At 69.6% G+C, this 57,671-nt stretch carries 37 protein-coding genes, 1 tRNA gene and 3 pseudogenes (1 of these 41 running past the window's edge); 5 read left to right on the top strand and 36 right to left on the bottom strand.

Annotation, left to right across the window (positions count from 1 at the left end):
* The 20 genes from ACFZDL_RS26565 to ACFZDL_RS26470 form a co-directional block, all read right to left on the bottom strand.
* Positions 1-729, bottom strand: partial view of a F0F1 ATP synthase subunit delta gene (locus ACFZDL_RS26565; protein WP_353592655.1) — the 5' portion only. 87 nt of this gene lie to the left of the window's left edge; only the first 729 of its 816 coding nucleotides appear in the window; its start codon is at positions 727-729; its stop codon lies off the left edge, out of view.
* Positions 726-1,298: a F0F1 ATP synthase subunit B gene (locus tag ACFZDL_RS26560; protein ID WP_353592654.1), complete on the bottom strand. Its 573-nt coding sequence runs from the start codon at positions 1,296-1,298 to the stop codon at positions 726-728. Before ACFZDL_RS26560 ends, ACFZDL_RS26565 begins: the two co-directional genes overlap by 4 nt.
* Positions 1,299-1,338: 40 nt before the next feature.
* Positions 1,339-1,593, bottom strand: coding sequence for a F0F1 ATP synthase subunit C (locus ACFZDL_RS26555; RefSeq protein WP_353592653.1), 255 nt, complete (start codon positions 1,591-1,593; stop codon positions 1,339-1,341).
* A 75-nt stretch (positions 1,594-1,668) separates the two neighbouring features.
* The gene (gene atpB, locus ACFZDL_RS26550; protein WP_353592652.1) at positions 1,669-2,478 is read right to left on the bottom strand and encodes a F0F1 ATP synthase subunit A; all 810 of its coding nucleotides are present in this window, start codon (positions 2,476-2,478) and stop codon (positions 1,669-1,671) included.
* 264 nt (positions 2,479-2,742) lie between these two features.
* Positions 2,743-3,198, bottom strand: a complete 456-nt coding sequence (locus ACFZDL_RS26545; protein WP_353592651.1) for a hypothetical protein — start codon at positions 3,196-3,198, stop codon at positions 2,743-2,745.
* A gap of 258 nt (positions 3,199-3,456) precedes the next feature.
* A complete protein-coding gene (locus tag ACFZDL_RS26540; protein WP_353592650.1) occupies positions 3,457-4,794 on the bottom strand; it encodes an MraY family glycosyltransferase in 1,338 nt (445 codons plus the stop codon).
* Positions 4,795-4,944: 150 nt separating this feature from the next.
* A complete protein-coding gene (gene glyA / locus ACFZDL_RS26535) occupies positions 4,945-6,297 on the bottom strand; it encodes a serine hydroxymethyltransferase (RefSeq protein WP_353592649.1) in 1,353 nt (450 codons plus the stop codon).
* A 96-nt stretch (positions 6,298-6,393) separates the two neighbouring features.
* Complete coding sequence (locus ACFZDL_RS26530) at positions 6,394-7,053, bottom strand: protein-tyrosine-phosphatase (RefSeq protein ID WP_353592648.1); 660 nt, start codon at positions 7,051-7,053, stop codon at positions 6,394-6,396.
* Entirely contained in the window at positions 7,050-7,697 is a 648-nt protein-coding gene (locus tag ACFZDL_RS26525) for an L-threonylcarbamoyladenylate synthase (protein ID WP_353592647.1), read from the bottom strand. The genes ACFZDL_RS26530 and ACFZDL_RS26525 overlap by 4 nt, the downstream gene beginning before the upstream one ends.
* 68 nt (positions 7,698-7,765) lie before the next feature.
* Positions 7,766-8,611, bottom strand: a complete 846-nt coding sequence (gene prmC / locus ACFZDL_RS26520) for a peptide chain release factor N(5)-glutamine methyltransferase (RefSeq protein WP_353592646.1) — start codon at positions 8,609-8,611, stop codon at positions 7,766-7,768.
* 77 nt (positions 8,612-8,688) lie between these two features.
* The gene (gene prfA, locus ACFZDL_RS26515; RefSeq protein WP_353592645.1) at positions 8,689-9,759 is read right to left on the bottom strand and encodes a peptide chain release factor 1; all 1,071 of its coding nucleotides are present in this window, start codon (positions 9,757-9,759) and stop codon (positions 8,689-8,691) included.
* A gap of 142 nt (positions 9,760-9,901) precedes the next feature.
* Positions 9,902-10,126 (bottom strand): 50S ribosomal protein L31, encoded by a 225-nt coding sequence (rpmE, locus tag ACFZDL_RS26510; protein ID WP_014176386.1) that lies wholly within the window; start codon positions 10,124-10,126, stop codon positions 9,902-9,904.
* Between the two features lie 236 nt (positions 10,127-10,362).
* A complete protein-coding gene (locus tag ACFZDL_RS26505) occupies positions 10,363-11,487 on the bottom strand; it encodes an LCP family protein (protein WP_353592644.1) in 1,125 nt (374 codons plus the stop codon).
* A 318-nt stretch (positions 11,488-11,805) separates the two neighbouring features.
* The gene (gene rho, locus ACFZDL_RS26500) at positions 11,806-13,962 is read right to left on the bottom strand and encodes a transcription termination factor Rho (RefSeq protein WP_353592643.1); all 2,157 of its coding nucleotides are present in this window, start codon (positions 13,960-13,962) and stop codon (positions 11,806-11,808) included.
* 431 nt (positions 13,963-14,393) lie between these two features.
* The gene (thrB, locus tag ACFZDL_RS26495) at positions 14,394-15,308 is read right to left on the bottom strand and encodes a homoserine kinase (RefSeq protein WP_353592642.1); all 915 of its coding nucleotides are present in this window, start codon (positions 15,306-15,308) and stop codon (positions 14,394-14,396) included.
* A gap of 373 nt (positions 15,309-15,681) precedes the next feature.
* Positions 15,682-16,767 carry a threonine synthase gene (thrC, locus tag ACFZDL_RS26490; RefSeq protein ID WP_353592675.1) on the bottom strand — a complete coding sequence of 362 codons (1,086 nt, stop codon included), beginning with the start codon at positions 16,765-16,767 and terminating at the stop codon, positions 15,682-15,684.
* A 73-nt stretch (positions 16,768-16,840) separates the two neighbouring features.
* Positions 16,841-18,133 carry a homoserine dehydrogenase gene (locus ACFZDL_RS26485; protein WP_353592641.1) on the bottom strand — a complete coding sequence of 431 codons (1,293 nt, stop codon included), beginning with the start codon at positions 18,131-18,133 and terminating at the stop codon, positions 16,841-16,843.
* A 158-nt stretch (positions 18,134-18,291) separates the two neighbouring features.
* Positions 18,292-19,683 carry a diaminopimelate decarboxylase gene (gene lysA, locus ACFZDL_RS26480; protein ID WP_353592640.1) on the bottom strand — a complete coding sequence of 464 codons (1,392 nt, stop codon included), beginning with the start codon at positions 19,681-19,683 and terminating at the stop codon, positions 18,292-18,294.
* A 19-nt stretch (positions 19,684-19,702) separates the two neighbouring features.
* The gene (gene nrtL, locus ACFZDL_RS26475; RefSeq protein ID WP_353592639.1) at positions 19,703-20,731 is read right to left on the bottom strand and encodes an ArgS-related anticodon-binding protein NrtL; all 1,029 of its coding nucleotides are present in this window, start codon (positions 20,729-20,731) and stop codon (positions 19,703-19,705) included.
* A gap of 337 nt (positions 20,732-21,068) precedes the next feature.
* Positions 21,069-21,497 carry a response regulator gene (locus tag ACFZDL_RS26470; protein WP_353592638.1) on the bottom strand — a complete coding sequence of 143 codons (429 nt, stop codon included), beginning with the start codon at positions 21,495-21,497 and terminating at the stop codon, positions 21,069-21,071.
* A gap of 259 nt (positions 21,498-21,756) precedes the next feature.
* On the opposite strand from ACFZDL_RS26470, the gene ACFZDL_RS26465 reads away from it, so the two are divergent.
* A tRNA-Arg gene (locus ACFZDL_RS26465) sits at positions 21,757-21,828 on the top strand.
* Positions 21,829-22,100: 272 nt separating this feature from the next.
* Positions 22,101-22,682, top strand: a complete 582-nt coding sequence (locus tag ACFZDL_RS26460; protein ID WP_353592637.1) for a hypothetical protein — start codon at positions 22,101-22,103, stop codon at positions 22,680-22,682.
* 69 nt (positions 22,683-22,751) lie between these two features.
* Here the strand turns inward: ACFZDL_RS26460 and ACFZDL_RS26455 are convergent.
* The 9 genes and pseudogenes from ACFZDL_RS26455 to ACFZDL_RS26415 form a co-directional block, all read right to left on the bottom strand.
* Positions 22,752-23,183: pseudogene (locus tag ACFZDL_RS26455) on the bottom strand (recombinase family protein); the annotation flags it as partial.
* Between the two features lie 604 nt (positions 23,184-23,787).
* On the bottom strand, positions 23,788-24,018 hold the full coding sequence (locus tag ACFZDL_RS26450) for a hypothetical protein (protein WP_353592636.1): 231 nt from the start codon (positions 24,016-24,018) through the stop codon (positions 23,788-23,790).
* A 1,103-nt stretch (positions 24,019-25,121) separates the two neighbouring features.
* Positions 25,122-26,615, bottom strand: a complete 1,494-nt coding sequence (locus ACFZDL_RS26445) for a hypothetical protein (protein ID WP_353592635.1) — start codon at positions 26,613-26,615, stop codon at positions 25,122-25,124.
* Between the two features lie 729 nt (positions 26,616-27,344).
* Positions 27,345-27,679, bottom strand: a pseudogene (locus ACFZDL_RS26440) (TrmO family methyltransferase); the annotation flags it as partial.
* 371 nt (positions 27,680-28,050) lie between these two features.
* Positions 28,051-30,345, bottom strand: coding sequence for a UvrD-helicase domain-containing protein (locus ACFZDL_RS26435; RefSeq protein ID WP_353592634.1), 2,295 nt, complete (start codon positions 30,343-30,345; stop codon positions 28,051-28,053).
* The gene (locus ACFZDL_RS26430) at positions 30,342-37,118 is read right to left on the bottom strand and encodes a DEAD/DEAH box helicase (RefSeq protein ID WP_353592633.1); all 6,777 of its coding nucleotides are present in this window, start codon (positions 37,116-37,118) and stop codon (positions 30,342-30,344) included. Before ACFZDL_RS26430 ends, ACFZDL_RS26435 begins: the two co-directional genes overlap by 4 nt.
* A 115-nt stretch (positions 37,119-37,233) precedes the next feature.
* Positions 37,234-38,175, bottom strand: a complete 942-nt coding sequence (locus tag ACFZDL_RS26425) for a hypothetical protein (RefSeq protein WP_353592632.1) — start codon at positions 38,173-38,175, stop codon at positions 37,234-37,236.
* 54 nt (positions 38,176-38,229) lie between these two features.
* The gene (locus ACFZDL_RS26420; protein WP_353592631.1) at positions 38,230-39,417 is read right to left on the bottom strand and encodes a DUF3696 domain-containing protein; all 1,188 of its coding nucleotides are present in this window, start codon (positions 39,415-39,417) and stop codon (positions 38,230-38,232) included.
* A complete protein-coding gene (locus ACFZDL_RS26415) occupies positions 39,414-40,703 on the bottom strand; it encodes a DUF262 domain-containing protein (RefSeq protein ID WP_353592630.1) in 1,290 nt (429 codons plus the stop codon). Before ACFZDL_RS26415 ends, ACFZDL_RS26420 begins: the two co-directional genes overlap by 4 nt.
* Before the next feature lie 685 nt (positions 40,704-41,388).
* Here ACFZDL_RS26415 and ACFZDL_RS26410 point away from each other — a divergent pair.
* Positions 41,389-42,184 (top strand): annotated as a pseudogene (locus ACFZDL_RS26410) (helix-turn-helix domain-containing protein).
* On the top strand, positions 42,181-42,312 hold the full coding sequence (locus ACFZDL_RS26405; RefSeq protein WP_353592629.1) for a DUF397 domain-containing protein: 132 nt from the start codon (positions 42,181-42,183) through the stop codon (positions 42,310-42,312). The pseudogene ACFZDL_RS26410 and the gene ACFZDL_RS26405 overlap by 4 nt, the downstream one beginning before the upstream one ends.
* Before the next feature lie 114 nt (positions 42,313-42,426).
* Here the strand turns inward: ACFZDL_RS26405 and ACFZDL_RS26400 are convergent, their stop codons facing one another.
* From ACFZDL_RS26400 to ACFZDL_RS26375, 6 genes are all read right to left on the bottom strand, one after another.
* On the bottom strand, positions 42,427-48,012 hold the full coding sequence (locus ACFZDL_RS26400) for a hypothetical protein (protein ID WP_353592628.1): 5,586 nt from the start codon (positions 48,010-48,012) through the stop codon (positions 42,427-42,429).
* A gap of 1 nt (position 48,013) precedes the next feature.
* Positions 48,014-51,046, bottom strand: coding sequence for an SNF2-related protein (locus tag ACFZDL_RS26395; RefSeq protein WP_353592627.1), 3,033 nt, complete (start codon positions 51,044-51,046; stop codon positions 48,014-48,016).
* A gap of 106 nt (positions 51,047-51,152) precedes the next feature.
* Positions 51,153-52,352, bottom strand: coding sequence for a protein kinase (locus ACFZDL_RS26390; protein ID WP_353592626.1), 1,200 nt, complete (start codon positions 52,350-52,352; stop codon positions 51,153-51,155).
* Positions 52,353-52,883: 531 nt separating this feature from the next.
* Positions 52,884-53,900: a V-type ATP synthase subunit E gene (locus ACFZDL_RS26385; RefSeq protein ID WP_353592625.1), complete on the bottom strand. Its 1,017-nt coding sequence runs from the start codon at positions 53,898-53,900 to the stop codon at positions 52,884-52,886.
* Between the two features lie 105 nt (positions 53,901-54,005).
* Positions 54,006-54,410 carry a hypothetical protein gene (locus ACFZDL_RS26380; RefSeq protein WP_353592624.1) on the bottom strand — a complete coding sequence of 135 codons (405 nt, stop codon included), beginning with the start codon at positions 54,408-54,410 and terminating at the stop codon, positions 54,006-54,008.
* Between the two features lie 577 nt (positions 54,411-54,987).
* Complete coding sequence (locus ACFZDL_RS26375; RefSeq protein ID WP_353592623.1) at positions 54,988-55,671, bottom strand: hypothetical protein; 684 nt, start codon at positions 55,669-55,671, stop codon at positions 54,988-54,990.
* A 131-nt stretch (positions 55,672-55,802) separates the two neighbouring features.
* Between ACFZDL_RS26375 and ACFZDL_RS26370 the strand changes: the two genes are divergently transcribed.
* The gene (locus tag ACFZDL_RS26370) at positions 55,803-55,991 is read left to right on the top strand and encodes a hypothetical protein (RefSeq protein WP_353592622.1); all 189 of its coding nucleotides are present in this window, start codon (positions 55,803-55,805) and stop codon (positions 55,989-55,991) included.
* 302 nt (positions 55,992-56,293) lie between these two features.
* On the opposite strand, the gene ACFZDL_RS26365 is transcribed toward ACFZDL_RS26370, so the two are convergent.
* Positions 56,294-57,406, bottom strand: coding sequence for a hypothetical protein (locus tag ACFZDL_RS26365; RefSeq protein ID WP_353592621.1), 1,113 nt, complete (start codon positions 57,404-57,406; stop codon positions 56,294-56,296).
* Positions 57,407-57,671: the final 265 nt, after the last annotated feature.

Here is a 57,671-nt window from a genome sequence, read left to right as displayed (position 1 = left end):
GCCGAGGACCTCGGGGTCCACGTCGAGGTTGAGGTGCACCTTGTGGCCGTACAGCTTCGCCAGAGCCGCACCGAGACGCTGCTTGTGCTGGTCGCTGAGCGGCACAGCCGAGGTCACCACCGCGACCAGACGGTCACGGCGGGCAGCGGCAAGCCGCGAGAGGCCCTCAAGCCCCGCTTCCAGGCTACGTCCCCGCGGCTGGGTCACAAGACGGGCGACCAGCCGCTCGGTGGCCGGATTCACCCGCCCGCCCAGCAGCTCGCGCACCAGCGTGGCCTTGGCCGAGGTGGTGGCGATCCGGTCGGTCAGCGCGGACCGCAGCTCGGTGGACGAGGAGACGATCCGGCCGAACCGGAACAGCTCGTCCTCGACGTCGTCGAGGTCGCCGGCGCGCTGCGCCGCCACGAGGTCGGCGGAGGACGCCAGCTCCTCGAGGGAGTCCACCAGGTCGCGCGAGCGCGACCAGCGGGACCGGACCATGCCGGAGACCAGGTCGATGACCTCGCCGCCGACCTGGCCGGACAGCAGCCGCGCGGCCAGCTCGGCCTTGGCCTCGCCGGGCTGCGCCGGGTCGGTGAGGACCCGGCGCAGCGAGACCTCGCGGTCGAGCAGCGCGGTGACGGCGGCCAGCTCGTCCGCGAGCTTCTTGGCGTCGACGGAGGTGCTGTCCGTCAGCGCGTCGAAGCGCTCGCGCGCCGCAGCCAGTGCCTCCCGGCTCGCTCCGTTCATCGGCCGGCCTCGGCCTTCGTCTCGCCGACAGCCTTCTCAGCCTTGCCCTCGAGCTCGTCGAGGAACCGGTCGATCACGCGGCTCTGCCGGGCGACGTCCTCGAGGGACTCGCCGACGAGCTTGCCGGCCAGGTCGGTGGCGAGCTTGCCCACGTCCTGGCGCAGCGTCTGCGCGGCCTGCTTGCGGTCGGCCTCGATCTGGGCGTGGCCGGCGGCGATGATCTCCTCACGCTGCCGCTGGCCCTCCGCGCGCATCTCGGCGATGAGCGCGGCGCCCTGCTCCTGCGCCTCCTGGCGCAGCCGCGCGGCCTCGTGACGGGCGTCGGCGAGCTGAGCGCGGTAGTCCTCGAGGACCTGCTGGGCCTCGGCCTTACGTGCCTCGGCCTCCTCCATGCCGCCCTCGATCGCCGCACGACGCTCATCCAGAACCCGGTTGATGTTCGGGAGGAGCTTCTTGGCGAAGAAGAAGAAGACGATGGCGAAGGCGATGAGGCCGATGACAAGCTCTGGGATCGGCGGGATGAGCGGGTTCTCCGGCTCATCAGCCGCCAGGGTCACCAAGGCGTTCACATCATTGCCTTTCGTCCGGGGGACTGGTCGATCGCCGCGATTACTTCGGGGTGGAGTAGACGAACGGCATAACCAGACCGATCAGGGCCAGCGCCTCACAGAGAACGAAGCCGAGGATCTGGTTGGCACGGATCAGGCCGGCCGCCTCGGGCTGGCGGGCCAGGGCCTGGGTGCCGTTACCGAAGATGATGCCGACGCCGACGCCGGGGCCGATGGCCGCGAGGCCGTAGCCGATCGAGCCGAGGTTGCCCCGGAGTTCGATGGCGTTTGCGGCGAGGGTCTGGACAGCGGACATGCCGTTTCTTCCTTCTCTTTCACGGACCGGTGGGGGTTGGCCACCGGACGCCCTATGGGACGGGAGCTGGTCTGATCAGTGGTGCTCGGCGAGAGCACCCTGGATGTAGGCGCAGGCCAGCAAGACGAAGACGTAGGCCTGAAGGGCCTGGATGAACAGCTCGAACACGGTCAGCACGATGACCATCACGAACGAGATGCTCGCGTAGGCGATGCCGATCCCGTTCAGCAGGTACCAGCTGGCGATCGTGAAGATCAGCAGCAGGACGTGGCCGGCGAACATGTTCGCGAAGAGCCGGACGGCGTGGGTGAACGGCCGGATGATGAGGTTGGAGAGCAGCTCCAGGGCCATGACCAGCGGCAGCACCGCGCCGAGCGACTTGTCGTAGCCGCTGATGTTCTTCAGGCCGCCGACGAAGCCGTGCTTCCGGAAGGTCAGGCTCACCCACAGGATGTAGACGATCGCGGCGAGCCCCGCCGGGAAGGCGATGATCGACGTCGCCGGGAACTGGGCGATCGGGATGACCGACCAGAGGTTCATGATCCACACGAAGAAGAACAGCGAGACCATGAGGGGGACGTACTTGTCGCCCTCCTTCTTGCCCAGCGCCTCGTAGACGACGCCGCGGCGCACGAAGTCGTAGCCCGCCTCGCCGACCAGCTGCAGCTTGCCGGGCACGACCTTGGCCTTGCCGAAGGCGGCCCAGAAGAAGACCACCACGACCACGGTGCCCAGCAGTGCCAGCAGCATCGGCTTGTTGATGTCAATGCCGCCGATGGTGGCGATCGGCTCGAACGTGAACGAGTGGAGCCCTGGGGCCGGGAAGCCGCACCCGTCGAAGATGTGGCAATCCGTCTCGAAGGCGAGCGTCTGGTCAGGACTCACCGCGAGCTCCTTCAGCGTGGCGCATGGGTACGGCAACCTCGTTGTGTCGGCGCGGCGCATGACCGCGGAACGGCACTGGACTGGTCTTACGAATGTGGGGGCGGCTTGACGGCACAAGTCCGGCGTAGTCGGTGGGCAGCAGCTGCATGGGCCGCCGATTCCGTCCCGTGGAATCCGGGGGTTCAGCCGCCTGCGCCCGCTGTGCCTCAGATGGCACCGGACGATAGCAGGTGAGCGGACGTGCCCTTATACCGGCCCTACAAATCACGATGGGGACCCGGCGGGAGAAGCCTTCTTCTCCCCCGCCGGGCTCCGTTCGTCTTCCGCTTCCGGCCGCACGTAAAAGATCTTGGCCTTCATGTGCGCGCGGGTCTGCGCGGCGATCCACGTCAGCGTCGCGGCGAGCAGCGAGAAGGCGAACGCCCTGGTGTTGAACAGGGTGGTGTCCTTGAAGACGCCGAGCACCACCGCCAGCAGCAGGAACTGCACGGCGTACAGCGCGAGACCCATCATCTGGAAGACGCCGGGAAACTTGTTCGCGGTGCGCACCAGCACAACCAGGTCAACCGTCATGAGCACGGTCACCAGAATCGCGCCGAACGCGGCCCCCAACGCACCCTTGCCACCGGCGAATACGGCGCCGACGGCAATGGCGGCGGCGCCGACGACTGCGGTGGGCACGGCACACTGCAGGAGCGTTCGGGCGTCGTTGGACTGCATGAAGGGTTCTCCGGCAAGAGTCGGAAGCAACGGTTCGTCGTTGACGAGCGTATCCCCGGGGATGGAAGGAACCTCACGACGAAGGACAGTCGCACTACGGCCCTTCGGCTCTGGCACCGGGTTTTCGTGAACGGTATCACAAACTATTTGATGAGGTCTTTACCTGCCGGATGTGCTACATGTCACACGGGAGGGTTAAGGAGCATACCGCACATTGACGGCGAGTCGTCGAGAGTTCAGCTGATCCCGCTCCCCCGGCTACCGCTGGGAGGTGCCCCCTGCATGGGTGAACCGGGACCGGTCGCCGATCGCGGTGGCGCCGTTGACCCCCGCCGGAATCCGGCCGGCCGGCTCGCGCCCCGGCTCGGCCCCCGCCTCGCGCCCCGGCGCTGTGGCGGATGTCTCGAGCGCGGCCGCGGCGCCCCGGCGCCGGCGGCGGTACCGGGGCGGAACGAAGCGCTCCGCCCAGTGCGGCACTCGCGGGGTGAACCGCGGCAGCAGCAGCAGGACCAGCCCCACCGCGCTCAGCCCCACGATCGAGAGCACGAACCACATGCTGACCGAGTTCACCGAGTAGGCCACGGCGCCGAAGGCGATCAGCGCGGACCAGAAGTACATGATCAGCACCGCGCGGCTGTGCGAGTGGCCGATCTCCAGCAGCCGGTGGTGCAGATGGCCGCGGTCCGCGGCGAACGGCGACTGGCCCCGCCAGGTGCGGCGGACGATGGCCAGCACCAGGTCGGCGAACGGCACCGCGATCACGGTCAGCGGCAGCAGCAGCGGGATGTAGACCGGGACGGTGGCGTGCACCGCGGCGGTCTCGGAGCCGACGAACAGCTTCATCGCGTCCGGGTCCACCTGACCGGTGATCGAGATCGCGCCCGCCGCCAGCACCAGGCCGATCAGCATCGACCCGGAGTCGCCCATGAAGATCCGGGCCGGGTGGATGTTGTGCGGCAGAAAGCCCAGGCACATCCCCATCAGGATGGCGGCGAACAGCGTCGCGGGAGCGGCCGACTCCAAGCCGTAGCCGTACCAGATGCGGTACGCGTACATGAAGAACGCGGCGGCCGCGATGCACACCATGCCCGAGGCCAGGCCGTCCAGGCCGTCCACGAAGTTCACCGCGTTGATGGTGATCACCACGAGCGCGACCGTGAGCAGCGTGCCCTGCCAGGGCGTCAGCGAGACCGGGCCCACCCCGGGCACCGGCAGCCACAGGATGGTGAGCCCCTGGAGCACCATCACGCCCGCGGCGATCATCTGACCGCCCAGCTTGATCAGCGCGTCCACGCCCCACTTGTCGTCCAGTACGCCCAGCAGCCAGATCAGCCCGGCCCCGGAGAGCAGCGCGCGCGGCTCGTTCGACAGCTCGAAGACGCCCTTGAGATTGGTGAGATGTGCGGCGACCAGCAACCCGGCACACAGCCCGCCGAACATCGCGATACCGCCGAGCCGCGGTGTGGGCTCGCGGTGCACATCGCGCGCGCGGATCTCCGGCATCGCGCCCGCCACAATGGCGAACTTCCGAACCGGCCCGGTCAGCAGATAGGTGACCGCGGCCGTGACGCACAGAGTCAGCAGATATTCACGCACAGACTGCCCCACAGATGTCGCCGGCCATCTCAGCAACACACACTAGCCGCCTCCGGCGAGTGAGACGGGCCATGGACGAGGACGTTGTCCGTCCTTGAGTCGGTTCCGCCCGTTCCGGCTCCGCAATCTTCGGCGGACCGGACGAGCCGTTCAGCCGGGGTACGGCGCGAACGCCGCCGCCAACTCCCTGACCTCGGCCCTCAGTTCCCGCAGCCGCGGCGCCGTCTCCCTCTCCCGCACCGCCACCACCAGCAGCTCGGCGATGCGCGCCATCTCGTCGGTCCCCATGCCCTGCGTGGTCACCGCCGCGGTGCCCAGCCGGATGCCCTTGACGCAGCCGCCCGGCTCGGTCGCGGATGCCAGGGCGCAGCTGTCCAGCACGATGCCCGCCGCGGCGCAGCGGGCCCGGGCGGCGGGGCCGTCCAGGCCCAGCGGGGCGGGGTCGGCGGTGATCAGATGGGTGTCGGTGCCGCCGGTGGTCACCGGGACGCCCTTGGCGATCAGGGCGTCGGCCAGCGCATGGGCGTTGGCGACGACCCGGTGGGCGTACGCGGTGAACGCGGGCTGCGCGGCCTCGCCGAACGCGACGGCCTTGGCGGCGACGGTGTGCATCTGAGCGCCGCCCTGCGTGAAGGGGAAGACCGCGCGGTCGACCCGCTCGGCGAGGTCCGCGCCGCACAGCACCATCCCGCCGCGGGGCCCGCGCAGCACCTTGTGCGTGGTCGCGCACACCACGTCGGCGTACGGCACCGGGTTGGGCGCCGCCTTCCCGGCCACCAGGCCGATGGGGTGGGCGGCGTCCGCGATCAGATACGCGCCGGCCTCGTCGGCGATCTCCCGGAAGGCCGCGTAGTCCAGGTGGCGGGGGTAGGTGATCGAGCCGCAGACGATCGCCTTGGGGCGGTGGGCCCGCGCCAGGTCGCGGAGCTGGTCGTAGTCGATCAGCCCGGTGTGCGGGTCGACGCCGTAGCCGATGAAGTCGAACCAGCGGCCGGAGAAGTTGGCCGGGGAGCCATGGGTGAGGTGTCCGCCGTGCGCCAGCGCCATCGCCAGGACCGTGTCGCCCGGCCGCAGCAGCGCGGCGTACGCGGCGAGCACCGCCGAGGAGCCCGAGTGCGGCTGCACATTGGCGTGCTCGGCGCCGAACAGGGCCTTCGCCCGGTCCATGGCGATCCGCTCGGCCACGTCGACCAGCTCGCACCCGCCGTGGAAGCGGGCGCCGGGGTAGCCCTCGGCGTACTTGTTGGCCAGCGGCGAGGCGAGGGCGGCGAGCACGGCCCGGGAGGTGAAGTTCTCCGCGGCGATCAGCTGCAGTCCGCCCCTGACGCGGTCCAGCTCGCCCAGGACGATGCCGGCGATGTCGGGGTCCTGCCGGCGCAGCGCGTCGAAGTCGGATTCCCATGAAGCACCGGCAGCACCGGCAGCCCCGGCCGTGCGGGGCGCTCCGGCCCGACCGGTCTGCCCGGTCGGGGTGGAGTGCGGCGGCGCGGGGGTAGCGGCCATCGCCAGTTCACAGCCTCAGGTAGAGCAGGCCCGGGTGGTACGGGTGGCGAGCGTTGCACTGCGTCCTCCCAATGTAGGCCCGGGCCCGGCCCGGGGCTACGCGGGAGCGGGCACCCCCGTCAGGGCCGTCACCACCGGGTCCAGGGCCTCGTGGATCTCGTCGCCGATGGAGCGGAAGAAGGTGATCGGCGCTCCGTACGGATCGTGCACCTCGTCCGCATCCTCGGTCGGCGCCAGCAGCCAGCCGCGCAGCGCGGCCGCCGCCTGGACCAGGGCGCGGGCCCGGTCGACCACGCCGCCCGCCTCCTCCGGGTCGGGCAGCGTCGCCGGGTCTATGGCCCGTACCAGCCGGGTGAACTCCTTGAGCGTGAAGGTGCGCAGCCCCGCGGAGTGCCCCATGGAGATGACCTGGGCGCGGTGGTCGCGGGTGGCGGTGAGGACGAGGTCGGCGCGGATGACGTGCTCGTCGAGGAGTTCACGGCCGAGGAAGCCGGCCGGGTCGGCGCCGAAGTCGGTCAGGACGGTGGCGGCGTGCGCCTCCATGGGAGCGCCCTCGTGGCCCCAGGTCCCGGCGCTCTCCACGATCAGCCCGCTGGTGCGCTCGCTGCCCAGGCGGTGTGCGAGGGCATGCCTGGTCAGCCGCTCGGTGATCGGCGAGCGGCAGACGTTGCCGGTGCTGACGTGGAGGATGCGGAAGGTGTGGTCGGCGCTGTGGTGACGGTGTTCCGCTATGCCACGCCCCTCAGGGGCTGTCAATTGGCCACCTCGAGGTCGGGTACGACCTCCCGCAGCTGCTCGGCGCTCAGGGCGCCCGCGCGCAGCAGGACCGGCACCTTGCCGGTCACATCGACGATGGAGGACGGGACGGCGGCGGGGGTCGGCCCGCCGTCGAGATAGACCGAGACCGAGTCGCCGAGCATCTCCTGGGCCGCGTCGCAGTCCTGCGGGGAGGGGTGGCCGGTGAGGTTGGCGCTGGAGACCGCCATCGGGCCGAAGTCGTTCAGCAGCTCGATCGCGACCGGGTGCAGCGGCATCCGGACCCCGACGGTGCCGCGGGTCTCCCCCAGGTCCCAGGTGAGCGACGGCTGGTGCCGGGCGATCAGGGTGAGCGCGCCCGGCCAGAAGGCGTCCACGAGCTCCCACGCCTGCTCGGACAGGTCGGTGACCAGGCCGTGCAGGGTGTTCGGGGAGCCGACGAGGACGGGCGAGGGCATATTGCGGCCGCGGCCCTTGGCCTCCAGCAGATCGCCGACGGCCTCGGCGTTGAAGGCGTCCGCACCGATCCCGTAGACGGTGTCGGTGGGCAGCACGACCAGCTCGCCGCGGCGGACGGCGGACGCGGCCTCACGCAGGCCGGTCTTGCGGTCGGTCGGGTCGCCGCAGTCGTATCGCCGTGCCATCATTTCTCCTTCACTGGGTATCCGGTAGTGCGGAGCGTCACCGGATCGCTACTTTCCGTCCGCCGGGGTCACGGCATGGCCTTCCGCGCCGTGGCGAAGCGCGGCCGCTTGTTCAGATCGGGGTGGTCGGCGGCGTCCGCCCAGCCACGCTCCTCAGTGAAGATCCACGGCACCTGGCCGCCCTGCGTGTCGGCGTGCTCGATGACCACGACCCCGCCCGGGCGCAGCAGCCGGTGGGCGGTGCGCTCGAGGCCGCGGATCACATCGAGGCCGTCCTCGCCGGAGAACAGCGCCACCTGCGGATCGTGGTCGCGGGCCTCGGGCGCGACGTACTCCCACTCGGTCAGCGGGATGTACGGCGGGTTGCTGATCACCAGGTCCACCTGTCCGTCGAGCTCGGGCAGGGCCGTCAGCGCGTCCCCGTGGTGGAGAACGACGCGGGACCCCTCGACGTTCTTGCGGGCCCACGTCAGGGCGCCCTCGTCCAGCTCCACGGCGTGCACCCGCGAGCGCGGCACCTCCTGGGCCAGCGCGAGGGCGATGGCCCCGGAGCCCGTGCACAGGTCGACGATCAGCGGTTCGACCACGTCCATGGCCCGTACCGCGTCTATGGCCCAGCCGACGACCGACTCGGTCTCCGGGCGGGGCACGAAGACGCCGGGGCCGACCTGGAGCTCCAGATAGCGGAAGAAGGCGCGCCCGGTGATGTGCTGCAGGGGCTCGCGGGCCTCCCGGCGGGCTACGGCCTCCCAGTAGCGGGCGTCGAAGTCGGCGTCGGCGACGCCGTGCAGCTCACCCCGCTTGACGCCGTGCACAAAGGCGGCCAGCTCCTCCGCGTCGAAGCGCGGAGACGGCACGCCGGCGTCGGCCAGCCGCTGGGTGGCCTGCGCCACCTCGGCGAGCAGCACATTCACTGAATTCCTCCAGCCGGTCCGGACTAAGGCAAAAGGCTACGGGTCTTCCGGGTCTTCCCTCTGCGGGCCGCGCGGCCCTACTGCGCGGCCGCGAGCTTGGCGGCGGCGTCGGCGTCGACGCACGCCTGGATGACCGGATCGAGTTCGCCGTCGAGCACCTGGTCCAAGTTGTACGCCTTGAAGCCGACCCGGTGGTCCGAGATCCGGTTTTCCGGATAGTTGTAGGTCCGGATGCGCTCGGACCGGTCCACCGTGCGGACCTGGCTGCGCCGCGCGTCCGACGCCTCCCGCTCGGCCTCCTCCTGGGCCGCGGCCAGCAGCCGCGAGCGCAGGATGCGCAGCGCCTGCTCCTTGTTCTGCAGCTGGCTCTTCTCGTTCTGGCAGGAGACCACGATGCCGGTGGGCAGATGGGTGATGCGCACCGCGGAGTCGGTGGTGTTGACCGACTGGCCGCCGGGTCCTGAGGAGCGGTAGACGTCGATCCGCAGGTCGTTCTGGTTGACCTCGACCTCGACCTCCTCGGCCTCCGGGGTGACCAGCACCCCGGCGGCGGAGGTGTGGATGCGGCCCTGGGACTCGGTGGCGGGCACCCGCTGCACGCGGTGCACCCCGCCCTCGTACTTCAGCCGGGCCCACACGCCCTGGCCGGGCTCCGCGCTGCCCTTGGCCTTCACCGCGACCTGGACGTCCTTGTAGCCGCCGAGGTCGGACTCGTTGGCGTCGATGATCTCGGTCTTCCAGCCGACGCGCTCGGCGTAGCGCAGATACATCCGCAGCAGGTCGCCCGCGAACAGCGCCGACTCCTCGCCGCCCTCGCCGGCCTTGACCTCGAGGATCACGTCCTTGTCGTCGCTGGGGTCGCGCGGGACCAGCAGCAGCCGCAGCCGGTCGGTCAGCTCCTCGCGCCGCGCCTCGAGCTCCTTGACCTCGTCGGCGAAGTCGGGGTCGTCCTGGGCCAGCTCGCGGGCGGTCTCGATGTCGTCGCCGGTCTGCTTCCAGGAGCGGTACGTGCCGACGATCGGGGTCAGCTCCGCGTAGCGCTTGTTGAGCCGCATCGCCTCGCGCTGGTCTGCGTGGACCGCGGGGTCGGCGAGCCGCTTCTCGAGGTCGGCGTGTTCGCCGATCAGTTCCTCGACCGCCTCGAACATCAAGGGCTCCTGGGTGGGTGAATGGGCTGCGTGTGGAGGGTGAGGGCCGTGGTGACCCGCCGTGGCGACAAGCCGTGACGACAAAACGCCGGTCCGGCCGCCCCAGGGAAGGGGCGACCGAAGACCGGCGCCGTGCGGGTCGCTACTTCTTGGCGGACCCGGCGTTCTTGCCGAAGCGGGCCTCGAACCGCGCCACACGGCCACCGGTGTCGAGGATCTTCTGCTTGCCCGTGTAGAACGGGTGGCACTCGGAGCAGATGTCGGCACGGATGGTGCCGCCCGCCACGGTGCTACGGGTCGTGAAGGAGGCGCCGCAGGTGCAGCTGACCTGCGTCTCGACGTACTCCGGGTGGATGTCGCGCTTCAAGGGATTCTCCTAGGTTCGGGAGGGCGCCGGGTCGTCAGGCGGGTTGCCTGACGTGAACCGGGGCCGACGATCCAGTCTGCCAGGACTGGGCGCATCCCCCAAAACCGGGGGTGGGGCCGGGATATTCCCCGGGGTCCGGGATGCCCGGGGTCAGGGGCCGGGACGCCCGGGGCCAGGGGCCGGGACGCCCGGGGCCAGGGCCGGGACGCCCGGGGCCAGGGCCGGGACGGCCGGGGTCAGGGGTTCTGGACGACCTTGCCGGCGTCGCCGGTCGCGTCGCCCGCCGAGCCCTTGGTCGCGGACGCCGGGATCGGCTTGTCCCAGCGCAGCGCCCGCCAGACCTGCCGCACCTTGGAGTCGATCTGCAGCACCCGGTTGGGGTTGTTCGGGTCGTACTGCACGGGCAGCGTCACCATGTGCATGTCCTTGGAGTCGATGCCCTTCAGACCCTCGGCGAAGCCGCGCAGCTTGTTGACGGAGGCCAGCTCGGAGTCGGTGGTCAGCGCCTTGGTGGAGGTGTCGGCGAGGTCGTAGAGCTTCTTCGGGCTGCTGAACAGGTCCACCGACTTGATCTGGTCGAGCAGCGCCTTGATGAACGCCTGCTGGAGCTTGATCCGGCCCAGGTCGCTGCCGTCGCCGACGGCGTGCCGGGTGCGCACCAGGCCGAGGGACTGCTCCCCGCTGAGCGTGTGCTTGCCGGGCTCCAGGTCGAGGTGGCTCTTGGCGTCGTGGATCGGCTTGGTGGTGGTGATGTCCACGCCACCGAGCTGGTCTATGAGGTGCTTGAAGCCGGAGAAGTCGACCTCGAGGTAGTGGTCCATGCGGATGCCGGTCATCGATTCGACGGTCTTGACGGCACAGGCCGGGCCGCCGACCTCGTACGCGGAGTTGAACATCGCCAGCCGCTGGGCGGGGACCGTCCGGCCGTCCTTGGTGCAGGCGGGGCGGCGGATCAGGGTGTCGCGGGGGATGCTGACGACACTGGCCTTCTGACGGCCCTTGTAGACGTGCACGACCATCGCGGTGTCGGAGCGGGAGGTGCCCTCGTCGGTGCCGTACTTGGCGTTCTGCCCGGCCCGCGAGTCGGAGCCGAGGACCAGGATGTCCATGGAGCCGTTGTCGACGTTCTTGGGGCGGTCGGAGCCGAGGGCGCCGTTGATGTTGACGCTGGTGATATTGCCGTTCAGCTTGTAGTACACATAGCCGGCACCCACACCGCCCAGGACCAGCACGGTCCCCAGCGTCCACACCGTGCCCAGCAGCGCCTTGCGGCGCCCGCTTCGGGGCACCGGGGCTTTGACGTGGCGGCCACCGCCACGGCTCGGGCGCGAATCCGGTGTGCTGTTGCTGTGATCAGCCATGCCCTCTTCAGTCCTCGCTGTCCGGGTACCCCCACCATCACGGTTAGGCGTGTTCTCGCCGTGATTCGACCTGACAGACGACAGGTCGTCCGCCAGGGTTGCATATGGAGGTTTCCCGTTCCGGAACGCGGCGCGCCGCCCGCGCCTCGATCCGGCCTGCCGGGCTCGCGTCACTGACCTGGGGTTTCGCCCCGTACGACGGAGATCGCGCAGGTCGGCGGGGGTGACGGCCGATGTGTCCCAGATCTCGTCCGAAACGTGACGAGGGCCCCTCCGCCGTGGCGGAGGGGCCCTCGTCGATCAGCTGAGCGCCGCCGATCAGTCGCCGTTGCCCGGGGTGGGCGTGGTCTTGGCGATCTGCATCAGGAACTCGGCGTTCGACTTCGTCTGCTTCATCTTGTCCAGCAGCAGCTCGATCGCCTGCTGCGAGTCGAGCGCGTGCAGCACCCGGCGCAGCTTCCAGACGATGTTCAGCTCCTCCGGAGCGAGGAGGATCTCCTCCTTGCGGGTACTGGAGGCGTCGACGTCGACCGCCGGGAAGATGCGCTTGTCGGCGAGCTTCCGGTCGAGCCTGAGCTCCATGTTGCCGGTGCCCTTGAACTCCTCGAAGATCACCTCGTCCATCCGCGAGCCGGTCTCGACCAGCGCGGTGGCCAGGATGGTCAGCGAGCCGCCGTCCTCGATGTTGCGCGCGGCACCGAAGAACTTCTTCGGCGGGTAGAGCGCGGTCGAGTCGACACCACCGGACAGGATGCGGCCGGAGGCGGGCGCCGCGAGGTTGTACGCGCGGCCCAGACGGGTGATCGAGTCCAGCAGGACGACCACGTCATGACCCAGCTCGACCAGGCGCTTGGCCCGCTCGATCGCCAGCTCGGCGACGGTGGTGTGGTCCTCGGCCGGGCGGTCGAAGGTCGAGGAGATGACCTCGCCCTTGACCGACCGCTGCATGTCGGTGACCTCTTCCGGCCGCTCGTCGACGAGGACGACCATCAGATGGCACTCGGGGCTGTTGCGGGTGATCGCGTTGGCGATCGCCTGCATGATCATGGTCTTACCGGTCTTCGGCGGGGCCACGATCAGACCGCGCTGGCCCTTGCCGATCGGTGCGACCAGATCGATGATGCGGGTCGTCAGCCCGTTGGCCTCGGTCTCCAGGCGCAGACGGTCCTGCGGGTAGAGCGGGGTCAGCTTGCCGAACTCCGGCCGCCCACGCCCGGTTTCGGGCGCCATGCCGTTGACCGAGTCGAGGCGGACCAGCGCGTTGAACTTCTCACGGCGCTCGCCCTCGCGCGGCTGGCGGACCGCGCCGGTGACGTGGTCGCCCTTGCGCAGGCCGTTCTTGCGGACCTGGGCGAGCGAGACGTACACGTCGTTCGGGCCCGGCAGGTAGCCGGAGGTCCGGATGAACGCGTAGTTGTCGAGGATGTCCAGGATGCCCGCGACCGGGATCAGGACGTCGTCCTCGGAGACCTGCGGCTCGTTGCCGAAGTCGTCGCGGCCACGGCGGCCACGGCGGTCGCGGTAGCGGCCGCGGCGCCCGCGGCGCCCGCCGTCGAAGTCGTCGTCGGCCTCGTCGGCACGCTGCTGGCCCTGGCCGCGGCCGTCGCGCTGCTGACGGCCGCCGCCCTGCGCGGCGCCGTCCTCGCCCTTGCCGCCGCGGCGGTCACGACCGTCGCGGCCGTCACGACCGTCGCGGCCGTCGCGGCCGTCCCGCTCGCGCTGGCCGCCGCGCTCCCGGCGGTCGCTCTTCTGGCCGCGCTCGGCACGGTCCTGGCCCTTGGCGCCCCTGCCCTCGGCGGTGTCCACGGCGGCCTCGGCCTTGGCGTCGGCCCGGGCGGCGGTCTTGGTGGCCGCCTCGGCGGCCTCGGCCTTGGTCTCCGTCTTGGTCTCGACGGCGGTGGCGGTGGCCGGGCCGTCGGTGGCGGTGACCGGCGAGGTGGCCCGCCGGCGGCGGCGCCCGTCGGCCGGCTGCTCGTCGGCGGCGGGCTCGCCCGGCTGGCCCGGGATCTCGATCTGCTGCTGGGCGGTGGCCTTCTCCGCCTTCGCGGCCTGCTCGTCCTTGGCGCCGTCGGCCTTGGTGCCCGCCTTGGCCGCGGCAGGCTCGCTGTCCTCGCCCGTACGGGCCTTGGAGGTCGCGCGGCGCTTGGGCTTCGTCACCCCCTCCGCGGCGGCGGGGGCGGCCTCGGCGGACTTGGCGGAGGCGCCGGAGGCCTGCTTCTCCTTGATGACCTCGATCAGCTGGCTCTTGCGCATCCGCGCGGTGCCCCTGATGCCGAGGCTCGAGGCGAGCTGCTGCAGCTCGGCCAGGACCATGGCGTCGAGGCCGGTGCCCGAGCGGCGTCGCCGCGGGGCAGCGCCAGTGGCAGCACCGGTGGCAGGCGCGGCGGGAGCGTCCGTGGCGGGCGCGGCATTGCCGACACCGCTGTCGGAGGTGCCGGAGGCGTTCACGCCCATCAGATCGGTGGTGTCGCTCACGAAGGGTCCTTCCCTGGAGCGGGCGTCGGCCTGTCTGGCTCGGCGACCGGTTGTGCTGTCCGGCTGTGTCCTCGTGCGGACCGGCCGGGGCGGTGGTCCGCCAGGTATGGCGGAGAGATCAATTCATTGGTTCCGACGCGACGGAGGCTTCGCCTGGATCCGCCACGCCATTCCGGAGCTCCGGAGCGTGCTCGGAACTGCTCAGGCAGGCTGCTCAGGCAGTTTGGGAGGCTCCCGGAAGAAGGGTGGTCCCGGATGGGGACACTGAGCACTGCGCCTCCCAGCCCGGCGATCACTCCGAGCATGAGGCATCAAGTGCAGACTTGAGGTTAACACTACCGGATCCAACAAACATTCCCCCTCTCCAAGACCGGCTATCGAGTTTTTCGGGGCTCCTGGGGCCGCCTGGGCCGCCCCGGAAGTCCGCGGAGTCAGGTGAGCGGCAGGACGCTCGCCCCCCCGGCGTCGAGAGCCAGCCGGTTGGCCGCCCACCCCTCGCCCGCCAGCCGTGCGACCTTGTCGGCCGCACCGTCTTCGACCAGCGCGAGCACCGTGGGGCCCGCACCCGAGATGACCGCGGGGACACCGTCCGCCCGCAGTCGGTTCACCAGGGCCACGCTCTCGGGCATCGCCGGAGCGCGGTACTCCTGGTGCAGCCGGTCCTCCGTCGCCGCGAGCAGCAGCTCGGGACGCCTGGTCAAGGCCTCCACCAGCAGCGCGGCGCGCCCCGCGTTGGCCGCGGCGTCCACATGCGGGACGCTGCGCGGCAGCAGCCCCCGGGCGGTCGCCGTGAGCACCGGCCGGCCGGGCACGAAGACCACCGGAACGATGGAATCGGAAGGCTCCATTCTGATCGCCCGGGCGTTTCCCGCGTCCGTCCAGGCGAGGGTGAAACCGCCGAGCAGACAGGCGGCGACATTGTCGGGGTGCCCCTCGATCTCGGTGGCCAGCTCCAGCAGCGCCGCGTCGTCCAGCCGCTCGGCGCCGCCTATGGTCACCGCGCGGGCGGCCACTATCCCGGCGCAGATGGCGGCCGAGGAGGAGCCCAGGCCCCGCCCGTGGGGAATCCGGTTGGCGCAGACGACCTCCAGGCCGCGCGGCTGCCCGCCCAGCAGGTCGAAGGCGGTGCGCAGGGACCGTACGAGCAGATGGTCCTCGTCGCGCGGCAGCGTCTCGGCGCCCTCACCCGCGATGTCGATGTGCAGGCCGGAGTCGGCCACCCGGACCACCACGTCGTCGTACAGCCCAAGGGCCAGGCCAAGGGCGTCGAAGCCGGGACCGAGGTTGGCGCTTGTGGCGGGCACGCGCACCCGGACGGCGGCGGCGCGGAACGCTGGACCGGCCATCGCTCGATGACTCTCCTTGTGTGACTGGGATTACTCGAAGAGGTACGGAACACCGCGAGGGCCGTGACGGAAGTACGGCAACGCCGTGCAGAGGCAGCTGCTCTGCGTCTGCTCTGCGTCGGGGCGGATTCAGTACAGCCTATCGAAGGAAGGTTCTGTGGCGACATAGGGCGCACGGGAGGCGCACGATGCGTGTCGCGCTCCCTCTCGTCGCTCGCGACCACTCTACTGGAGCGTTCCGCGCGCCCTCCTCGCTCCTGGGCTTCTCCGCCCGCACTCTAGTGGATCTTGAGGAGCGGCGCCGGGCAACGACCGGGGACGTACCCCGGGCGCTGCCCCGCGCCGCGTGAAACAGGCTGGTGAGGGGCGGAGATCAGGCCAGCCCGAGCCGCTCGGCGGCCGCGTCCGCGTCCACCGGCACCGTGACCGGCTGCGGCGCACCCGCCACCGCCCAGTCCGGGTCCTTGAGGCCGTTTCCGGTCACCGTGCACACGATGCGCTGGCCGGGGTCGACAAGACCCTCCTCGGCGGCCTTGAGCAGACCCGCGACACTCGCCGCGGAGGCCGGCTCGACGAAGACGCCCTCCTGGGAGGCGAGCAGCCGGTAGGCGGCGAGGATTTGACGGTCGGTCACCGCGTCGATGAGGCCGCCGGACTCGTCGCGCGCCTGCTCGGCGAAGGCCCAGGAGGCGGGGTTGCCGATGCGGATGGCGGTGGCGATGGTGCTCGGGTCCTTGACCGGCTCGCCGCGCACGATGGGCGCCGCGCCGGACGCCTGGAACCCCCACATCCGGGGCGTACGGGAGGCGGGGGCGCCGAGCGGGCCGTGGGTCGCGTACTCCTTGTAGCCCTTCCAGTAGGCGGTGATGTTGCCCGCGTTGCCGACCGGGAGCACATGGATGTCGGGCGCGTCGCCGAGCATGTCGACGATCTCGAACGAGGCGGTCTTCTGCCCCTCGATACGGGCCGGGTTGACCGAATTGACCAGCGCCACCGGGTACTTCTCGGACAGCCCGCGGGCCAGCGTCAGGCAGTCGTCGAAGTTGCCGTCGACCTGGAGGATCTTGGAGCCGTGGACCAGGGCCTGGCCCATCTTGCCCAGCGCGATCTTGCCCCGCGGGACCAGGACGGCGCAGACCATGCCGGCCCGTACCGCGTAGGCGGCGGCGGAGGCCGAGGTGTTGCCGGTGGAGGCGCAGATGACGGCCTGGGCGCCCGCCTCCTTGGCCTTGCTGATGGCCATGGTCATGCCGCGGTCCTTGAAGGACCCGGTCGGGTTGGCGCCCTCGACCTTCAGGTGCACCTCACAGCCAGTGCGCTCGGAGAGCACCTGGGCGGGGACCAGCGGGGTGCCGCCCTCGCGCAGAGTGACGACGGGGGTCGTCCCGCTGACCGGCAGCCGGTCGCGGTACTCCTCGATGATGCCCCGCCAGCCCTGCCAGCGGCGGGTGCCGGACATCGCGGGCCCGGCGTCAGCGATTGTGTTCATGATCTTCCTTTACTCCCCTGGTCCCCTGATCTCCCCTGCTCCCCTACTCGCCCTCGACCCGCATGATGCTCGCGACATCGCGGACGGTGTCCAGACTGCGCAGCGCCTCGACGGTCGCCGTCAGAGCCGCGTCGCTCGCCCGGTGGGTGACGACGACGAGGGACGCCTCACCGTCCTTGCCCTGCTGGCGGACGGTGTCGATGGATACGCCGTGCTCGGCGAAGACCGTGGCGACCTGAGCCAGAACACCGGGTTTGTCGGCGACGTCCAGGCTGATGTGGTAACGCGTGATCACGTCACCCATGGGGCTCACGGGCAGCTGGGTGTATGCGGACTCGCCCGGCCCGGTGGTCCGGGCGAGCTTGTTCCGGCAGGCGGCGACCAGGTCACCGAGGACCGCCGAGGCGGTCGGCGCGCCGCCGGCCCCCGGCCCGTAGAACATCAGCCGGCCGGCGGCCTCGGCCTCGACGAAGACCGCGTTGTACGCCTCGCGCACGGAGGCGAGGGGATGGCTCAGCGGGATCATGGCCGGGTGCACCCGGGCGGTGACCGACCGGCCGTCCTCGGCCCGCTCGCAGATCGCCAGCAGCTTGACCGTGCAGCCCATGCGCTTGGCGGAGGCGATGTCCGAGGCGGTGACCTCGGTGATGCCCTCGCGGTGCACATCGTCGAGGGTGACGCGGGTGTGGAAGGCGATCCCGGCCAGGATCGCGGCCTTCGCGGCGGCGTCGAAACCCTCGACGTCGGCGGTCGGGTCGGCCTCGGCGTATCCGAGTGCGGTGGCCTCGTCCAGCGCCTCGCTGTAGCCGGCGCCGCTGGAATCCATCCGGTCGAGGATGAAGTTGGTGGTGCCGTTGACGATGCCGAGGACCCGGTTGACCTTGTCCCCGGCCAGGGACTCGCGCAGCGGCCGCACCAGCGGGATCGCGCCCGCGACGGCCGCCTCGTAGTACAGGTCGACGCCACGCTCCTGCGCGGCCGCGTGCAGGGCCGCGCCGTCCTCGGCGACCAGCGCCTTGTTCGCCGACACCACGCTGGCGCCGTGCTCGAAGGCGGTGGTGATGAGGGCGCGGGCGGGCTCGATACCGCCGATGACCTCGACGACGACGTCGATGTCGCCGCGTTTGACCAGTGCGGTGGCGTCGGTGGTCACCAGCTCGGCCGGAACCCCGTCGCGCACCCGGTTGGGCCGGCGCACGGCGATCCCGGCCAACTCGACCGGGGCGCCGATGCGCGCCGTGAGGTCCGCCGCGTGCGTCGTCATGATGCGCGCCACCTCTGAGCCGACCACTCCACAGCCCAGCAGCGCCACTTTCAGCGGACGCGTACGCATCATCCGACCTCGCTTCTCATCCATCTAGGTGGTGCACCAGTCTCACTCACTGGACGGGACTTTCTATCCCCGGTCCAGTATCCGAGATTTGTTTCTCGCTGGTCGAGCCAGCTGCCAGCCCGGCCAGCCGACTCCGCCAACGACTCGGCCAACCGACTCGGCTAACCGACATCGAGCCGCAGAAGATCTTCCTCCGTCTCGCGCCGGACGATCTCGCGCGCCTGCCCGTCCTTCACTGCGACGACGGGCGGGCGGAGCGCGTGGTTGTAGTTGCTCGCCATGGAGCGGCAGTACGCGCCGGTGGCCGGGACCGCGATCAGGTCCCCGGGCGCCAGGTCGGCGGGCAGGAAGGCGTCCCGTACGACGATGTCGCCGGACTCGCAGTGCTTGCCGACGACGCGGGAGAGCATCGGCTCTGCGGTGGAGGTACGGGAGACCAGCGCCACCGAGTACTCGGCGTCGTACAGCGCGGTACGGATGTTGTCGGACATCCCGCCGTCGACACTGACGTACGTCCGCAGCGCCGGCAGCTCCTTGACCGTCCCCACCTCGTACAGCGTGAACGTGGTCGGCCCCGCGATCGCCCGCCCCGGCTCCACCGAAAGACGCGGCACGGCCAGCCCGGCCGCCTCGCACTCCCGGTGGACGATGTCGCGCAGCGCCTTGGCGATCTGATGCGGCTCGCTGGGGTCGTCCTCGGAGGTGTACGCGATGCCGAGGCCGCCACCGAGGTCGATCTCGGGCAGCTCGACCCCGTGCTCGTCACGGATCTCCTTGAGCAGCCCCACCACGCGGTGGGCGGCCACCTCGAAGCCGGAGGTGTCGAAGATCTGCGACCCGATGTGCGAGTGGACGCCGATCAGCTCAAGTCCGTCCAGCTTCAGCGCCCGCCGCACGGCCTCCGCGGCCAGCCCGCCGGCCAGCGGAATGCCGAACTTCTGGTCCTCGTGCGCGGTCGCGATGAACTCGTGCGTGTGCGCCTCGACGCCGACCGTCACCCGGATCTGGACCCGCTGCCGCTTGCCCAGCCGCTCGGCGATGTGCGCGACCCGCACGATCTCCTGGAACGAGTCGAGCACGATCCGCCCCACCCCGGCCTCCACGGCCCGGCGGATCTCCGCCTCGCTCTTGTTGTTCCCGTGCAGGGCGATCCGCTCGGCCGGCATCCCCGCGGCCAGCGCGGTCGCCAGCTCCCCGGCGGAGCACACGTCGAGGTTCAGCCCCTCCTCGTTCAGCCAGCGCACGACGGCGCGGCACAGGAACGCCTTCCCGGCGTAGAACACATCGGCGTCCTCCCCGAACGCCTCCCGCCAGGCCCGGCAGCGGGCCCGGAAGTCGGCCTCGTCGAGGAAGTACCCGGGCGTCCCGAACTCCTCGGCCAGCGTCTTCACGTCCACCCCACCGACGGTGGCCACCCCGTCGGCGTCACGGTCGACCGTACGGGCCCATACGCGCGGGTCCAGGACGTTGAGATCGGTGGGCGGCGCGATGTAGTGCCCCTCGGGCAGCACATCGGCGTGGCGGGGCCCGGCGGGGTGTGCGGAACGGCTCATGGCGTCTTCCTCAGGTGTCTCACAGATGTTCCGGTGCGCTGATGCCGAGCAGGTCCAGGCCGCCGGCCAGCACCGTCCCGGCGGCCTCGGCAAGGGCCAGCCGGGAACGGTGGGCGGCCGAGGGTTTCTCCTCGCCGCGGGGCAGGGGCGGGCACGCGTCGTGGAAGCGGAAGAAGGCGTCGGCGGTGGCTTCGAGGTGCCGGGCGAGACGGTCGGGGGCGCGGTGGCGGGCGGCGGACTCGAGGAGGCGGGGGTAGTCGCCGAGGAGGGAGATGAGGGCGACTTCAGCAGGATGGCCATACGCAGCGTCGGGGCTGCTGTCAGGGCTGATGCCGGGGCCGACCCCAAGATCGAGCCCATTCCTGAGGAGGGCCCGAACCCGGGCATGGGCGTACCGCACCCGGAACAACGGATTGCTCTCGCGCTGGGCGAGGAGCGGGCCGGGATCGAGATCGGGCAGATCGTGGCCGGCGGCACGCAGCAGCGCCCAGCGAGCGGCATCGCTCCCGAGCAGGCTGAGCAACTCCTCAGCACTGATTCCGGCGGGCCGCACGACAAGCACCTCACCGCCGTCGGCCACGCCGGCCTCTCCCCCACAAACGGCCACCAGCCGCATCACCACGGCCCCGATGACAGCCCCCCGCACATCCCGCCCGGGAGCGAGCCGCACCCGCGTCCCGGCGAGCGCGTCCGAGCGCCCGTAGGCCGCCCCGCGCTCCAGCACACCGCGCACGAGCGCGGCATGGCCACCGGGATCGACGGTGATGTTCAAAAACCCGGGCCCGGCGATCTCCACCTGGGCGATCCCAGGCGTACGCACCAGCCGCCGCCGCAACACCTCGGCCACCCGCAAGGCGACCGCGGGCCCCCCGCCATCGACACCCCGGGCAAGCTGAAGCGCCACATTAGTCGCATAATCCCCACACCCCGCCCGCGGCGGAGTCCGCACCTTCACCCGCTCCGGCAGCACGGCCACCCGCAGCTCGTCGGCCTCGACGGCACGACGCACGGTCTGCAGCACGGTGCGGGAGAGCTGGGCGGGTGTCACGGCACAAGCGTATGGGAGGAGGGGGGCACCCCCGCGAATGGGTTTCGCCCCTCGGACGGCGGGGACAACGCCCCGACGGAACCACGGCGCACGATCGGAACCACCCACGAGGCCCCACCCGCCCCCACCCACTCCAAGCCGCCCCGCCGCCGACTCGGCCGACAACCGGGCGCGGAGACTGAAGACAGGCAGGGAGACCGAGGCAGGGGAGACCGAAGACGGAGACGGGGACCAGGACAGCGGAGGCCGAAGACGGGGACAGTGGAAGACGGGGACGGGGACGGGGACCGGAACAGGGGACAGCCCACCCCGGTGCCCCGCCTCCAGGCCCACAGACTCAGCCCGTGGGCCCCACAACGGGCTCCGCATCCCCAGGTGCCGAGGCGCCGGCACCTGGCGTCATCAACCGACGCACCAGCTTCACCAGCGCGGCAGGCTCAAAGGGTTTCGCAAGGAACGCATCCACCCCCGCAGCCATGCCGCTATCCACTTCGTACTGCGTACACGCGCTGATGATCGCGACGGGCACATGACACGTACGCGCATCGGCACGTAACCGGGACGCCGTGTGCAGCCCATCCAGTCTGGGCATCACGACATCGAGAGTGATCACATCGGGCCGCACCTGGTGAACGATCTCCAGGCACTCGGCACCATCGGCCGCGGTCACGACCTCGAAACCCTCAAGCTCGAGGTTGACCCTGATCAGCTGCCGGATGACCTTGTTGTCGTCGACGACAAGGACCCGGCCGGACAAGCCAGGCACATCTCGAAGGGTAGGCGCGCACCCAGCGCTGCGTCCGGGTTTTGCCCACTTCCGCCACGTGCGGGGGACCTTTCCTCAAGACCCCACCGCCAGCGCCCCGGATGCGGTATACCCCCCTCCGCTCCCCACCCAGACCCCCACCGAGCGCCTGCCCCACCCACCCCGATCGGCCACCCGCCGGCCACCCCCGAAAAGCGTTCATGACCACCCCGGGCAAGCTGGTAGGGTTCTACCCGTCGCCGCAAACAACAGCGACACCGCCCCCGTAGCTCAGGGGATAGAGCAACGGCCTCCGGAGCCGTGTGCGCAGGTTCGAATCCTGCCGGGGGCACCCAGAGAATGGGAATGGACACGACGGTTTTGCCGTGATTGTCCGTCCCGGGTGCCATGATCGGGTGCAAGCACTTCGGTGCGGGCACCCGATTCTTTGTTCCATGGGTCCAGCTCACGGGTGACCGCCACCAGTCCATCAAGCAGATGCCCCGGGATCGTCACCCGTAGGGTCACTTCTTCGCGGGGTCGACTGTAGCGGACTTCCAGCCCGAAGGCGTTGTAGAGCCGCCGCTGGATCTCCTCCGGGACCAGGGCAAGATCCACGTTGAGATGCGGGATCGCATCCAGCAGAGCCGCACTGTCGGCGGGGCGTGCCGCCTGTTTCGGGGCTTCCAGACGGGCCAGCTGCTCAGCGAGCTCGGTGCGCTGCCTGCCCAGAGCGGCGTGCTCCTGTCGGATCGCGTCGCGGAATTCCTTCTCCTGATCGGGGTCGGGCCCGCCGTCGGCGAGCGTGCGGATGAGGCGGGCCTGGCGCTCGCCGATGGCCTTGATGGCTTGCTCCAGCGCGGCGCGTTCCTTCGCGGTGCGGTCGCCGGGCCCGTCCGCGACACGAGCGGCTTCAAGTGCGGCTTTGAGGTGGGTGCGCCGGTCAGGGCCGAAGACGTGTGTGGCGAAGAAGCGGGAGACGGGTGTGATCAAGAACTCTTCACGAACCCACAGGCTCTTGGGATGGTCACGGAACCAGGGCCTGTCCCGGTGTTCGTTCGGGTCGACCTGGCAGGCGTAGTAGGAGATCTGGTGGCGGTTCTTGCCGAACATGCGGCGGTCGCAGATCTCGCAGATGACGTACGACCGGAGGACGTAGGAACGCCGGGTGGCCGGGTGGGAGTTGGGCCCGTGGGCCGTCCGTGATCCCTGGCGCTTGCGCGCCACGGTGGAGGCCACGTCGAACAGCTCTTTCGAGACGAGCGGCTCGTGAGTGGGCTGCGGGGACCACACCCAGTCCTTGGGGTCGTTGTAGCAGCCGCCTTTCGACGTCGAGCGGCGGTTCCAGACCTGGTAGCCCGTGTACTTGGGGTTGCGCAAGATCTCTCGCACGGCCGAACCGCTCCAGCGGTGGAGGGCCATGTCGGGGCGGGTGGGTTCCGGGGGCGGGTACGCGACGGGGTCCAGGTTCAGGCGGTCAGCAATGGCGTCATATCCGAGCTTGTCCAGTCCGCGGAGCTGGAAGATGTAGGTGACGGCCGGGGCCCTGGACGCGTCCGGGACGAGCCGGTGCTTGGTGCGGCCTTCGGCCCGGCGGGCCGGCACGGGATGCGGGACCTTCTCCGCGAGGTAGCCGTAGGGCGGCTTGCCCACATTCCAGCCCTGGGAGACATGCTCGATGAAGCCGTCCCACGACAGCTCCAGCATCTGCAGCACGTACCACTCGGAGACCGCCTGCTTGACGCGCCGGGTGAGCGTGGGCGTGGCGCGTTTGGCTCGCGGGCCGGTGACGATCGGCTCGTCGGCGGCACACAGGGCCACGCCAGCCTGCTCCAGCTCATACTCGATCTTGGTCCCGAAGTAGGTCCGGCGCGCGACACGTTCAATGGACTCGCAGATGACCGCGGCGAAGCGGCGGTCGGGCCGCTGTGCCTCGTCGAGGAGATCAGCGACGCTGCCGTCACGGGGAATGGGGATCTGGAATTGCTGGTGCGCAAGGGAGTTGCCCCGCTCGCGCAGCTCCTTGCGTCCGGATTCCACATCGTAGAAATGGGCAACGATCACCCAGCCGGGCGGAAGCGCGGCTCTCGCGTTACGCAACTGCCGGGGCAGCGACAGGGTGGGGTCCTGAGCTTCCTCCGTAGAGGTCCGGCCGAGCCATGCCACCGGGACGGTCACCGGAAGCGCCGCGGCGTCCGGAATGCCATCCCTGGACCAGGGGCGGCCGGGTACGGGCTGCGCCCACGGCCGAGTGCAGGGCGGGGTGCCTGACATGTCTTGTCCCTCTCCCAAGGGTCCGGGATGGGGAGGCTCAGGCGTGGCCGGTCTTCGGGGCGCTGCGACCGGCGTACAACCACTCCAGCACCTCACGAATCGCGACCCCCTGGCGCTGGGCCAGCGCCTGAGCCTCCTCACCATCGACGACGACGTACTCCACGACCGTCCGCAACCCCTCTGAACTGCGCGTTTCAGCGTTGTCGCGAACGATCGTGGTCCATGGACGCTCCATCTCGGCGGCGTCGTCAAGGCCGCGATCTTGCATGCTGGGTCTCCGACGCCGGGCTGCCGTGGTTGCCGTTGACGGAGCGGAGTTTCGGCTGTCGCGGACGTTCGCCATCTGGAACCTTCGGTGCTGTGATCGGGCCGTCTGGAGCTGACGTCATCAATAGAGATTCCAGGGGGAGGTCTTTGCCACCGACCAGACCGGGTCCACTCCCTGGCTGCACCTCATGCAGCCGCACCGGGGACCCCAGCAGTTCCTTACCCGAGCTATCAGCGAGCCAGTAGCGGTCCACCTTGGGCCACGGCGAACGGGCACGATCTCCCGCACCGGGTGCATGCCCACCGGGTGCAGGCCACCGGGTGCGCGCCCGCGACCACTGCGAGGCACGGGGGTGCACCGCACCCGGGGTGCACCCCGGGCCACCCAAACCCGGCGGCGTCAGCCGCCAGGTCGCCCAGAATGCCCGCACCCGGCCCCCGCAACCGCCGCACCCGCCCCGTGGGCGCACTGCACCCACAACCGCGAAGCGTGCGCACCCGCCCGCACCCCAGGAACCGCCCCCGAGGTGCGCCCGCACCCCAGGTGCGGGGTGCACCTGATCCGCTCCCCACCTGCCCACCACAGAGCCCCTCAGAACCCGCCCTCCATGTACCATCCCGCGGGGAGAGCATCCGCCGCAGTTCGGCAGCCGAGAGCGCGCAGCAATACGCGTCAGACCAGGCCGCGGCCGGGCGCCATGACCGGGTAGATCGAGATGCTTTACTCTATCGATATACAGTCGCCCTCACTGGCTCGGCGGCTCGCAGCCCCGTGACCTGCGGCCGTCCGGACCGACAGGGTGTCGTCTCCAAGGACGAGCGGGGAAACGGCCCCCGTAACGAACACGGAAACGACGGGGGGATCGCCAGCGAGCCACTTGCGGTCAACTCACGCACGCTCTCCGCCTCGCAGGGAGCACCAACATCGCCCCCTGGCTGCGGCGCAATGCCCGCGACGCCGGCAGGCGGCTCGCCCTCCTCGGACTCGCATGATCACGAAACGGACGGCACATCACTTCGCCGAAGCCCCGGGGGTCGGCTCCCCTCAAATCCCGGAATCCGAGCGTCATAGCATGGGGTTCCTGATCGATCGGCCCGGGGGAATCATTCAGACTGCGCGTTCAGCCAAGCCTCCATAATCATCGACGCCTCCTTTCGCTCGGTCGCAGACCGTTCCAGATCTTCTTCCCATTCCACGCAGCTAAACAACCCTCTCTGCCGCCATTCATCCAACGGCGCTTCGAGGTCCTCACCATTGGCCTCGTCGAGAGCGCGCCTTGCCGCGCTGTAGACCAATCGCAATTCGGCACCGACGACATGGTAGTCATCGTGCTCCGGAAGAAGCCGCTCATGTAGGGGCAAGCTCCTGTCTACCTCGACGTATCCGAGGTAACTGGTAACCGCTTCACGCATCGCCTCGTGCAGGTCCGCCGCCTGCTCCTCACTGAGACCAGATACGGTAGCGACGGCGAGGCTACGGGACCGGATCAGAGTAGTAAGCCCAGGCACCGTGAGGGACTTCCAGAGTGCGGGTTCCCGAGCAAGGAAATGAGCAGCGAGGTCAGCGACCGCAACACCGTTACCGTCGAAAAGTAGACTCGCGACGGCCATACCCAGATCACGCCGATACTCGGGGACGACCCGCGAGACCTGGGTCAGCACATCTCGGTCGATCTGCCCGGGCAGCACCTCATCTTCATCAAATAGCAGAGCGATACCTTTACGGCGCACAGTTTCCCTTCCCTGCGGTTGATCCCCGTAGAGCTGCGACAGCTCCGACCTTGACAGTTCGTTACGAAAGTCCGCCAACGTCAAACCGGGCGGCTCCGGCAGAACAGATCTCTTTATATAATCAAACTGAGCCTGCGCCAAGGTTTCCGGCTGCCCGAACACGAGCGCGGAGATTCGAATGTGCCCTTCTTCCGATACCGACGCCACGGTTCCGATACCCGAGAAGACCAGCGGCTCCCGAGCAGCTTCATGGAGCGTTGTATTCGCCGTCGCCGTTGTCAGCCAACGCGGGTCGAAGGTGATCACCACCTTCCTTGCCCCGACAGGGAAGACGAGGTGGGGATCCTTAGTCAGGACTCCAGTCGGCTCCTTCAGCGGAACCTCGGGCGGATTGCTGCAGCGCATAGCGCTTTCGAAGGAGACCAGAAGGCCACGATGCACCTTCTCTGCCGTGCGCTCGCAGAGCGTCACCGCCTCCGCGTCCCATGTCTCGAACAAGGGGCGAACGATCCGGACGAACTCCCCCGGCGCCATCCCCTGCCCACCAAACGGTCTCGTGCTGTCGAGTCCGGCTCTCCTTGCCGCAGCCGCGACCGCGTTGCCCTGCGTGAGCATCGCCACCCGTGGCAGGTTGACCAAGTCGACACTGGAGAACCGGGCTCGCCAGATCTGCGACGACCTGCGCAAATCCTCAGCAAGGGCCTCGTCGGTAGCCTCGGCTACCGACGGCGGGCCCGTCATTGTGATATTCACGTCGCCATGGATCGCCCCTGCTTGGATGGCCGGGCCAGCCACCTGCCCAGAGAGCTCGTTTCTGACATCAGGCGGTTCCAGGAAGGCGCCCTCTGCGCCCCCTACTTGCTCCACTGCTGCCTCCCGCTCATTCTCACGCCGCGTGATCAGCCCACCTGACAGGCAGTAAACACCATCTGCCGTACCTACAAAGGGCGTTCAGGGCGATCGGAAGGCTGCCGGCCTGGCAGCAATGCAAGGCCGCTCGTAGCGGCTAAGGAGGAGCGGGCTTCCACCTCAGAGCCGAAGGCGAACGGGCCATTGGGAGCAGCTCGCCGAGCTCATGCGACATGGGCAGCCAACGATGCTGGTCTCAGTTCTGGTCTGATTCAGCCCCGTCCGGACGGGGCCGTGTTCGACGGCGTTCGCCACCAACTCCGATACGACCAGCCCAGCATCGCTCACCACCTCGCCGTCATACCCCAGACCGCTCAGGGCATGGGCCAAGACGGCCCGGGCACGAGCAAGAGCCTCCGGCTCGCCACCACGCCAGCGCCACAACACGACCGGTGCGCCGTCCGACATGCTCGGCGAATGCATCGCTGCCTGCTCCGAACCCTGTGACGCCCACGCTGGACACGGCGATGTCGACCCGAACCGGACCCTACGGCAGCCCGCACTCCCGGCAGCACAAGCGGCCCGTCGACCATAAGACCGGAACCGAGCAGAGCAGATGTGACCAGAACCGGCACCGCCACAACGGTCTCGATAATCGCGGCCAGAACGCGACCACCACACCGTCGTCCTCACGAAGAGCGGAACCGCCCTCCCACCAAGACTTTCCTCCGCAACAAGACGCCACCCTCAGCCCTGCTGGTTACCCCCGCAGTCCGCGAGCACCTCCCCGGGCCAGCCGGACTCCCGGACCTCACTGCGAAGCCCCATCTCGGTGTAGTACGGCGCAAGATCGAAGACCGGGCTGCCGTCGATTACGTCCAGGTCCGTCACATGGAGATCCAGCCCCGCAGACCGTCAACAGCCGCGGAAACGACTCCGCGAGCTGATTCGGACGGCGGTAATTGCGATGCACGAAGGTTCCGGTGGCCGGTCACCGGGGGGCTGTTACGTGGGCTGTGAGAACGCAAGGCGACGTCATCCGGTGACGCCTTGTGGAAATGCCGGACAACCAGCCGGTGAGATATGTAGTCGTCCTCGCGGGGCAGTGGCTCGAAGCGGATTTGTGCTGCGCCTTGTGTCAGACAGGGCGTCGCGTCCAAGATCCCACACGGATACGACGGGGATACGACGGGGGATACGACACCCTTAACGACGCCGTAAATGACAGGCCTGTCGACGGTAACACCAAGAAGTTCGGCAGGAGGGGCACTCGGGAGTTCACCGGCCCAGGCCACCAGAGCGTGTCACGGAAGAAGCTGGCGTTCAGGCTGATCCGGTTCAGCTTGCAGTTGAGTGCCTCAAGTGGATTGGAATTCCCGGATAGTGCCCGGGAAACAACGGGGCTTCGCGGCCGAGATGGAACTCCGCCGTTGATAAAGAGGGTCGTTTCTTCTCACCGGGGCGGAAGCAACGGAGCCAGGAAGCGGCTCGGCTCACCGTGCCAGGTGATGGCGAGTGCGTCACGGGCGCGGGTCGCCGCGACGAAGAGCAGTGAGCGCGCCCGGTGCAGTTCTCGCTGGTGGCGGCTCGGGTCCGTGTGTTCCCAGGCGTCCACGGAGGCACGGGGGACGAGCCCTTCGGCCACCCCGGCAATGATAAGACAGCGGTATTCCAGTCCCTTGAAGCGGTACATGGTGCCGATGTGGACGCCCTGGTCGTTGCGCGGCCCGTCCTGGGTGATCTCCGTCGGAGTGATGCCGCGTCGGGCGAGGCGGTCCGCGAGCTGGGTGACCATGTCGTTGGTCGGGACGCAGATGGCCGTGGACTCACGAGGCACGTCGTGCCAGGCCCGCAATTGCTCCACGACGAGGTCCATCTCCTCGTCCCAGCTCCGCGCACCGCGCAGCGACGGGGTCTGGCCGTGGAGGACCGAGCGGTACCCGGCAAGAGTGTCGGCGTTGCCGTCGAGGTCGTCGTAGTCGGCGTCGCCCAGTACCCGGATCGCGTCGCGGAGAATCTCCCGAGTCGTGCGGTAGCTGAGTGTCAGCCGGGAGGACCGGCCGCGGATGTGGACGCCCAGGCTGCCAAGGGTGACTTGGTTGTCGTAGATACGCTGATGCGTGTCGCCGACGAGGAAGATGTCGTCGGGCTCGGACGGCACCATGGCGCGCAGCATCTTCCAGTGGGCGGCGCTGAGGTCCTGTGCCTCGTCGACCACGATGTGCCGGTACCGGTAGCGCAGCCAGGCACCGGAGCCGGCCTCGATGTGGAGGTTGTGCAGGCCGCCCCTTTCCTCGCGTTCCTCCGACCGCCTGTCGATCCTGGCCTTGCGGGCCATCTCCAGCCGCGCGGCCCGCTCCACGACCTGGCGGTGGGTCTCCAGCCTCTTGGTCTCAAGCCGCTGGGTGAAGCGTTCGGCGAGCTGCCAGATACCGGCGCGCTCGGCCCGGGTGACGCTGCGTCCCCGTCCGGCGCGCCGGACGGCGAAGTAGTCGCTCCGGGAGGTCACGGCCTGGCCGAGGATGACCTGGTTCCACTCGTCGCTGAGGAACTCGGCGCTCCAGCGGGTCTCCCCCGCCTCTACCAGTAGCTCCCGCCACTCGCGGAGCGCCGCCGTGTCGTCGATCCGCCGCTTCGCGTTGCCCGGGTCGGCCTCGCTGACGATGCGGGTGGCGAGCTGGTCGACATGGGCGATGTCGACCCGGGCCAGCACGTCGGGGCCGCCGAGCGAGAGGAGCCGGGCCCGCAGGTCTGCGGCGAGATTCCTGTTGAACGTGGTGAGCAGGACGGGCTTGTTGCGACCAGGAAGGAGCTTTCGCACCAGATAGCACACGCGGTGGAGGGCAACGATCGTCTTGCCCGTCCCCGGCCCGCCGCCGACCCGGGCCGGGCCGGAGTAGCGCCGGTGGACCAGCTTCTCCTGGGTGGGGTGGAGGAAGATCTTCCATCGCCCGAAGTCTCCCTCCTCCAGGATGCTCTGCAGGGATTCGTCGTCGGTGATCACCACGCTCTGGGAGCGGTCGACGGCCGACTGCCAGTCGTCGGTGTCAAGGTTCTTCTCCGGTTCGGTCACGGCGACCGGCGCGGTGACCTGTTCCATGACCGCTTCGTACGGAACGCCGTCGCGCAGCCGGAGGAGTACCTCCCCGGTGTGGCGGGGCGCGTACTCGGTGAGGCCGAGCAGTTCGTCGTCCGTGGTGAGTTTCCGGACGATCGGGATGAGCGGTTCGGCGACGCCGAGGTCCGCGAGCTGCTCATCGGTGTACGCGGCGAAGAGGGGCTCCTCCAGCGCCGCTGGCTGGGCCGGTTCCCGAGCGGGAGCAGGGACGGGCGTCGGAGCTGGGGCGGGAGCGGCGGGCGGCGTGAGTTCACGGCGCAGCACGCTCTCCTCGACGACCTGGAGGTCGACGTACTCGATGGCGCCGGTGACGTGGTTGATGCCGTAGTTGAGCCGGTCCAGGTTCTTGTGGACGTGGCTGCGGTGCTTGACCGAGACGAGAAGCCAGTCGTCACCACCGAGGCGGATCATCAGGGCCCGCCACTCGCGGTTGACGCGTGCCGACCAAAGCCGGTCGTGGCCTTCCAGTTGCTTGAGGTCGAATCCACCGGCGTCCGGGTTGCGGCGGAAGTCGTGTTGGAACTTGTAGAACGCCCCGAGGACCGCACGGTCCAGTTTGACGATTTCCTTGTCGGCCTTGTCGAGCAGGCGCAGGGTCACACCCGTCCTCGGCGCGCCGGTAACCGTCATCGCTCGTTCTCCTCGTGATCGTTCGTCGCCCTGTCGGCGTCGCCGCTCACCAGCCCGGCGAGTTCGTCGGCGTCCCATTCCGTCGCGGTGCGGACCTGCCAGCCCGCCTCCCGGTAGGCCAGGTCCCGTTGCTCGGCGTCGATGTCCCGTTCGCTGCCCGGGTCCGGACGGTGCGCGAGGACGACGCCAACGCGCTGGGCAGGCCATGCGAGTTCGGCGGGCCAGGCGGCTGCTCCCAGTTCGTAGCCGGCCTCCGGCGCGGGCAGGCCCTGGTCGGCGAGGGCCCGGGCGAGAGCGGGCAGGCCGGGATCGTCGATGAGGAACTCGATGACGTCGTCCCAGGCGGGATCGCGCACGGCCGCGGGGGCCTCCTCGGCGTTCTGCCGGTCCGCTGCCGACTCTCGTCCGTCCGCCACAGGTTCGTGCGCCCGCCGCTGGGAGGTGAGCCATCCGGCTCCGCCGGTGACCGCCATCTCGGCCGGGTCGAATCCGGGCAGCATGCCTGCCGTGAGCTGGACCCCGTCCCCCTCGCCCGCGTCGAGGAACTGGAGCAGGTTGCTCCAGTAGAGCCATGCCTGCCAGCGCCTGCGATGGGCGGCCTCGTCGGCCGTGACCGCGTGCGCGCTGTCGTCGAGCACGGTCAGCGCCGTCCAGACCGCCCCGGTCTGCCCCCTGCGCAGGTCGAGCACGACGGTGAGCGGGCACCCCGACGCGTCCCGGGTCCCCATGACCTGGACGGCGCCCTGTCCCTTGGCCAGCCGCCGCCCGTGCAGCGCCTCGCTGATCCTTTGCCCAATCTCCTCGCCGTCGGCCAGAGCTCTGCTGGTCGCCGACACGGCGGCGAAACCCGCGAGCGCGCTCTGGGTGCGGCGCCGCCATGCGGCGGGGTCCGGGTCGGTGAGGTAGCCGATCAGCGTCTCGACCGGATTGGCCCACACGAGGCGCGGCAGGTCACGGGTATCTCCGGCGTGCATGCGCCGGTGGACGTCCATGGCCGTCTTCTGCGCGGTGTTCGGGTAAGGCTTCCACACGGGGTCGGCCTGCGGCCTGGTCTGTCCCGTCCATGCCTGCACGTCGTCCCAGGTGAGCTGGAAGACCTGCCAGCCCTCTGCACGCAGCCGGGTGCGCTTCACCGCGTCCGCCTCGGCGATGAGGTGCTCGGGGCTCGCGTGGTAGCGGTATCCGTCGAGATAGACGGCCACTCGACGGTCGTCGTCGGTGCTGTGGAAGACCACGTCCGGCCGCGTGAAGCCAAGCAGGGTCTGGGTGTCCATCTGCCAGCCGCGGACGGTTCCGTCGGGTGCGGTGAAGCGCAGGGTCGTGTCCCTGGTGCCGTCGGCGGTGAGCGCGGTGCGGACGCTGACCTCGTCCATCCGCTCGGCCCATTCCAGCAGCCCACGCCGGAAGAGCGCCTCAAGTTCGCTCTCCACCTGGTGCACCAGGGTGATGTCCCGGGTGGTGGCAACCGGTTCGACGCTCCACCGGTCCGCGGTGCGGCCGAACAGCTCACCCAGCATGTCGAGGGCGTGCTCACGGGAGACGAGCTCGTACTCGTTGTCGGTGACGTGCCGCAGCAGGCAGCGGTGGCACGCGGGCCGGCCCTGCCCCACGCACACGCAGGTCTCGATCACCTGGCGGGCGTCGTCCAGGACACCCTTGAGACCGTCCCGGCCGGCGAGGCGGTGCAGATATCCGGTACCGCCGGGAAGCATGTCGTACAGCACGAGGAAGTGGCGGCGGAGCCCGGCCTCGCCGGGTTCCTCAGGCATGGAATCGGTAACGACCGAGAGATGATCGGGGTCGCCGCCGTAGCTGCGGGCGATACCGGCCAGCAGCAGCGCCTTGAAGGACACGAGCCGTTCCCGGGTGTGCGCGGTGACGGCAGGAATGAGGATGCGCAGTGCGTCGGTGCGCAGCTCATGGGCGAGCAGAACCCTCTCGCCCCGTCGTGCGGAGTCGGCTCCGGCACGCCGTCGCGGGCACCAGGGCCGGTGGTACTTGCCGTGCGCGGACGTGTCGCCAGCGTCGTGCGCGGCGGGCCCGCCGTCCGGATCGGCAAAGCCGCACGCGTCGCAGACCCAGAAGGGGTTGAGGCGGACCTCCCGTCCGGCGAAGGCCGTGTCCGTCCCGCCGTCCACCCGGGTGGCTCCGACGTTGATGTGGCGGATGTGCGCCTCCCGGGTGAACTCCCAGCCGAAGGTGGCGTGTTCGTGTTTCCACGCCTGTTCGACGTCGCGCGCGTCGATGTCCACGGCCGGGACGACGGTGTAGTGCCGCCTCTCCCGCTCGTCGCTGTCGTCGCGTACGCGGACGTCGTCGCGTTCGTCCCGGGAGGTGACGCGGCGCGGCACGAGGACCTTGTGCAGGCAGCCGACGTCTCCGATGGCCGCGGACCGGCAGCGGGGGCAGGGTGAGGCGTCCTGTTCGGCGCGGTGGGTGCGGACATGTCCGCAGTCGGGGCAGATGCGCCACCAGAGCCAGGCCGGGCGGCCGGGGCTGCCGATGTCCAGTCCGGTGACGCGGTGCTTGTAGCCCTGGGCGTAGTAGTGGTTGCCGGGGGCAAATTCGGAGAGAGCGAGGCGGGAGGGACGGCTGTGGCGGAGGGTCTTGCTGTGGTTCTTGCGGGTGCCGTCGGCGGTCTTCTCGCTCCAGGTGAGGGTGGCCTCCAGCTCGGTGGCCGAGTCGATCAGGCTGTAGTTCGGCAACAGGCCGAGATCGACAAGGGCTCCGTGCGCGGTGGTGCGGCTGATCTCGCGGGAGACGCGTGCCACGTCCCGGCGCTCGGCGCGCAGTTCGCGCCCCTGCCGTTCGTGGTCGGGGTCGCCGGCGACGAGCAGTCCGTGTGCCCGGTCGATGGCTTCGGTCCGGCGCTGCAGGTCGGCGCGGCGGTCCTCCCAGCGCCGGCACGCGGCTTCCAGGGCGCCTCCCAGTCCCTCCTCGCCGGGGTCGGTCGCGTACGTGACGAGGGCGGCGCGGGCCTGCGGACTGACGCCGGTGCCGCGGCTCTCGTCGTACGGGGGAAACAGGTCCAGGAAGCCCTGCACGAGCCGTTCTCCACCAGCGAGCGCGGCTTCGACGAACTCGGCCTGCCAGGCCGAGGCCCCGAACAGATCGGTGGCGCGCCCGGGCAGCGGCCGCAGTGGCGTCCCGTCGGGGGCGGCCAACCGTCCGGCGCCCGCGAGGTCGAGAAGGTGGGCCAGGTACTGGCGGCGCAGGATCTCGGCCGCGGACAGGTAGCAGCCGGGCGGCAGCACGTCCCCGGCGATCATGAGCCGGGGTTCTTCCAGGTAGTAGCGGTCGCGCGGGCCCCGGTCGACCATGGTGAGCAGGTACGCGTTGCCAGTGGAGCGGCCCGCCCGGCCCACGCGCTGGATGTAGTTGGCCGGTCCCTTCGGCAGCGAGGCGAGGACGACGGCCGACAGGTCGCCGATGTCGATGCCGAGTTCGAGAGTGGGGGTGCAGGACAGCACCTGCGGGTTGGCGTAGTGGACGTCGATGCCTTCGCGGAAGGCCTTCTCGACCGTCTCGCGCCTGGCGCGGCTGAGTGTGCCGGTGTGCTCGGCGGTATTGATGGTGAAGACGCCGGCCTCGCGATACATGCGCCGGTAGAAGTCGTCGGTGAAGTCCCGTTGCCGCAGTCCGCTGTCCAGGTCGCGGCCCGTGCCGAGGACGCCCCCACAGCGGTAACGGGGGCAGGGCTGTCCGTGCCACTGGTCGGCGAGGTCGGGGTGGACGGTCTGCTCCCAGAAACACCGCGGGCAGTGCGCGGTGGCGTCGGGCAGCGTGTCGTCGGCGAGTCTGCGGACCTGGATGTGGCCGGGCTGGAGTCCGTAGACGCGGGTGGCACCGTCGAGTGCGGTACGCACGGAGAGAACGCCGGTGTCGGCGAGCGCGGGCAGCAGCCGGGTCAGGAAGTCGGCGGCCGCCTCTCGGCGCAGTCCGAGGGCGCGTACGGCCCAGTCCTGGTACCAGCCGAGCCGGCCGGTGAGGACGTCGAAGTCCTCGCTGCCCTGCTTGGGTGAGCCGAGCAGGAAGGCAGGCGCGGAGACGCCGCGGGGGAAGGCCGGCATGCCGGGTTCCCGGCCGCCCCAGATTGCCCACCGGCGCACCCCGGCCTGGTCGAGCCAGGGGTCCAGCCAGGCGTGCCGAACGGCGCCACGGATGCGCAGCCGTTCGAGCAGTCCCCGGACGAAACCGATGTACCGGTCGGGGCCGGGCGCCGATCCGTCGGGCAGTGCGATCTCTCCCGGTGTGGTGAGAAGGGCTTCCCGTACGCGGTCGGCGACGGCGTCGGGGTCCGGGAGCGGCACGTCGGCGGCGACGGTGCGGGTGAGCTCCAGAGTGCGGCCCTGCCGGGACCGCAGGCCGAACTCCATGACGGTGGCGAACGCCAGGCGCTGTGCGATCAGTTCCCACGTGGGCCGGGAACCGCGACTGCGACCGGAGAGCAGTGTGTCCACGCCACGGATCAGGTGCAGGTCCGGCGGGATGACGGCAGCCTGCACCGCCCTGCTGTCCACGACGTCGGCGATCAGGTCCGCGGCCAGGTCGCTCAAGGTGATCGGGACGTCCTCGTCGATGCGGCTGGCGAGCAGCGCACGCAGCGAGAACGTGTACGAGCGGCTGGCGACGTATCCGGCACGGTGGGCGGCGTCCTGGACGGAGTCGTTGAAGAGGAGGGTCTTATTCTCGCCCAGATTCTTGTCCAGTTCGCCGCCGGTGAAGAGCTGGGTGACGGCGGCCGCGGCCAGCGCGGCCAGGCCGGTGCCGAGGTAGCGGATGGAGTTGAAGGTGCGGCAGGCGGGGCACTGGTCGCGTTCGGCGGCTCGGTCGCCGTCGAGGTCGGCGTGGACGAACGCCGCGTTGTGAAGGGGCCTGGGTCGGCGCGGTCCCTCGCCGCCTGCCGGGGCGGTGAGGTCAGCCTCGGGCGACAGGGGGCGCAGCCGTCCGTCGGCGCCTTCCAGAACCATGACGGCGGGACCGCCGCGCCGACGTTCCGCCCCGGCCGCGAAGGCGGCCTCGTGCACTTCCTGCGGTGTCGCGGCGATCATGTTGCGCACCCGGCGCTTGTCGCGGCCGACCGAGGCTCGGCGGATCTTCGAGGCGTTCAGTTCGAGTTCGGCAGGATCGACCTCCGGCGAGTACGCGGCCCAGCCGGAGCGTCCGCATTCGCGGCAGAACACGGCCGGCAGGAAGATCTCGGCGGGCGGCGGCGCACTGTCGTCAGCCGGTGCGGCGGCCTGCTCGGCCGCGTCGGCCGGTACGGTGGGTTCCTCCCCGTCGTACGGGGACGGCCGGGCGGCCAGGCTCCGGTCCTTCCGGACCAGTGCGCCGCCGGAGGTCACCCGCTCGTCGTCCCAGCGGAACTCGGCCCGCGCAGCGCTGATGCCGCGCAGCACGCGGGAGACGGACCGCACCCAGTGGTGGATCTCGACGGACAGCAGCGGCCGTCCGGGGTGCTCCGGGTCGCGGGCATACGACAGGAGGGCGATGTAGCGGGCGAGCGCCTGGGCAGCGATGCGCGGCCGCTGCTGCACGGCCATGCCCCAGTGGTAGGCATAGCGAGGCAGCACCTCGGTGATCTCAGCGAGGGTCTTGGGGGTGCCGTCGAGGATCTCCAGGACGGCGGCAGTGAGCCGGTGGCGGCGCAGGACGGCCCCGAGTTCCTCGGGGCTCGGTCCGCTCAGGCCGGTGAACGCGGCGACGAGGTCGTCCATGGCGCCCGGGTCGCGGGTGGGATCGCCGAGGTCGACGACCTCCTGCGGCGAGGGGAACGGCAGGGTGAAATCGCACTCGCCGGTGAAGTCCTTGGTGGAGCGCCGGTCCTCGCCGACGACCGAATCGGGCGGGAACGGCACGCCGAAGACCTGCTCGGCGACCTCCAGCATGCCGAGTCCGCCACCCGGACGCGCGGCCGCACTCGGGCTGTTCTCGCCAAGTGTGGCCGACGTGGCGACGGGGCAGACAGGCCCCAGCGGGCGGCCCGGTTCGGCGATTCCGGTGACGGATCCGAGCCGACGAAGCAGCATGGCGACGTCCGTGCCCTGGGCGCCGTCGTAGGTGTGGAACTCGTCGAGGACGATGTACGCGAGCGCGGAATCCTGCCACAACCGTTGGTCCTCGGGCCGCTGGAGGAGCAGGTCGAGCATCTTGTAGTTGGTGATCAGGATGTCCGGCCTGGTGCGCCGGATCTCGTCCCGGTCGACGGCGACCGCGGGATTGGCCTGCTTGAACTCCTGGGACGGTTTGTCGCCGATGTAGAGCGCAGCCCGCACGCCGGCGTCGCTCAGCCGGGTGTCCTTGGCGTCGTCGAGCCGTTTGTTGATGCGGTGGGCCTGGTCGGTGGCGAGCGCGTTCATGGGGTAGAGCAGGATCGCCTTGACGCCCTCCCGGCCCGCCTCGCGCTCCCGGCGGCAGTGGTCGAGCAGCGGGATCAGGAACGACTCGGTCTTCCCGGACCCGGTGCCGGTGGTGACGAGGGTGGGCCGCGCCGGACCATGCAGTGTGGACAGCCTCTCCCAGGCCAGCTCCTGGTGCCGGTGCGGGGTGAAGTCGCGGGGCCACCAGGTCAGGTGCCGCTGCCAGTCGTCGCTCTCGGCACTCCGGAAGGGGGTGCGGATACGGAGGTAGGGGCCGCGGAAGATCCCGTCCTCGGCGTCGCCGAGGAAGTTCTCCAGGGCGCGGCGGGTGCTCTCGTCGGCCAGCGCGTACGTCGTCGCGAGGTACTGGCTCAGGCTGGCCCGTACCTGGTCGGCGGCGAGGGTGGGACGCACGCGCGGTCCTCCTTGGTGCTGGTGGGGCTGGTCATGCCGAGGCGAGGCGGGCATGCCGGGGGCGCCCGTTCACCGCCCTACGGTATCGAGGGAGGTGGGGCGGCTCCGGGACGGATCACTTGCCGAGTTTCCGCCCGACGTACGCGATGCGCAGGGTGCGCTCCTCGTGGATCAGCCGGAAGTGCATCCGGCCCGGCGTCGGCAGGAAGTCGCAGTGCCAGTCGAACAGGTGGTTCTCGCCGTCGTCGTCGGTGAACCAGCACAGGCGCCGACGGGCCTCGAACTCGGTCCGCACGTAGGAACGCCACTGGGGCGAGATGGGCTGCCGGTCCGGGTCCCAGTCGCTGACCGCGTCCTGGAGCTCTCCGAGCCGCTCGCCCACCGGCCGCACCCACACCTCGGGGAGTTCGACGAAGTGCTGCTCAGCGAGCCGCGTGAACTGGAGGAGCGGGAAGAGCTCCGACTTCAGGCCCCACAGCTCGGTGCCGGACCTCAGGCCTTCGACGGCCTTCTGCCGTACGGTGTCCGCGCCGCGCCGGATCCACGACAGGTGGGTGGCCACGTGCTCCCGCCTGGCGGCGTGCTCCACCTCGACGTCGGTGAGGGCGGAGCCGCCGTCCTCGTCGTCGAGGAGTTCCTCCCGGACGAGGGTGAGCCGGTCGGCGTCCCAGCACGGCTCGATCAGCAGAGAGACGGCGAGGCCGCCGGTCAAGTGTGCTGATCCGAGCCCCTCGACCGTTTCCCCATCGTGCCGGTACTCAACGTCGGAGTAGGTCTCCCCCTCGGGGAAGGCTTCCCGGTGGGGCCACTTGGTCTGCATCTGGAGCAAGCGCACCCAGAGGTCCCTGGCACCCGGGGTGCCGATCCACTTGCCGATGGCGTGGCCCTGGGCCAGCTGTAACGCGTTGACGGGCTCCCGGGAGAAGAGCCGGGTCCCCGCCCGGTCCTCCCTAGCCACCGCGAGCACGGCCCTGACCATCTCGGTCATGGCGCGGTTGACCCGCTCCGGATCGGCCGTCGTCTCACAGGACTTCTCGTTCAGGAACAGCTGCGGCACGTCTCCCCCTCCGCGATGGTGTGCGCCTTGCCCCGCCCTCCCCAGGCGGGTACGTCAGCCGATGAGCTGGTCGAGCGTGTTCTCCAGCTCGTCGAAGAACCCGGTGGGCCATTGGTCGAGCATGCCGTCCGCGTCAATCCTCGGGCTGACGACCTCCACGCCGGTGCCGTCGCCGCGGAAGTAGTGGAATATCGCCTGTCCTGGGGTAATCCGCCCCTGCTTGACGGCGAGCCGCACGCCGTTGATGACGTGGTCGCTGTGCGTCTCCATGATCACCTGCGCGCCCTGTGCGGCGGCGGCCGCGGCGAGCGCCGCCATCTGCGTCTGGCCGTGCGGGTGGAGGTGCGCCTCCGGGTTCTCCAGGAGGATCATGGAGCCGGGGCGGGCGGTGAGGCAGGCCACCACGATCGGCAGGACGTAGGTGAGGCCGAAGCCGACGTTGCTGGGCCGTCGGCGCCGGGTGGGGCCGAGCGTGCCCTGGAACCCGTACGAGAGGCGTACGGCGTCGGCGCCCTTGATGGGGTCCGCCTGGATGTCCACCCCGGGGCACAGGTCGCCCATCCAGGCGGCGGCCTGGTCGCGCAGGAGGTCGGACTCGACGTCCCGATGGTGCAGGGGGCCCGCCGGGACCTGGTCCCGGGCGTGGTGGCGGAGGAAGTTGACGGTGTGCTCACCGCGTACGCCGAGGAAGCCCCGGCCGATGGCCGCGTGATGGTCGCGCGGGTAGAACTCGGCGGGCGAGATCCGGTCAGCGTGCAGGTACTGGAAGGGGGCGGTGAGGAACGACGGGGCCACGGCCTCGGGCCCGGTGGGCGCGGCGGACCCCTCCGAGGTGAACGGCAGGTCCACGTCGAGCAGCGGCAGCAGGTTCTGCTCGGGTTCGTACTCGACGGTCCAGCCGTAGTGGTACGGCCCCTCGTCGACGGCGAGGCCGATCCGGGCCTCGTCCTCCGCAAAGTCCTCGTGCAGGACGTCCTCTCCGGTGCCGAGGCCGACGAGTTCGCCGTTGAGCAGGAAGCCCTGGTTGGCGACGCTGACCGTCATTCCATCCCGTCGTGCCTCGGGCAGGTACTCGGCAACGGCCAGGTCGCCCGCCTCGTATGACTGGCGCAGCAGTGCGAGGGACTGGAGGACGCTGCTCTTGCCGGACGAGTTGAGCCCGGTGAGGAGGGTGAGCGGGCCCAGCGGTAAGGACGCGTCGCGGAACGCCTTGAAGTTGTGCAGCGTCAGACGGTCGATCACTGTTCAGCCACCCCTCGGAACAGCCGTGCCACGTACTGGAATCTCGTGCGGATCTTCGCCGGGTCCCCGGTGCCGATGGAGATCGACCGGTCGAAGTCCCAGTCCTTCATCAGCTCGGCGAAACGGTCGAGCACGTTTTCCCGAGACGCTACCAGTCTGTCCCGCTCCTGATCGTCCAGCAGCGCAAGATGGACGGCAATCGTCTCGAAGAGGGCCTTGTTGATGGGCGAACGACCCGACCCACCACGCCACTTGCGGAAGGCCTGCTCACCGAACAGGTCCCTGGCGCACCGCATGGCCACCCGGAACTCCCGTGTCAGCTGCTCCCGCCGCTGCTCGGTGAGGTTGTTGACCCGGTACATCACGTCGGTGAGGAAGCGGTCGAAGTCCTTCTCGGTGTGCTCGGCCGGATTGGTCAGGCGGAAGGCGAGGAAGCGCAGCACCATCTCCCGGTCGGCCATCCGCTCGTTGGACACACTCCACAGCGTGGCCTCGCCGAATGACGGGTCCTCAGCGAGGTCCGCCAGGAACTCCCGGGCCGACCCCCGTACCAGCGCGTGCCGCAGCTCCTGCTGCGTCAGCCGCATACCGGTGGTGTTGATCCGGGAGAACACGTTGTGTTTGACGGCCTCCGGGGTGCCCGGCTGCATGATGTGGACGGTGAGCTGGGTCTCGCGCAGCCGGATCTTCAGCCGCCCGGTCAGGTCCTGGTACGTGTTGCCGTCCAATCTCCAGAGGTAGTCCATGCCCCGGAGGGTCAGCGGGCCCAGATCGGCGGTGACCTCGGGCGCCATGAACCGGGCGATGGCGGTGAGCCGCTGGACGCCGTCCACCACGGCCCACTTGTCCTCGTCGTCCTGGGCCATGTGGAAATTGGAGATCGGGATGCGCAGCAGCAGCGACTCGATCAGACGGCTCTGCGCACGGTCGCTCCAGATCCCGGCCCGGCGCTGGAAGTCCGGGGCGAGGTCGATCATGCCCTCCCGCAGCCGGGACAGCAGCAGGTCCACGGTGGTGGTCTCCGTATGGATCTTGATGCTGTCGGGCGGGAACGGGGCGGAGATGCCGTCGGCGTCGCTGTAGGCCTCGTCCTCCTCGTCAGAGGGGAGCTCCAGCTCGACGCCGGTCGGCCGGCCGTCGGACCCGATTTCGAGGGGCGGCCCCAGCGGCAGGAAGAGCGCGTCCTGCTCGCCGTCGACGTCCTCCGGCACGGCGTACCCCCGGGGCCCTGACGGCTGGCTCCGTCCGGCGCTCCGGTCGCCGCCGCTGTCCTCCAGGTCCGCCATACTTTCCGCTGCCCTCCGCCGCCCGATGCCGTGCCCGGCAAGCCTATAGACGGCGTCGTGGCCTGTCAGCGAGCCGACCGGGTCTGGCGGCGCCGTCAGCGTCGTAGATCCAGCTCGGCGACGACGGTCTTGCCGACGGGACGCGGTCGAGGATGTCCCACCGGTCAGCGAGTGCCTCCATGAGGAGCATGCCCCGGCCGGTCTCCGCGAGCGGCCAGGAGCGCCGGGGCCGGGAGGTCGGAGTTCGCCCCGGGTGTCGGAGACCGCAGGGGCCGGCCGAGGAGCTTGAGGGCGACCTCGAAGTCCCGGCCGGGGACGCGGCGTGCGTGACGGCGTTGGTGGCGAGTCCGGCGACGAGCAGGGCGGCGGTGTCGGACGCCTCGCTGCTGTGCGGCATGCCCAGACGTCGAGCTGGTGCAGCGCGAGCCAGCGGGCGAGGGGCGCTGCGGGGGGTACAGCTGAACCAGATGGTGAACACACGTACGGTGAAGGGCGCTTGGCGGATTGCTGTGATGGACGGAGTTACCATATGCCCAACATGACGCCGGATCGGACGGATTCACCAGGGTCACCTCGCGTACACTGAGTCACAATACGCACACATTCGGTGGACAGCGTGCATCACAATGCGTGACGATGGCCGAGGTCAGAAGCGTTACGGCGGGCGGGTGGCGCAGAACCGGGGGTGTCGGACAGTCTGCGCACCTTCGGCGCGGTCGTCCAGGCCCTACGGGAGCACGCGGGCCTGAGCCGTGAGGAGTTCGGCGCCCTGGTCGGCTTCTCGGAGCACAGGGTCGCCTCGGTCGAGCAGGGCCGCCGGATGCCGGACCGCGACTTTGTGGAGCGCGCGGAGGTGCCGCTCGGCAACACGGGAGCGCTGCGAAGGGCCGCGCCGCATCTGTCGCGACAGGCGGGCTTGGCGAGCTGGTTCCGGCAGTGGGCTCGCCTGGAGACGCAAGCGGTGACCTTGTGGACCTACGAGTGCCGAGTGATTCCGGCGTTGCTCCAGACCGAGCGATACGCGCGAGCCGTGACAGAAAGCGTGCCCGCCGTGAAGGACGAGGAGCAGGTAACCGAGCGGGTTACGGCTCGCTTGGAGCGCCATCATCTGTTCGATCGCAAACCACCGATCGCGTTCAGCTTCATCGTTGAACAGGCGCTCATCGAGCGTGGTAAGGGCGGCCATGACGTGACGCGGGAGCAGCTCGACCATCTGCTGGAGCGGTCGTTGCAGTTCAACGTCGAGTTGCAGATCATGCCGCGATACCAGCCGGATCACGCGGGGTTCGACGGCCCGTTGAGGCTCCTCGAAGCGCAGGACAACAAGTGGTTCGGCTACGCGGAAGGACCGCGCGACGGCATGCTGATCTCAAGCCCGAAGGAGGTCAGCATCACACTCCAGCGGTATGCGAAACTGCGTTCACAGGCTTACCTCCGAGGACTCCAAAAGCCTGCAGAAGCAACTTCGAGCAGCGCTATGAGCAGCATCGACGAACGGGCTTGGTTCAAGAGCAGCTACAGCGGTTCCGACGGTGACGACTGCGTCGAGGTGGCGAAGGGCACGCACGCGATCCATGTTCGGGACTCCAAGGACCAGCGGAGCCCCTAACTCACCCTCTCCCCCACCGCGTGGACCGACTTCATCAAATACGCCGCCCAAGGCTGACCCTCACGTAGACAGCAGCGCCCCGCGTCGGACCCATCCGGCGCGGGGCGCTGACTTTCACTGAGCAGGCGGCGCCCACTGCCCCTTGGTCACGGCGTCCTGAAGGCGTGCGAAGAAGCACGCGTGCGCTGCGCGCATCTCCTTCTCCCGGTCGGCCTTGTAAAAGGGGGCGGTGTAGCCCTCGGGAGGCTCGAACCGCTCCTTCTTCTGGTAGGCGAGGAAATGCTCGTAGTGCTCCTTGGTCTGGCCGAAGCCGTACGTGTAACGGTCACCGGCGATCTTGCGTTCATTCGCGTCAAACCAAGTGACCGCGTCGAAGTCCTGCATGATCGGGAACCGGGACTTGTACATGGCCGCGAGCGCGTCTGCACTCACTCCGAGCCAAACAGCGACCAGGGCGTCGATCTCCACTAGCGCGGCCCTGCGCGCGCGCTCGCTCCGGAGCGGTGTTGCCCGTTCCCACGTTGGACCGACCGCGTGGAGAGGCTGCATATCCGGCCACTCCACTGCCCAGGGTTCGTAGCCGGGCCAAGCCGGCTCGTACAGCTGCTCCCACAACTCCGCGTAGGCAGACGTAAGGCAGTTCAGGCGCAGGGTACGCAACAAGAGGGCGGAGGCAAGCGGGTGGTCACCAATCGGAACGGGAAGCCGTCGGGCTTGTGCGACATCGAGGTGCCTGACACGCGTAGTACGTAGCAGATAGTCGACCGGGATACCGGACCAGAACCCCGCCGTAAGAGCAGTGGTCCGGGAGTCGCTCAACGCGGCACTTCGGATAGCGTGGATGTGCGCGGGCCCCGGGGGAGCAATCACCGTGTACAAGCTCCGCTCGGTATCCGGAGCAATGAACTCCCGCCACATCACTCGATAGAAATCCGTGTACGGTCTCCGCAGCCGCCGCAGGAGCTCCGCCTCCACCTGCTCCTCGGTGACGTCCGACGACGCCGTCCCGAACCGCCCGGCTGCGGCGCTCCGCGCTCGCGTCACCTCACGCTCGGACGCCTTGAGCTGCTCCAGCGTCCTGCCGTCGCTCCACACGTCCTGGGCGGCCCGGTACACCTCGGATTTGGCAACGTAGACGTATTCGGACTCGGGCACGGCGTCGTCCGCCAGAGTCATCGGGTTGAGGCCCAGGACCTCGCCGCCGCCCTGGCTCGGCTGCTTGAACATAGGGTTGGCCAGGCCGATCTGCGGGCCTTTGAGGATCACCTCGGACCAGTCGTCGGGCCGACGGACCACTCCCATGTCGTCCGGCGTGTTGTAGTCGATGAGGTCGGCCGCCTTGGCTCCGCTCTCGTCGTAACCACGTGCCATCTGCGGCTCGTACTCCGCGAGCCGCAGCGAGTAGTCCGCGAGCGCCTCGATCGCCTGCGCCTCCGCCGTACTCACGGGCGACAGCAGCCGGGCCTGGCGTACGGGCTGGGCCTCGTCGCCGGTGAGCTTTTGCCACCGGGCGAGCATCGCCTCGTCCACCCGGACGATCCTCTTGCGATGCGGTCGTTCGTCCCAGCTGTCGCCGTAGCGGACGCCTGGGTCGGGAGCGGTGCCGTCGTCGTCCGCCGACAGACGCAAGGCGTCCACGGAGAAGAGCCAGGACAGATGGTCGAAACCAATCTCCCCCGCCTGCCCATAGACGTGTACGCCAAAGTGGCTCGACCGGCCGACGGGCGGCGGGAAGAATCTGTTGCCCGCGTTCACGAAGTCGCCGTGAACGCGCAGCCTGGTGTAGGCGGCCTCGCGCAGCCGCCCTTCCTTGTCGCCGCTGAAATGCGAGTCCGGGTGGACCAGGCCCACGGAGCCGTTGTTCGCCATGTGCTGCCACGTCTGGCACATGAAGGCCCGGTACAGGTCGGGTTGAGTTCCCACGAGCAGGGGGTACACCGGGCCGGAACCCAGCATCTCGCCCATGCCGCTCGTCGACGCGAGCTCGGCGAGCAGGTACGCGTGGGCGCGCCGCGACTTCAGCAGTCGGTCACGCCGCCGCGTCCGTTCCGCTTTGGTCGGCCTCTCGGTGAGCATGAACCATGGTTCGTACTCAGCGAGAACCGGATTCTCCTCCCACCTTGGCCGCACCCAGGGCGGATTCCCCACCTGAAGGTCGAACCCGCCCCCCGGCCCCCGGAACACGTGCGCGAAGTGCAGCTCCCAGTGGAAGAAGCCGTGGCCGTCCTCCGCCTTTATGTCCTTCTCCGTCGTGCCGGCGATGTCCTCGACCGTGTTCAGCCACGGGTAGCGGAACGGCAGCAGCCGGGCCGGTTCCATGCCGAGGAAGCCCTCCAGGCGGTCCTCGACATCGGTGAGCAGTTCCAGCGCGTCGTCGGGGCTGAGGTCCTCGATGCCCGAGAGCAGCGAGTTCTCGGGCATGTCGACCTTACCGAGGACGCTCTCCAGGAAGTCCAGCCAGTCGCCGAGGCTCTGGAGCGGGACGGTCTTCCGCTCCTGCCGCCCGCCGCCGGTCCTGCGGGGCGAGGAGCTCCGCCTGGGCCTGGCCTCCGAGTCGGCGCCCGCGCCCAGTTCTTCCTGCTCGCCGTCCGGGTCGTCGAACAGTCCGGCCACCCGCCACAGCTGGTCGCCGGGAGCGGGGTCGGCCGACTCCACCGGTGCCACCGGGTATACGGGCGCCGCCAGATCCATTGGCTCCTCCGTGGCGACCGCCGCGCGCCCCCCGACCAGCAGCCCCGCCACCGACGACTCGTCGACGAGCGCGCCGCCCGTCCCGTACACCGAATCGGTGCCGTCGAGTTCGCCCACTTTGTCCAGCGGCCAGAACCACAGCGCACACCACGCGTCCATTACGGTCTTCAGCCGCCAGTACGGCGTACCGTGACGCGTCAGGTCGTCGAGGACCTTCTGCTTGTCCTCCGCCTCCGAGGACTGCTCCAGCCAGTCTGCGCCCCACACGTCGACGCGGCGCGACACCGCCCGCTCGGAGAGTTCGAGGCGGGTGGCGACCAGCGACCACAGGAACTCGGCGCGGCGGGCCACGCCCTGCAACCGGCCCAGCTCGGTCTTATCCGCCGCCTTGCGCCACCGGTCGTAGCGCTTGCGCCGTGCCTCGTCGGTCTCGTCGCCGCGCTCCTGGAACGGCTTCGGCCCCTTCGGCGCCTTCTGCACGCCCTTGCGCCACGTGCCCAGCGCCTTGGCCTCGTCCTCCGCGAGCTTCTTCGCCTCCGGCTCTCCCGCGACCGCGCCCCAGCCGATCGCGGGCAGCAGGAACTGGTGCACCGCGCCCTCGGGCAGCGGGCCGTCGCGGAACGGCAGGTCGGTCGGCGGCAGGGTGTTCTTCTTCGCCAGCCACCCACCGCCCGTCAGGACGTCGGCCTTGTAGACTTTGCGGCCCGCGCCAATGAGCGAGTTGCCGCGCCGCAGGTGCAGGCCGAACCAGGGGGCACGCATGCCCGGGTGCATGGCGTTGAGCCAGAGGGAGACCTCCGCCAGCTCCACCGCCGTGGCGTTGAGGTCGACCCCGTACGCGTTGTGCAGGGCGATGTACGCCTTGGCCTTCTGGAGCTCGATCTGCCGCAGCTCGGGGTCCACCCGGCGGCCCAGCTCGTGTTCGCGCCGCATCAGGTACTCGGCGGCCACCTGGTCGATGGCCTCGTTGAGGAACGCGCCCGAGCCTAGGGCCGGCTCGCAGATCTTCCACTCCAGGAGTTCCCTGGCCGGGGTGACGGTGTCGTGCTGGTCCAGCCGGTGCCTGAGGGCCAGTTCGACCGTGACCTCGGTGAGGGACTTCGGGGTGTAGTACGAGGCGGAGGTCTGGCGGTCACGGCCGGCCAGGCGGTAGACGAACGAACCCCTGGGATGGACCACCCGCTCCGGGCGGCCGGTCTCCTCGTTCGTCCGTTTGACGAAGACGTCGTCCTTGTAGTGCTGGGCGCGTGAGGCGGGGATCGTCCAGCTGCCGCCCGAAGGGTCGCCGCCCTTGGCGACCTCGTAAAGCTCCTCCTCCGCGATGGAGCCGGTGTAGGACATCAGGCCCTCATACACCGCGCCGAGCTGGTTGATGCCGAGCTGGGCGTACGAGATGAACCCGCCGCGCTCTCTGCCCTTGCCCTTGGTGAGCATCAGGCGGCGCAGCACCTTGTGCAGGGTCTCGTTGCGCAGCCGGGTGTCCAGGAACGGGCGGCGCTGCTCGCCCTCGCCGCCTCGGTACGCCGGGTTCTCGATCTGGTCGTCCGCGATGAGGCGGACCGCCTCCTTGGTGAACAGCTCTGAGTACAGGGCCTCGAAGCGCAGGCCCGCGCTCGTGCTGCGGGCGGCGGCACGGCGGGCGCGGTCGGCCTCGCGGACGCGGTCGGTGTGCTCGGCCCGGCTGATCGCGCCGGTGGCGAGCAGCCCGTCCGCCTCCCTCTCCGCCTCGGCGGCATCGCGGGCGGCGGCCTCGGCGGCTAGGTCCTCGGGCTCGGTGCCGTAGCGGCGGTGGCCGTTCTCGACCTTCTCGAAGAGCAGGTCCAGCGACTCGGACAGGTGGAAGCCGCGCCGGGAGCGCTCGCCGACGAGGTCGCGCAGGACGAGGTCGCCTAGGCGCTGGAGGCCGTAGCCCTGCACGTACTCGGGGTAGTCGGAGGGCAGGATGCCGAGAGCAGGGCTGGCCTCCGCGTACAGGAGGAACAGGATCCGGTACAGGTAGCGCAGCGACTCGCGACTGAGCTCCTTGGCCAGGCGGGCCGGGTCGTCGAGGTCGGCCGGGGCGACGCCGTTCTCGGGATCGCTCAGGCGGTCCAGGACCGCGTTGGCGATCCACTCGACGCTCAGGCGCAGGCCTTCGCGCAGTTCGGTGGAGACGCCGACGGCGTGCTTGCCGGACTTGTCGAGGAAGCCGGCGAGCGGCGCGGTGCCGCCCTCGGCGGGGACGCGCAACGAGTCGGCGCCGAACAGCGCGGCCAGCGTGTCGAGTTCGCCGCCGTGGCGGTCGTCACGCCGGTTGAGGGCCGCGTCGAGGTCGGCGGCCAGGTAGCGGCCCTCGGGCCAGGCGAGGCGGTCGGCAAGGACGATGACGCCGCCGACGAGCAGGAGGACGTAGCGCGGGGGGGTGTCGCAGGCGAAGAGGAAATCGGCGAGGGCCTTGGCATCTTCGAGAGGAGTCGCTGACGCCTCCAGGTTCACGGGGTGGAGCAGGCGGCCGGCGCCGTCCGGGTCGAGAGCGGCGTCGGGCTGAGTGGTCCAGCCGCAGGAGACGGCGTACAGGCCGGGTTCGGCGTGGGCGGCCTGGAGGGTGTACTCGTGGTCGGCACGGTGGACGGTGACGGTCTGCTCATGGGCGGCGGTGTAGCCGAGGGCGTGCAGGGTGTCCAGGTGCAGTTCGGTGACCCGCTTCTGCCAGCCCTCGGGATCGGGTGCGTCGGGGTCGGCGACAGCTTCCGCATCCTTGGCGAGGGTGGCGCGGCCCGCGAAATAGGGGCCGTGCAGGGCGCGCAGTCCCTCGCGGGGGGTGCGGGCGCGCGGAGGCACGGAGTCGGGGCCGAGGCCCTGGCGCTTCGCCTCGGCGACGGCGTCGGCGTGCCGGCGGCGTTCCTGCTCCTCGAAGGCGGCCCAGCGGGCGAGGAGGCCGTCCTTGGCCTTGAGGTCCTTGGGGAGGACTTCGGCGAGGTAGTGGGCCGAGAGGTAGTCGCCGTGGTTGACCAGAGAGTCGTACGTCACGTCAGTTCTCCGCCTGGGCGTCGGACGGGTGGGCGTCGGATGCGAACGGCCTGTCCGAGGAGCCGGTGTCGTCATCGGCGCCGGTGGCGTCCGGGCCGCCGGGGCGGTCGAGGACGGCCAGGACTCGGAGCAACGGGCGGCCGGTGGTGTGCAGCTGGTCGAGCAGCCGGGCCAGTTCGTCGGCGGTCTCCTCGACGAGGCGTTCGCGGCGGCCCGTGATGCCAGGCAGCAGGGAGTCGGTACGCCACTGGGCGACATGGTCGCGGTAGGTGGCGAGGGGCTTGCTGATCTGCTCCTCCCACTGGACCCTTTCCGCATCCAAGTGGTGGCGGGCCGCGGCGACCGCGTCCGGGACGAGGGCCTGGAGCCGGTCCAGGTCACGCGGCCCGCCGGTGCGGGCGAGCCTCGGGCCGACCTTCGCGTCGCGCAGCGCGTCCGCCATGGGGCGCATGGCGAGCGGCCCGGCACCGTCGGCGCCGAGCCCGGTCACGGCCATCCAGCGCACCACGGTGGGGCGGCCGAGGGCGTTGGAGTGGATGCCCTGGACGAGGAACACCGGTCCGTCGACGTGAGGTGTGGTGATGACCGGGGCCTCCTGCCGGCCGAACTCCACGAGGACCTTGTCCGTCAGCCACTCCACCACCGGGTGGATGTCGGTGAGGAAGGAGACCTCCGGCCACATGGTGGTGCTGCTGTCCCTGGCTTCGGTGAGCTTCCGCTGCGCGAGGGTGCGGTCGAAGGTGACCAGCATCCGCTCGGCGACGCGCTGCTCCTTCAGGTAGGAGGGCGGCAGGGCCTTGAGGCGGTGGAGCAGGTCCGGGGCCTTGGCCGGGGAGAGCGAGAAGTACGCACCGCCCTTGGCGTCGGTGCCGGACGACAGGCCGATCAGGTCCTCGGCGCGCTCCTCGTAGACCTCGTCGAGGGCGGTGGCGACGAAGTCGGCCGTGGCGCCCTCGAAGAGGGAAATCAGCTCGGCGCGTGCTGGCAGCTCCTGCTCGGTGACCGTGTCCACCTGGCCGAACAGGTCGGCGAGGGCGGTGTCGTCGGCCGGGGCGGACTCCAGGAAGTCCTCGACCGTGCCGCCCCGGACCAGTTCCCTGATGAGTCGGCGCTCCTCTTCCTCGGCCCGGTAGAAACCGGACACGGCCTCGGCCGTGCCGTCCAGTTTGTGCGCCTCCTCCTCCCGGCGGAGCAGCTTCTCGGCGACCGTGCGGTCGTCCTTGGCGCCGTGGACGGCTGAGGTCAGGACCAGCGCCCGGAACTGGGGCTCGTGCTTCTGCCCGTATCGGTCGATACGGCCGTTGCGCTGCTCGATGCGGATCAGCGACCACGGAATGTCGTAGTGGATCAGGTGGTGGCACTGGCGGTGCAGGTTGACGCCCTCGGAGGCTACGTCCCCGGTGAACAGCAGCCGGACCGGGGTGTCGGCGAGGCCGAACGCCTCCAGCACCTTGCCCTGCTCGTCGTCGCTGAGGCCGCCGTGCATTACGGCCACGGCTTTCGCCGTTCCATCGGCTCCGGCCGAGAAGCCCAGGCGGGGAGGGACGACTGCGGCCAGCCACTTGAGCGTGCGGACCCGTTCGGAGAAGACCACAGCCCGGGTGGTGGACCGGGGGCCCACACCGATCTCCTTCAACTGCTCGACGAGCGCGTCGAGTTTGGCGGAGTCGCCGGGTGCCGTGCCGTCGCCCATGCCCGCGATGATCTCCCGCAGCCGACCGAGGGCCTGCTGTTCCGGACCGATGGCCGGATCGGGCCTGAGTCCCTTCTCCTCCGCCCTGCGGACCCGCTCGCCCAGCGTGGCGATGCGGTTGTCGACCGTCTCGCCGAGGGCGACGTGGGAGGAGAGGAAGGTCTTGAGCAGGTTGTAGGCGAAAAGCTGCTCGGTGGCGACCGAGGTCCGGTCCTGGTCAGCCGTGCCGAACTCCGTACTCGTCGGCGGGGCGGGGAGCCAGTGCTCGGCCAGCTCGGTGAAGATCCGCTCCTCCGCCTCGGTGGCGGCGCAGTGGAGGGAGACAGTCGGGCCGCGGTCGGGCCACTCCGTGCCCATCTCGTCCCGCACCTCGGGGCTGATCTTGGTTCTTCTGATGTAGAGGTGTCCGAGGTCCTCCGCCGGGTCGTACTGCTCGGGATCGGCGATAGCGGCCGGGTCGAGGAGGGAGATCAGGTCGGCGAAGGAACGCTTGTCACCATTGTGCGGGGTCGCGCTGGCGAGCAGCAGGGCGTCCGTGCGCGGTGCGAGGATCTCGGCGAGGGCACGGCGCTGGCTGCCTGGGTTGATCAGGTTGTGGGACTCGTCGATGACGACGGCGTCCCAGCGGATGCGCTCCAGGTGGTGCCGGTACTGGCCGATGTTCTTGAGCGTGTCCACGGAGATGATCACGCGCTTGTAGTGCGTGAACGGGTTCCGGCCCGCCGGGATCTCCCGCTGGATACGCTGGATGCCGAGGGAGTCGAGCCGCACGAGAGGGATCGAGAAACGGGTCCACAGCTCATGCTGGAACTGCTCCAGGATGCTCTGCGGGGTCACGACCAGGATGCGCTCGCCGCGGCCGCGGCGGATGAGCTCCGCGAGAGTCAGGCCGATCTCCAGCGTCTTGCCGAGACCCACAACGTCGGCGATCAGCACCCGCGGGCGGAGGTTACGCATGGACAGGGCGAGCTCGGCAGGGCGCTGCTGGTAGACGAGCGGGTCCAGCAGGAAGCGGTCAGCGAGGGCGAGGCCCCGCTCCGACTGGGGCAGCGGCGTCTTGCGCAGGACGGCTTCGAGGAACAGGCGGCTGCGCCGGAAATACGAGGAGGTGTCGGGGACCAGGCGGGTCTTCTCCGGATCGAGCAGTTCTACCGTGTCGATCCCGCTGAAGAAGACGGCCTCCTCGTCCCGGACGAACTCGGAGACGCCGACAGCTTCGATTCTCTCCCCGTCGTGGTCGGTCGTGGTGGTGTTGCGGACCAGCCACTCCTCGTCCCGGATGAGGATCTGCGCCCCCGGCGGGAACCGAGTCCCGTCCTGCGTCGCCCCCTGGTCGGCCACCCTCGGTCCCTTCTCGTCTTCCCGTTCGTCGTGCGATCCTGCGACCGCAAGTCTGTCACGGAGGCGGAGGCGGCCGTACGTGCTTCGGCAAGCGAACCGGAGCAGCTCAGAAGCGTGCCTCGCGGGCATACGCGGCGCGGATCTGCTCGGCGATCCGCAGGGGTGCCGAGGGGCGGACGCCGGTGGCCCTGCCCCTTTGAGGCGGGTTTCCATCCTGCCCGGGGACGAGGTCCCGCGGGGCAGAGGGACCCCCGCTCCGGGATTCCCCGCCGGGTTCGTCGTCGACGGCGTGCTGCCCGGCCCCGGCCAGTACCGACGCGCCCGCCTGCTCATCGTCCTCCACCGCCGCCAAGTCGACGGCAGTGGGCGTGTAAGCGGGAACGCCGACTCCAGGCGCGGGCTCCAGGGCCGGTGCGGGGAGCTGCGGCACGACGATCTCGGGCGTCAGGTCGGTGAGGCGGCGCTTGGCCTGGAGGGCGGTCAGGCCCTGATCGCGGATGACGCGCACAAGCCGCTCGATGACCTCGGGCACACTCGGCCGGGTGCTGGGGTTCAGCGTGAGCATGTCCGTGATCAGGGGCTCGAGCTCAGGTGGCAGGTCCGTCAGGTCAGGGGGCGTCGCCGGGTCCTCGATCTTCAGAGCGATGGCCTGCCAGGTCGGACCCTCGTACGGGTAGTGCCCTGTCGCAGCGAACAGCAGCACTGCACCCAGCGCGTAGACGTCGGCCGACCGGTCCAGCTGGTGCTCGCCCCGGGCCTGCTCCGGCGGCATACACAGCACGCTGCCGACGACGAATCCGGTCGCCGTCAGGGCGGTGCGGCGCTCCGCGAGCACGGCGAGACCGAAGTCGATCACCTTGGGGCCGTACTGGGACAGCAGAATGTTCTGCGGCTTCAGGTCACGGTGGAGCAGCCCCGCATCGTGCACCGTGCCGAGGCCCTCCGCCAGCAGCGCCCCGAGGCTGGCGGTCTCGGCGAGCGGGAGAGGGCCGCTCCCGGCGACAAGGGTGCGCAGATCCGGTCCGGGGACGTACTCCACCGCGAGCCAAGGATGATCAGCATCTGCGTCGGCCCCCACGAAGGCCGCCACGAAGGGCCCGTACACAGTGCGCAGGCTCTCTACTTCGGACAGGAAGCGCACGCGGGTGTCCTCGTCGAGGACGGAGGGCTTGATGACCTTCACGGCAGCCTGATGGCCGGCCGCGGACTCACCGAGAAACACCTGCCCCATGCCGCCGGCCCCGATCCGGCAGACGAGGGCAAAGCCCCCGATCTCCTTCGGGTCCTCGTCCCTCAGTGGTTCCACGGTGCTTCGCCTCCCCCTTGTGGCCTGTGCGCGCCGCTCTGGACATGAGCCGCCCAGGAGCGGAATCAGTCTATGCAAGGCCCGGGCGCCCCCTGCGCCGCTTGTCCGGACCGACATTTGCACGACCTGAGCAGTGCGGCAGGGCGGTGATGTAGGCGGTGTACGGCATCCGGTGTCCCCAGACGGCTGCCCGCGCGCTCCCGGCCACCTCCCCGTTCGATCGGGAAGCCGTCCTTCACGCAGCCGGAGCCGTGCGGGATGTCCGCATCGAAGCGCGTGAAGGTAAGCCGCACGGTCGCCGCTTCTGCGATGGCCACTTGTCCTGGTGTCCGCCCAGCTCCCATTACGGGCGTCCTCAGCCACGCCGTTCCGACTCCGATGTTGCTCGCACCCTACGAGGAGGACGGAGCTTGTGTACCGGCCGAACTGCAGCACATCCGGGAAGATGTTGCACCTGGGAATCCCACTCCCTGCTCACAGCCGCATTACATCACGGCACTGGACGTGGCCTCCGAACTTCGCCGTGCAGGCCTACAACGGGCCGAGGTACTCCGCGAACAACCGGCCACAGTCGGCCAGCAGCGGCAGGGTATCCGGCGTCAGTGCCACTCCCACAAGGCAGGTCACCACGCCCACTATTGCGTGGAAGGCACAGCTCAATGAATGTGTTCCTTCGTCTTGGCCCCAGGCGTACGCCAGCCTGGCGAACAAGAGGAGCAGGGCGGCGGCCATGGTGGCGAGGACTACCGCGCTCACGGGGAACAGAATGCTCCAGATGACTGCCACTCCCGGTTCTTGGGAGAACGTCGCTCTTACGGCCGCTCCTACGACAGGCATCGGCAATCCGGCGGAGACAAAGAACAGTCGACCCAGGAACCGTCGACGGCGTCCCAGCATGACCGTGCGGGTGGCGCGCTGCGAGGTACTGGACACCGCTCGCGCTTGCCAGCGCGGCGTCCCAAGCGCCGGGGAGCCGACCGAAGTCCCGGTGACGGCCTCAGGCGCCCGATCCGGGACGACTGGGGGCGCGGGGTCGGTTTCGCCTCGTATGATCCGACCGCCGTCGGGACCCTCCTCACTCCCGCGGAGATCGTCGGCCAGGGTGCGCAACTCTGCACGAATCAGTTGCAGTTCGTCATCAGCCGAGGCCAGGACGGCCTCGAAGACTCGCTGGTCGTCCGACGGCGGCGCCCCCTGCGCCGGCCGCCGACTCGCTGCGGCCGCCTTGTAACGCGACTGGGCCAAGAGGGTCTCGAGGCGCTCGCGTTCCTGCTCAGCCTGCTTTTTCTTCGCCTGGGCCTGCATCACACGCCACTCGGCGTCCCGCAGTTTCTGCTCCACCTCGCGCAGTGCCTCGCGGCGTCCTTCCACACGGGCCCGGCGCGCCTCGTCCTCAAGTTCCTCGCATCTGCGGCGGAAGTGCTCAACAGCCAGGGCCAATGCCTCGATGACGTGCTGCGTGTGCTGTTGCGCAGCCTCCGGGGTAACACGTAGGCCGAGGTGCCCTGAACCATCCCCGTCCCCACTCACATTGAGGTTGACGTGCATGACGGTCTGGTCTCGGCCCGCCTGGTACACCCCAGCGCGCTCCGAAGCGGTACCCCACAAGCGGATCGCGCCAGTGAGAGGGTCTGATGACTCGTTCATGCTCGATCAGCCGTAATGGTTCACGGTCTGGTCACGGGCGGACTGGTAAACCTGTCCCTGGCCGTCGACGTGCGCCTCAAGGTGCACCGTTCCACTGATCACCTGGCCGTTCCGGTCAGAGCTCAGCTCGTTCAGCAGGGACGACAGTGCGGTCATGGCTTCCTGATGCTGGGCCAGCAGAGCGCCCAGACGGAGCTGCCACTCGCTCTCGATGTCGGCCCGCTCCTGGCCGGTGAGGAGAGCCTCACGTGACCTAGACAGAAGCCCATCGACTTCCTCCGCCTCCTGCGGCCGAAAGCGTTGCCAGAGGGATACAACACCGCGCCTGGTCTGCTCCCATGCGTCGGTGACCATCAGCGTTACGACGGTCGTACCTGCAGTTCCTGCAAGCGCCAGTAGGTTCTGGTCCACATGCTCCCCTTGATGTGGTGGTGAGGTGCGGTGCTTCGGTCAGGCTCGCCCCCGCAGATTGGGAGAGGGCAAGGAAGCGTATCCCAACTCACTTGTATATTATGGAAGATGGAGACGCGGGGACTGAGGGCCTGGCTTGTACCTGCGAGGCGGAACGATTGTGATCTCTCCTGCTGACCCATACCACCGCCCGGCCCGCACCGCTCTTGCACGGGCATTTTGCTCCCACCGCACCTGGCTTCGCCACCCGACCAAGTGCTCGCTGACGTAGTGCCCCATGTGTAGCAAGCCGCCCCTGCCCTGCCCGAGCGACGCCCTCCCCGTTGCGGTTACCCCCGCCCCGGACGTCTCGCCCCCGGTGCATGCGAATTCGCGATGCACCTCACCTCCGCGCCGCACGATGCCCGACTGGCACGCCGCTTGGTGTCGCACCGGCTGCACGAGTGGGGGCACCGGTACGACACGCCCGCCGACCAGACCTCAACCTCATCGCTGCAGAGTTCACCGCGAACGCCGTAAGCCAAGGCCGGATTCCGGCCCGGACTCTCACAGCGGCCTCCTGACCTGCCCGAAACGTTTAGCAACCAAGCCCGAGGCAGCTGACGACAAACGCCATGTGCTGCACAATCCCCTTCTCGTCCCAGATGGCATGGTTGCCGACAGTCTCGTCCCCCTCGGCCCTGCGCCAGAGCCACTGCTCGCCAACACTCGCGGTCCGTCCCCGGAAGTCCGAAAGGCTGGTGAGCAGTCGGGCCGCGGCCCGGTTGGCCATGTCGTACCTCTCACCGAAGGGAATCTTGACCAGGTGGAACGAGCGGGCCGTGGTGTACCGCAGCAGTCCCCACCGGCCACCGCCCCCGCCCCCGCCCACAGGCTGGGACAGGTAGGAGGCGGGATGTATGCCGTAGTCGCCGTAGCGCAGGCGCGGAAGGTATGAGCGTCCGCTGTGGTGGATCTCGTGCCAGGCTTCCCAGTCCGACCGGGGCTCCTCGTGGACACTTCCTTGCCAGAGGTCGTCGGGCGGCTCGGGGAAGCCCCCTGCGAGGATCACGAGGACGCGCCACCGGGTGAGCGGGATGAGCGAATCCAGGGCACGCAGCGCCTCCTTCGCCGCATCCGGTCGGAAGGGCAGGACGGTGCGGAGGTCCAAAAACAGGTCGACAAACGTCGCGGCGGGGAGGCGGTGGCCTATCGGTTCAGCCGGACAATCGTCTCGATCACCAACTGGCCGCCCGCGTCCAGCGGTCCTCCCTCTGCCCATGTCCCGAGCCCCCCGAACTGATCGTCGAGGACGGCCGCGGCGGCACGACCCACGAGCTGCCCGCAGACGCCCGCCTGACCAAAACTCTGCGGGACGCCGGCTTCGACCTGCGGCTGGCCACCCGCGAGCCCATGAAGACGCTGCGCTACCTGCCCGCGCACACGGACAACGAGTCCAGCTATATGGCCACCGGCGCCGTACGCGGTGCCACGGCCCTGGGCACCGCCACCTGGTACGCGGACGATCCGCGCGTCGCGTCCGCCGCACGCGCCGAAGAGCTCCTTGCGCCTCCGCCCGACGCGACGGCTACAGCATCCTGACCGTACGCCTCGGGCTGACCCGCGATGCCGTAGACGAATTGACGACCCCGCGCATCGGCGCCCGGGAGGTTTCGGTCACTGTCCTCCTCCTCAAGGCCTTGCACGCGCTGGTGCCGCCTGACGCCAAGCCGACCTGGGAGACGCTGCTCAAGGCAGACGCTGCCGAGCCCGGCTCACGCGGCGCGCTGAAGTTCACCGAATACGCGCGGACGGCCTGGGGCGTGGTGCCGCAGGTATGCGAACTGCTGACGGACGGCTGCCACGGCAAGAAGATCGCCCAGGGGCACCGTGGGCGATTAGGGCTACCGCCTCTCCCAAAGGCCGCGCATCAGCTCGCGGTTCTTGTTGGGAGCGGGGAGGCGTTCGAATACGCCCGGGGCAACCCGATGGATGACGTCGATGCCGTAGTGGTGCAGCAAGTCGCACTCCTTCCCTGCAAGACGTTGAGGGAATAGCGCGGCCAAACGACCCACCCGGTCCGGAACGTACCTCGCGTAGTCCAACAGCTGAGCGAGCGCCTCACGCACGTGCTGGCGCCCGACATGGCTCTTCGCCTCGATGAGCTCACGCCCTTCGGGGCCATCCAGATAGATGTCGCAGATGCCCGCAGCGCTGGAGAACCGACTCGACTTCGTGTTGGTGAGGGCACCGCAGAACTCGGTGGCCAGCGCCGACTCCTCCCGGCTGTAGAGGACTTGCCTGGCAGGAAGGTCAACCATGGTGGAGCGGGTGTGCTGCTGTTCCACCGGCATCTCACGCACCTCGGCGGGCGGTGTCTCGGCGCCAGCCTCTTCCAGGGCGGTCCTCGTCGTGATCAACAGGCCGTCGATCGCAGCCCTGGCCTTCTCGCCGGACAGGACCAACTGCCCGGCGTACTTCATGTTGGACTTGTAACCGAGGAGTGCGTTCAAGGTCTCGTACGGAACCTCGGCCAGCGTGAATTGTCGCAGGCTGTAGACGGTGTGCCAGCTCTGCCCGTCCTTCTCCGGCGGCCACATGGCATCAGCGAACGAGCGGTTCCGGAAGATCGCCCCGATCTCGCCGATAGCGCGTATGTGGTTCTGCCCCGTGAACAGGACGACGTCTCCTGTAGTAACCGGCTCCATCTTGCGATCATGGCTCGGCCGAGCGCCCCAGAACCGGGCTTGCCCGTCGGGGTGCAGCTCCAACAAGCGATGCAGTTGGTCGCTCGTCAGCTTGCCGACGTAATCAGGCCCGGTGAACCTTACTGGCTGCTCCAGAGTGTCCTGCCAGTGCTGGCGCGACTCGGCCTTGCCGTAGGCAGGTGAGACCAGCAGTCGAGCGTCGAAGGTCGATTCCCCGGATTTATCCCCCAGCTGCGATTCCTCGTCGCGGTCATGAGGCTCCGCCAGGTTCTGCAGCTCACCCTCACGGGTGACGTCATCCATCCCCACGTGCCGATCATATGACTAGTCACATTCATCTAACGATGGTTTGTTACACCGGGCAGTAGCATCCAGGTGGGTGGCCTGCGCCCACGGCGTTGATCAGGGCTTGGAGTTCGGGTGGCGAGGGTGCGATGGTCGAGGCTCGCCAGCGGCGTTGGATGGTGGTCCAGTGGTCGAGCCAGGCCCGGACGGCGCGGATCGCCTTGGGCCACCTGGTCGGATGGGACTGGTGGGGCCTGCGTGGGCCCCCTCTCAGCCGGTCCCGCCGACG

The organism is Streptomyces sp. NPDC007917 (genome assembly GCF_042959105.1).
In the GTDB taxonomy this organism is placed as follows: domain Bacteria; phylum Actinomycetota; class Actinomycetes; order Streptomycetales; family Streptomycetaceae; genus Streptomyces.
The sequence above is the reverse complement of the archived record's forward strand: the minus strand, read 5'-3'. Positions and strand labels throughout refer to the sequence as shown.

Coding starts and splice junctions, on each gene's coding strand:
- ACFZDL_RS26555 (WP_353592653.1), bottom strand. CDS start 1,593: ATGTCCGCTGTCCAGACCCTCGCCGCAAACGCCATCGAACTCCGGGGC.
- ACFZDL_RS26545 (WP_353592651.1), bottom strand. CDS start 3,198: ATGCAGTCCAACGACGCCCGAACGCTCCTGCAGTGTGCCGTGCCCACC.
- glyA (WP_353592649.1), bottom strand. CDS start 6,297: ATGGCCGCTACCCCCGCGCCGCCGCACTCCACCCCGACCGGGCAGACC.
- ACFZDL_RS26525 (WP_353592647.1), bottom strand. CDS start 7,697: ATGGCACGGCGATACGACTGCGGCGACCCGACCGACCGCAAGACCGGC.
- prfA (WP_353592645.1), bottom strand. CDS start 9,759: ATGTTCGAGGCGGTCGAGGAACTGATCGGCGAACACGCCGACCTCGAG.
- ACFZDL_RS26505 (WP_353592644.1), bottom strand. CDS start 11,487: ATGGCTGATCACAGCAACAGCACACCGGATTCGCGCCCGAGCCGTGGC.
- thrB (WP_353592642.1), bottom strand. CDS start 15,308: ATGGCCGGTCCAGCGTTCCGCGCCGCCGCCGTCCGGGTGCGCGTGCCC.
- thrC (WP_353592675.1), bottom strand. CDS start 16,767: ATGTCCGGCACCCGCCGCTGGCAGGGCTGGCGGGGCATCATCGAGGAG.
- ACFZDL_RS26485 (WP_353592641.1), bottom strand. CDS start 18,133: ATGATGCGTACGCGTCCGCTGAAAGTGGCGCTGCTGGGCTGTGGAGTG.
- lysA (WP_353592640.1), bottom strand. CDS start 19,683: ATGAGCCGTTCCGCACACCCCGCCGGGCCCCGCCACGCCGATGTGCTG.
- ACFZDL_RS26460 (WP_353592637.1), top strand. CDS start 22,101: ATGCGGGATCGCATCCAGCAGAGCCGCACTGTCGGCGGGGCGTGCCGC.
- ACFZDL_RS26450 (WP_353592636.1), bottom strand. CDS start 24,018: ATGCAAGATCGCGGCCTTGACGACGCCGCCGAGATGGAGCGTCCATGG.
- ACFZDL_RS26435 (WP_353592634.1), bottom strand. CDS start 30,345: ATGACGGTTACCGGCGCGCCGAGGACGGGTGTGACCCTGCGCCTGCTC.
- ACFZDL_RS26415 (WP_353592630.1), bottom strand. CDS start 40,703: ATGGCGGACCTGGAGGACAGCGGCGGCGACCGGAGCGCCGGACGGAGC.
- ACFZDL_RS26405 (WP_353592629.1), top strand. CDS start 42,181: ATGAGCAGCATCGACGAACGGGCTTGGTTCAAGAGCAGCTACAGCGGT.
- ACFZDL_RS26385 (WP_353592625.1), bottom strand. CDS start 53,900: ATGCACGTCAACCTCAATGTGAGTGGGGACGGGGATGGTTCAGGGCAC.
- ACFZDL_RS26375 (WP_353592623.1), bottom strand. CDS start 55,671: ATGGGCAGAGGGAGGACCGCTGGACGCGGGCGGCCAGTTGGTGATCGA.
- ACFZDL_RS26370 (WP_353592622.1), top strand. CDS start 55,803: ATGAAGACGCTGCGCTACCTGCCCGCGCACACGGACAACGAGTCCAGC.